Genomic DNA, 49150 nt, shown 5'->3' with positions numbered 1-49150 from the left:
TGCAGGGGGGACCCTGTGGGAGAGTAGGACACCGCCGAACAATTTTTAGCCTCAACCCCCAGGCCTTGCCTGGGGGTTGAGGCATTTCTGCGTTCTGGACCAGTGGGGAGTCACTGGGTCGAAATGCTTTGACCCTCGGATCGCGCTCGGTGAGGATCAGGGCATGGAGCACAAGATTCGCGCCATCCGCGCTGATGAGTGGGAAAAGGTCCGGGACCTCCGGCTGGCCGCGCTACAGGACCCGGCCGCTCCGTTGGCCTTCCTGGAGACGTATGAGCAGGCAGTGGACCGGTCCGATGACTTCTGGCGCGAGCGGGCGAGCAACGGTGCCGAAGGCGTGTGGGTGAAGCAGTTCATCGCCGAGACGGCCGACGGGAGCTGGGACGGCACGGTGACCGTGCTCGTGGAACGGCCACAGGACGAGCCCCGGTTCGGGGAGCCGGCTACTGTCGAGCAGACGCACCTCGTCGCGGTGTTCGTCAGGCCGGAGGCCCGGGGCAGCGGGCTGGCCGACGAGCTGTTCCGGACGGCCGTCTCCTGGTCCTGGACCCTGGAGGACCCGCGGATCGAACGAGTGCGGCTGTATGTGCACGAGGACAACACCCGGGCCGAGGCCTTCTACCGGCGGATCGGGTTTGTGCCCAGCGGGGCGAAGTCGCCGGTGCCTGGGGACACCTCCGCGATGGAGGTGGAGTACGAGCTGCCGCGCGGGGTCGAGCTCAGCATCTGACGCTTCCGCGCGATGAGCTCAGCGGGTCGGGATGTCCTGACCCGGCCAGCGGGCCCGGCCCTGTTCGCGGGAGCGGAGCAGGGCGAGGGTCGGCATGCCGTGGTCGGCGCCGGAGGCCAGGAGTTCCGGCAGCAGGGGGAGTGGCGCCACAGCGGCGACATCGTCGAGAACAAGAGTGAGTGGTGGGTCGAGCCGACCGTCGGATGACCGTGCGGCCATGCGGCGGCCGTGCTCGACCACGCTCGAGGTGACGGCGGTCAGCAGAGGCATTGCTCCGGGGCGGGTGCGGGGATCCTCAAGGGGTTCACCCACCACGTAGAGACTGCCCCCCTCGACCAGAAATGATTCCAGTGCGAGCGAATCTGCTCGATTTGTTGCGCAGGCTTCTCTGATATGGATCGATGCCATACATGCCAGGGCACGTGCCGTCAGTTCCTGTGCCGTCTCCCGGCGTTCGGGATGGGCGGTGAGTGCGGACTCGAGCAGGCCGGCGAGTCCGGAAGCGGCCTTGGGGTGCGTACGGAGGATGCGTACGGGCTCATGGGCGTTGTTCCCCTGTGCCCAGCGGTGGACCTGCTTGAACGCCCGGCCGTCCACAGCCGCGGCGTGCAGCCAGCAGCGCAGGAGCGTTTCCGCCGTCTCGGCGACCGCCGTGTCGATGCGGGCGTGGGGCCGTACGGGGGCGAGCAGGGCGATCGACCGTGTGGCTGCGGTGTCGGGGTCCTCGCAGCCGGTCGTGGGGGACCAGTGGAGGCGCCCCGGAGTGTCGCAGAGGTGGCCAGGGTCGTAGACGAGGACGGAACCGAGCTTGGCACGGGCGTCCTTGGTCTCGGACCATACGACCGGGTCCGAGGTGACGACGAGCACCGGACCTTGTGCATCGAGGATGGCATGGACGGCGGATGGCCGGCGGATGGTCGGGTCTCCGTAGACGATACGTGGGGCGGTACGCGGCTCAGGGATGTCGCGCGGGAGGAGGACGGTCTGCTCCAGCGGGTGCTGCTCGGCTTCAGTGGTCGGGGCCGGATACGGAATCGAGGCCGGTGCCAGGGGCTCCGCCACCGGGACCGTGGGCCGAGCGGTTGCGGAGACCGTGCCGGTCTTCGTGCGCCTCGCCGCTCGTACCGCACGCAGGCGTGCCAGAGTGCCCAGCACGAACACGGCGAGCACCACCAGCACCATCAACTCGCCGATGAGCAGGCCCCAGAACAGCCCGTATCCGGAGAGCTGGCCCGCAGGGGTGCCCTGCCACGCGCCCGCCAGGTCGTGCGGTTCCGAGAGCAGCTCGCGTATGGCCACGGGGCTTCTTGTGAACGTCACTCCGTCCGGCCATGCCCCGTGGGCGAATACCCCGGCGAGGCCGGTGGCAGTCCAGACCAGCAGGGTCAGCCCGAGGAGGAACGCCAGCAGACCCACCAGCAGCCCGTCGGGGATACCCCGCTCCCCGTGTGCGGATCGGCGCTCGTCGTGTCTCGGCGTCCCGGGCTCGTGTCTCGGCAGCTCGCGCGGCATTGCGTCAGGCCACCGTTGACTCGGAGGACTCGGGCACGTCGTTGATGCGTTGCTGCTCGATGAGTGTCGCGCGCTCCTCCGCCTCCCACTCGGCGGCTCGTACGTCCTCCGGCAGCTCGCGGGAGGCGGAGGACTCCGTCATGGCCCGGTCCGTGTAGACCAGGGGTCGCTCCGCTTCCGTGACCAGATGTTTGACCACCTGGACATTGCCGTTGACGTCCCACACCGCGATACCCGGGGTGAGGGTGGGGATGATCTCCACGGCCCAGCGGGGCAGTCCGAGTACCCGGCCCGTGGCTCGTGCCTCGTCGGCCTTCTGGGCGTAGATGGTTCTGGTGGAGGCCATCTTCAGGATCGCGGCGGCCTCCCGTGCCGCGGCTCCGTCCACCACGTCGCTGAGGTGGTGGACGACGGCGACGAAGGAGAGCCCGAGCCGGCGGCCGAACTTGAGCAGCCGCTGGAAGAGCTGTGCCACGAAGGGGCTGTTGATGATGTGCCAGGCCTCTTCGACCAGGAAGATCCGCTTCTTGCGGTCGGGCCTGATCCACGTGTGCTCGAGCCATACGCCCACGATCGCCATCAGGATCGGCATGGCGATGGAGTTCCGGTCGATGTGCGAGAGGTCGAAGACGATCAGTGGCGCGTCGAGGTCGATACCGACCGTGGTCGGTCCGTCGAACATGCCCCGCAGGTCACCGTCGACAAGCCGGTCCAGGACAAGGGCCACGTCCAGCCCCCAGGCCCGTACGTCGTCTATGGCGACGTTCATCGCTGCCGCCGATTCCGGTTCGGGGTGGCGCAGTTGCTCGACGATGTCGGTCAGGACGGGCTGCCGGTGGCTGATGGCCTCGTTGACGTAGGCGTGGGCGACCTTGAGCGCGAAGCCGGACCGTTCGTCCAGGCCGTGGCCCATCGCGACCTCGATGATCGTGCGGAGCAGTGCGAGCTGGCCGGTCGTGGTGATGGAGGGGTCGAGCGGGTTGAGGCGGATACCGCTGTCGAGGGCGGCCATGGGGTCGAGCCGGATGGGGGTGATGCCCAGTTGCTCGGCGATGAGGTTCCACTCGCCGACGCCGTCCTCGCCCTGGGCGTCGAGCACGACCACCTGGCGGTCGCGGAACCGCAGCTGGCGCAGCACGTAGGTCTTCTCGAGGGCCGACTTGCCGTTTCCGGATTCGCCTAGCACCAGCCAGTGGGGTGCGGGCAGCTGCTGTCCGTAGAGCTGGAAGGGGTCGTAGATGTAGCCCTTGCCGCTGTAGACCTCCCGGCCGATGATCACACCCGAGTCGCCGAGTCCCGGTGCGGCCGTCGGCAGATAGACGGCCTGGGCCTGGCCGGTCGAGGTGCGCACGGGCAGCCGGGTGGTCTCGACCTTGCCGAAGAGGAAGGTGGTGAAGGATTCGGTCAGGGCGGTGAGCGGATCTCGCATCGGTTCAGGGCCCCTATCGGCGGATACCGGTCGCGAACGGCAGCGTGTTCACAAAGGCCCGGTGGTGTTCGCGGTCGCACCACTCCAGCTTGAGATACGACTTGCCCGCCGAGGCTCTGATCGTGCGCTTGTCCCGGGCCAGTGCCTCGGGAGTGCGCGACGACACAGTGATGTACCCGACGAGGTTGACCCCTGCCGCGCCGCTGGCGAGATCTTCACCCCGCTGGTCGAGCCTGCTGTGGGCGGCGATGTCGCGGGGGTCGACAGTGCGGTTCATCTTGGCGGCGCGGCTGGCGTCCGCCTCGTCGTTGGTCTTCTCGGTCAGCATCCGTTCGATGGCGACCTCGGTGGGCTCCAGGTCCATGCAGACCGCGACGGTGCGGATCACGTCGGGGGTGTGGACGAGGAGGGGGGCGAGGAAGTTGACGCCGACGGGGGTCATCGGCCACTCCTTCACCCAGGCGGTGGCGTGGCACCAGGGGGCGCGGGTGGACGACTCGCGGGTCTTGGCCTGGAGGTAGGTGGGTTCGACCGCGTCGAGTTCGGCGGGCCAGGCGTTCCGCTTGGTCATGGCCTGGATGTGGTCGATGGGGTGGTCCGGGTCGTACATGGAGTGGATGAGTGAGGCGAGGCGGGCCTGGCCGAGCGGCTGGCGCACGCGGATGTCGGCCTCGGCGAGGCGGGCGCAGATGTCGGTGAGCTCACGGGCCATGACGACAGCGAGGCCGGTGTCCTTGTCGAGCTTCTTGGCGCCGGACGCCTGGCGGGCGGCGCGGGCCATGGCGTGGGCCTCGGCGGCGAGTTCGCGGTTGTAGTGCATGCACGCGATGAGGTAGGCGCGGTGCTGCTCGCTGGAGGTGGACACCATGGACTGGAGCTGGTCGTAGGAGTCACGGAGCCAGCCGGGGGCGGACGAGTCTCCGCGCTGGGCGACGTCCTTGGCGTGGGCGTCGGGGTCGGCGGGCAGGGTGCGGGCGAGCATCTGAAGGCGGGTCACGAAGCCGTCGCCGTTAGCCACATGCTTGAGCAGGGTGCCGAAGCGGTCCACCAGGGCTTCCTGGTCCTCGCTGTCGCGGAGCCCGACGCCGGGGCCCTCGATCTCGATGGCGGCGGTAACGGTGCGGCGGTCGGCGTGCAGGAGCACGGCGATCTCGTCCGGGCCGAAGGGCGCGGCGAGCCAGTTGATCCTGCCGATTCCGGGCGGGAGGCCGATCTCGATTTCCCGGCCGTCGATGCGGGTACCGGCCTCCATGGCGGCGGAACGGTAGAGGGTGCCCTGGCGCAGGGTGCGCTTGTAGCTGCGGTTGATCTCGAACCAGCGGTAGAAGGTGCGCTGCTTGTACGGGACGTACACGGCCGCCAGCGCGAGCATCGGGAAGCCGGTGAGCAGCACGATCCGCAGGGACAGGACGGGGACCAGCAGTCCGCTCATCATGCCGAGGAACGCGCCGACGATGATCAGGGCGATCTCGCCGGTCTCGCGGTTCTTGCCGACGATCGCGTTCGGCCGGGCCCGGCCGATGAGATACGTGCGGCGGGGCGCGATGGGCTGCGACTGCGTCGTCAACGCCCTCCACCTCCTGTGTTTCCTGTGCTGGTGCCTGAGCCGGTGCTCTTGCGGTGGCTGTGCGGGGTGCCGCCGGTGCCGCCGCCTCCGCTACGGGGTGCGGGCGCGGCGGGTGCGGCGGAGCCGCCGCCCCCGGTACCCCGTGCGCTGTGGGCGGCCACCCCGCCGGCGACGGGGCTGGCGGGGCGCGGGGTGTTTCCGGACGACTCGCCCTGCTGGGCGCCGCGGCTGCTGTGGGTCTTGATGCCCTGGGACACGAGGGCGGCGGGGGAGCTGATGACGGCGGCGGCCTTGTTCTCCGCGCCGTTCTGGATGCGGTTGTTGCGGGAGGCGGCGATCTCGTCGCCGAAGCCCGGCACGAAGCGGTAGATCATCGCGGAGGAGAAGATCGCGAGCAGGATGATCGCGAGGCCGGTGACGACGGCGGAGAAGGCGTTCGGCCCGTTGTCCCCGGACAGGGCTCCGGCCAGCCCGAGCACGATGATGACGACCGGCTTGACGAGGATCACCGCGATCATGATCCCGGCCCAGCGGCGTACGTGGCCCCAGAGGTTCTTGTCGACGAGCCCGGAGTAGACGACGACGCCGAGCAGCGCGCCGACGTAGAGCAGCACGGCACGGATGAACAACTCGAGGTAGAGCACACCCGCGGCGAGCACGGTCACGAGCGACACGATGATCAGCATGATCGGGCCGCCGCCGATGGAGTCGCCCTTCTGCAGCGCCTGCTTGAAGCTCCCGAAGAAGACGTCGGTCTGGCCGCCGGTGCCGGATGCGATGACCTCGGTGATGGCGTCGGTGGCCGAGACGAGTGTGTAGAGGATCAGTGGGGTGAACGCGGAGGCGAGGACGGTGAGCCAGAGGAACCCGACGGCCTCGGACATGGCGGTCATGAGCGGGACACCGCGGATCGCGCGTTTGGCCACGGCCAGCAGCCAGAGGAGGAGGGTGAGAAAGGTGGAGGCGGCGAAGACGATGGCGTACTGGGCGAGGAAGGTGCTGTTGGTGAAGTCGACTTCCGCGGTGGACTTCACGGCCTTCGAGAGGGCGTCGATGATGGATACGGCGGCTTCGGCGCAGCCGCGGGCGAGGGAGGCGAGGGGGTCGAGGGCGCTGGTGGGGTCGGGCGCCACCGAACTTCCGGACCCGTTCGACTGGCCCTGTTCGCAGTAGCGCTTGGCGTGGCCGCGCAGATAGCGGCAGGCTTCGGCGCCGGTTTCGGAGGGGCTGGGCGTGGGACTGGGAGCCGCCGTGGCCCGGGTGGCGAGAATGACGGCGGCGGTCTGGATTCCCGCGAGGACCGCGAGCACCCGCGCGGCGAGTGTTCGGGTCGTGCGGGGACGGGAGAGAGGATGACCGGGCTGCCGGGGACGACGGGGATTACCGTGCATAGGTGAAGCCTCCGAACTCCTGAACCGCCTTGCTGATCTCTTCGGAGCCGGATGCGGTGAGGTCACCGGGGACCGGGGCGGGGCCGTCCTTCTCGGAGTCGTCGGCGACCTTCCAGTCGCCGCTTGTCCACTGGAGCTGGAAGGTCCATGTCTTCCAGGTGGTGCGGACGGGATCCTTCGAGCCTTCACCCGCCATGCCGACGAGGCCGGTGTACCAGACGGAGACGGTGGCCTTGCTGCTGGTGAAGGCGTCGACCTTCGTGCCCACGGGGATCGTCCGGGAGACGAAGGTACTGCCCTCGGGTGCGCTGCCGTCCGCGTCGAGGCCGAGCTTGGCGAGGAATTCGGCGGAATACGCCTCGTCTTGGGGAGCCTTGAGACTGGTCGCCGCCTGCGGGGTGTAGATGGCGTCCACGATGCGGTGCCGGTCCTCGCGCCGGAACATGTCGGCTGAGCCGAGCGCGACGGCGAAGTTGGACGCCGCGCTCTGTGCTCCCTGTTCGTTGTGTGCGTAGCCCTTGGGGATCTCGCCGTTCTTCCCCGCCACGGGCTGCACCCCGGTGGCCGCCGTCGGGGCGGCGGCGCGGGCCTGCTGGGCGGTGTCCGGGGCGGTGTCGGAGCTGTTGCCGCGGTTGGCGAAGGCGATGGCGGCGATCAGGAGGACGACCACACCGGCCGCGGTGACCAGGGAGCGGGAGTTCCGCAGGGGGCGGCGGGCGCCCCCGTAGACGTCGGTGACCGTGATGGCACCGGGCAACCGTGTGCGGGTCTGGCCGGTGCCGCCCACGTCCGTGCCGAACTCGTCTTGCCCGTCGTCGAAGTTCATGCCGCGTACGCCCCCTCAGCCGTCTGCGGTGCCGTGCCCTCGCTGTCGTACCCGTGCCGGCGGTCCTCGCGCCGGAGGCCCTCGTGCCAGCGGTACCCGCCTTCGTGGCCGGGGCCGTAGTACGAAGGTAGCCGTGCTGGTGTCCGCGCGGGCGCGGTGTGATGACTCGACATCAGGGGGACGCAACCTCTGCCGGTGGGTGCGACGGGCGGATGGTGGAGTGGGTGGTGCAGGGGTGGGGGGTGCGAGGGATGAGGTGAGGGGAGGTCAGACGGCCATTCCGTACACGATGGTGAAGAGGGTCCCCAGGGATCCGATGATGAAGACTCCTGTGAGTCCGGCGACGATCAGGCCCTTGCCCTGCTCCGCGCTGAAGGTGTCGCGCAGTGCCGTCGCGCCGATGCGCTGTTTGGCCGCGCCCCAGACCGCGATGCCCAGGCAGAGCAGGATGGCGACCGCCATCACGACCTCGATCATCACGCGAGCTTCGTTCCCGAGGGTTCCGAATGGGCCCCAGTTCGGGGCGATACCACCGATGATGGTGGTGATGTCACCCTTCTCGGCTGCCAGGATCATGTAACTCACCGCCCCTGTCGGGTAGTTCGACGCCCGTGCCGCTTGGCATGGGTCACGCTCTATCTTCGCTGATGAAACCGGTATCGTGCGCCGACTTGGTTGGTCTCTTTACCCGATCCCCGCACAGTTGACCGAACCGATCGCCTGACCTGCGGCGGCGCCGGGGCGATCCAGGTGCGAGCACCCGTATGGTCACTCTGTGTATCACGGAGGGTGACTTCGGGCAATGACTGTCGTTTAGGCACTTAAGGTGGCAAAGTGCTGGGACGTGGAGCGTGAGGGGTGACGGTGGGCACCCTGGGGCAGGGCGGGCCGTAGGCGCGTGGCCGGTGCCCGCCCTGCCGGGGCGTCAGCTCAGGCCCTGATGGCCAGCAGTCCGAGCAGAGCCATGGATATGGCGATGAGTGCGATGACGATCAGCGCGGCGATCGTTCCCCCGGAGTCGCCGGCCCGGCGGATCTTCTCCCCCACGTTTCCTGCGTTGCTCATGTGCTCTCCTGTGTTACTGGTCCCACCGTTGGTCGTCGGCGGGGTGGTTCACAGCCTTCCTGGCTGCGTCACACAGGGTAGTGGAGACCGGTCCAGACCACCGAGGTGGGTCGGAGATGGCTGTTACTTCGTCAACTACCAGGCCAAGGCCCGTTTTCAAGGTGCCTGATGTGCGGCTCCTGGGCGGTTTGGGACCCCCAGGGGTCGCCGCGCTACGGCTCCGTTCTGCTACGGAGGGTGAGGGGTCGGCTTACCGGGGCGCCACGAACAGGCTCTGGGCGCCGCGGCCGATGGGGCCCTTCTCGTCGTGGAGCCGGGAGTCCGCGAGGCCGATTCCGGCGGGGTCCACGTTCGTTCGGGCCTCGACGGCCACCCATTCGCCCACCGGGTGGCGGTGTAGATGGACCGTCAGATCCGCGTTGACGAAGACATGTCGGTTGAAGTCCAGGACGTTGCTGATGCCGTTCCCGGAGTCGGCGGCGACGAGCACGCGGTCCAGGGGCCGGATCTCCTCGTCCGCCAGGAGGGGCAGCCGCATCCGCATCCAGCAGGTGCCGGGCCCCGTTTCGCGGAAGGCTCCTTCGGTGAACCGGGTCTCCATCGAGGTGTGGTAGCCGATGTCCCACGGCACTCCGAAGAAAGGGGTGTCGGCGGCTTCGCCGGGCGACGGCAGCTGCGGCCCGTCCGCGACCGCAGGGCCGGGCTCCCCCAGGGTGCGCACCCGCAGTGCCCGGGCCAGCATGACCGGCGCCTCGCCCTCGGGGGCGAGGGCCGCCTCGACGAGCTCCACGCTGCGGCCGGACCGCAGCACGTGCACGGTCACTTCCAGCGGCCGTATCGGCACCGGCTTCACGATCTCGTAGGTGATCCGCGCGCTCCGCATGTCGGCCCGCGCGCCGGGCCGCTCCTCCAGGGCCCGCCCCAGCAGGGCCGCGGGCGGCCCCGCGTGCTGGGAGTTCGGGTCCCAGGGGCCTCTGGTGTGCTCGGTCGGCCGGAAGCGGTTCGCGGAGATCCGCTCGTAGAACGCCTCGGGTTCCGTCATGACGGGCCGCCTCTCCGCTGCGACTTCGCGACAGGTGCACGGCACACGCTACCTACGGGTAACCCCAGGAAGCCAGGGCCTCGCGATCTTGATCACAGGCAGGTCAAAGGCCAGGCCCCCGTCGGACGGCTGTGGCATGGTCCTCCGGTGGACGCACTCAAACCCCAGGACCCGCCGGTCATCGGTACGCACACCCTTCTTGCCCGGCTCGGCGCCGGCGGGATGGGCCAGGTGTACCTCGGGCGGTCGCCCGGCGGCCGGCTCGTCGCGATCAAGGTGATCAAAGACGAGATCGTCGACCACCCGGAGGCACTGGCCCGCTTCCGCCGTGAGGCGGAGACGGTCAGGGCCGTGCGCAGCGCGTACACCGCGAACCTCATCGACGCGTCGCTGGAGACCACCCCCTACTGGCTGGCGACCGAGTACGTGTCCGGGCCTACGCTCAGCCGCGCGGTCGCGGAGCGCGGCGCGTTCCCCGCTGACTCCGCGCGGCGCCTGCTCGCTGCTCTCGCCGAGGCGCTGGCCAGCGTGCACACCTCCGGTGTGACGCACCGGGACCTCAAGCCGCAGAACGTGATTCTTTCCCCGCAGGGGCCTCAGCTCATCGATTTCGGTATCGCGAAGGGCGCGATGGACGCGGCGCTCACCGCCACCGGGGTCGCGCCCGGTACGCCAGGATTCACGGCGCCCGAGGTCCTCATGCGCAATGAGGTCGGTTCGGCGGCCGACGTGTTCGCGCTCGGTGCGACGATCGCCTACGCGGCGACCGGGCGGCCGCCCTTCGGGCACGGCGAGATGGCGACCGTGAGCTATCGAGCCGTCCACGGGGACATCGACGTCGACGGGGTCGAATCCGCACTCGCGGGGTTGATCCGGGCGTGTGTGGCGAAGGACCCGGCCCAGCGGCCCGGCGCAGCCGAGGTGATCGAGCGCTGCGCCGTGGACAAGGCGCTGGTGGAGGACGACTTCTACGCCCCGCTCGCGGGCCTGGCCCAGCCGGCACTCCCGGCGTCGCCGCAGCGCGCGAGGCCGGGGACCATCCCCGCCGTCGGTGCGCCGGAAGGCGTCCACGAACTGCCGACGGCCGCGCCCGGATACGTTCCCACGTACATGCCCACGCAGGTCCCCGGGCCCGCGAACACCCGTCGGCCTGGTCTCCGCCCGGCGCTGGTCACCGGAGCGGCGCTGCTCGTCGCCGCCGGTGCGGTGGGTGGTTATCTGGCGCTGGATGACCAGGGCGGATGGTCCTCGTCCCACGCGCGGGCCGGCCGGACGCCTTCGGCGCAGCAGAGCTCGGGTGACAGGCCGAGCGGGACGCCCGCGTCCGCCGCCCCCGGCGCGACGGGAACGGCCCCCGACCGGATCGAGCCGAAGGAGCCGTCCCGGGACTTCTGGACCTCGGACGGGAACACGGGCGAGGGCTCCTGCAATCTGCCCGTCCAGGAGCGCTCACTGTTCCTGCTGAGCGGTGCCAAGCCGGTCGGCGGCGGCAAGACCGAGGTGAGCGTCTTCCTCAAGCAGCACCACACGGAGCAGTTGCCGTACTACGTGTCGGTCGCCGTTAAGCCGCCGCATGAGATCGACCCCGAAGCCGGGGAGCCCTACAAGGACCTCATGGCGGCGAACCTCAGCATCGGCTACACCAGCAAGCCCGTCGATCTGGGGTCCATGGCCAAGGCCGGTGAGGAGCTGACCCTCACCTACCCGGACGACTTCGCCTCGCACATCACCGACAGCACGGGCACCCGTCAGACCGATCCGGCCATCCCCCTGGCCAAGGACCCGGGGGACTGGACGGTGCAGGTGCTGCATGTCCGGGGGGTCAGGGACTATGCGAGCGTGGCGTGCACGGGCTTTGCCGTGAAGCCGTGAAGCCGTCGGCCACGGCCCCTCGAGGTATTGGGTCACCGGCCTTCGAATGGGGTGTCAGGACCCGTTCGATAAGGCACTGTTGAAGCGTGCGCAAAGTATGGATGGCCACCGCTGCCGGCCTGGGACTGTGTCTGAGCTTCGTCGCGCTGCTCGTCGTCGGGACGTACTCGGCGGCGGCCGGGCTGCTGGGGGCGCAGGGGAGCGGACAGCCGGTCGCGCTGGTCAAGGGGGCCGTCCCGGCTCTGTACCACTCCATGGTGCAGAAGTGGGGGACGCTCTGCCCCGCGATCAATCCCGCGCTGCTGGCGGCGCAGTTGTACCAGGAGAGCGGCTGGAACCCCAAGGCGGTGAGTCACGCCGACGCCCGGGGCATGGCGCAGTTCATCCCCAGCACCTGGGCGGCGCACGGCGTCGACGGGGACGGGGACGGGGACCGGGACATCTGGGATCCCGATGACGCGATCGCGTCCGCCGCGTCGTACGACTGCGAACTCGCCGGGTACGTCAAGTCCGTGCCGGGTGACCCGACGGCCAACATGCTGGCCGCCTACAACGCGGGCGCGGACCGGGTCATCAAGGCGGGCGGGGTGCCCCGGATCCGTGAGACCCAGAACTACGTCAAGATCATCCGTGCTCTGGAGGCGAGCTTCGCCAAGCCGGTGGGGCGGCTTGAGCCGTCACGGCAGGCGGCGGGTGCCATCGACTTCGCGCAGGGGAAACTCGGGACCCCGTATCTGTGGGGTGGCAACGGGACTCCGGAACAGGACGGGCGGTTCGACTGCTCGGGGCTGACGCAGGCCGCGTACCGGACCGTGGGCATCGAGCTGCCGCGTGTCGCCAACGACCAGTACAACGCGGGGCCGCATCCGTCACGAGATGAGCTGCTCCCCGGTGATCTGGTGTTCTTCTCGGACGATCTCGGCAACTCCCGGGCGATCCGGCACGTCGGCCTCTATGTCGGTGGCGGCTATATGATCAACGCCCCGTTCACCGGGGCCGTGATCCGTTTCGACAAGATCGACACGCCCGACTACTTCGGTGCGACCAGGGTCACCGAGGAAGGGGCAGCGGCGCTGCCGACCGCAGGTCCCGGGCGGTGACAGTGCTCTGACGGAGCGTCGGGCGATGTCCGAGACCCTGTGTGAAGCCGAGGCCCTGAGCTGCGCCGACGTATCACTCTTCGATAACGTCGCGGTGATCGTTCCGTGGAGATCCGCAGAGAGCGGAACGCACCTGCGGATCGGGGCGTTTCCCTGGTCGGCGCAGTACGTCAGGCAACAGGCAAGGGGCCGCGGCAGATGGCTGGACTCGGACGTGAAGGGACGAACTTCGACGTCAGTCTGCTCCAGGACATCAACGGGATGGCACGTTCGGCCCCGTCGTGGTTCGACCGCGCCATGCAGTCCACCGGTGAGCACGGGATCATGCTCGCCCTGGTCCTCCTCGTTCTGTGGTGCTGGTGGAGCGCGCGGCGGCTGAGCGGCGAGCGGGAGGCCGTGACGGCGCTGGCCGCTCTGGTGTGGGCGCCCCTCGCGGCCGGTGCGGCCGCACTCGTCAACATCCCCATCCGGGACTTCGTGGAACGGCCCCGGCCCTTCCTCGACCATCAGGGGATCGAGGTCCTTCTGCCCGGCGAGACCGGTTTCTCCTTCGTCAGCGGCGACGCCACGGTGGCGATGGCACTGGCCGTCGGACTGTTCATGGCCCACCGGCGCTCCGGGCTGGCCGCGATCGGGCTTGCGCTGGTGGCCGGGTTCTGCCAGGTCTATCTGGGGGTCCACTATCCGACCGATGTGGTGGGCGGGTTCGCGCTCGGCACGGCCGTGACCCTGTTGTTCGCCCCGCTCGCGCTGGCACTGCTGACCCGGCCGCTGACGGCACTCGCCCGGTCCGGGCGCGCCGGGTGGCTCGTACGGTCGCGGCGCGCCGCGGCGCGGAGGCGGCAGCAGGAACGCGAGCAGGACCTGGAGCGGCATGAGACGGGGCTGGCCGCCTGACCGGCGTCCCCGCTTGTCCGGTGCCCAGGTGCGCGGGGCCCTGAACCCTGAGCCGCTTCTGCGTCTTCTGCTCCTACGCCGCGGTCCCCGGCGCCGTCTCGTGCTCCTGCGCATCGGTCCTGGCCCGGTCACGGGAGCGGCGGGCCGGCCCCTTCCAGCCGCAGCTGCACAGGGCCACGCAGAACGAACCCCGTTCGGTCGTCCGCGTCAGATGCTCCCCATGGTCCCGATCCACGGACCCCACCGTACTTGCCGTGACGGCCCCCCGGTGCCCGTCGTTATCCCGGACGGGTGGGTCCAGGAAGGGGATGCCGGCGATGGTGGTGCTGCACAGGCTCAGGGGCGGGGCGTGTGCCGTCGCCGCCGTGGTGGGCGCAGGGATGGGGATGACCGCGACCACGGGATGTTCCAGCGGGGGAGACGCCGTGGCCGACGCCCGGCCCACCGGCGACCTCACGGCCTCCGTACGCAACGCCGCCGACGTACTGGCCCGTTACGGGACATCGAAGGCCCGCACCTCCATGGAGATGGCCGCGGGTGGCACCCGGGTGACCATTCGGGGCGAGGGTGGCTATGACTTCCGGCGCGGCATGGGCCGACTGCGGGTCGTCCTGCCGAAGGATCCGGCGGGCAGCGACGAGCACCAGCCGATCACCGAGCTGCTTGCGCCCGGTGCGCTGTACATGAAGGATCGCGGTGCCGGTGTGCCGTCAGACAAATGGGTGCGCGTCGACACCAGCACCCTCAAAGACGGCAATCTGGTCACGGGTGGTGCCACCGACCCCGCCGCTGCCGCCGAACTGCTGCGCGGGGTGCGGACCGTGACGTACGTGGGCCGGGTCGACCTCGCGGGCGTCAAGGTCACCCACTTCCGTGGCACCACGGACATCGGCGCCGCGGCGAAGGCCGCCTCGCCGGCGGTGCGGGGCGCGCTGGCCGCGGCAGCCAAGGGGTTCACCCAGGACACCGTGCCCTTCGACGCGTATCTCGACGCCGCGGGGCGGCTGCGCAAGGTGCGCCACCAGTTCAGCTTCACCAATCAGGGGCGCACGGTCGCCGTCTCCTCCACGACGCTGCTGTACGGGTTCGGGGAGCCGGTGGTCGTGGAACTTCCGGCGCGCCAGGATCTGTACACCGGGCGGGTCCGCGTTTAGGTCCGCCTGGAGATGCGCCGGCGGAGGGGAACGACCCGCGTTTCGGGTGGGTCGGTAAATGGTCCGGACGTGCCATGCGGACTGAGTGTCCCGCTCCCTAGGCTAGGAGCCGACACCGGTCGGAAGAGGTGAAAGCACGTGGCTCCGCCCAGTACGCCGACAGTCCAGGACCACGTGGCCCTCGCCGAGATCGAACTATGCGGTGAACTGATGATCGCCGCATCGGCTACGGACGGGGAGCGGCTCAGTGCCGACCGTATCGACGAGGTGCTCAACGTCGGTAATGTCCCAGCCCCCGGCGCACACTGACGAGCTTCACCCGGGCCGGTACGGGGCCCCGCGTCAGGTCCGCAGCATGCGGGCGATCGCCTTCGTGGCCTCCTCGACCTTGGCGTCGATCTCGTCCCCGCCCTTGAGCGCCGCATCCGCGACACAGTGGCGCAGATGCTCTTCCAGGAGCTGGAGGGCGAAGGACTGGAGTGCCTTGGTGGAGGCGGAGACCTGGGTGAGTATGTCGATGCAGTATGTGTCCTCGGCCACCATCCGCTGGAGGCCGCGGATCTGCCCCTCGATCCTGCGCAGCCGCTTGAGGTGCTCGTCCTTCTGCTCGTGGTAGCCGTGCACAGCGCGGTCATGGTCCGTGACCGGAAGTCCGGCGGCCGTCTGCGCGGCCTCGTCCGAGGTCGAGGCCGTGTCCGTGGTCGTCATCGCTGCTCCCGAAGTCCCGTGGTCGTCGCCCTGTCCGCTATACCCCTTGTGGGTATATGGTACCGAGCCCTGACGGTTGTGGCAGGGCCCTGTGCTGATCACCGTGCCCGATGGGCGACACTGAGGGAAGGCCGGTTAGCCGTGGCCGGATGATGCGCTTAGCATCAGCCTGACCGAAACCCAGCACCCCGAGGACCCCACGTGCGATTTCGTCTGACCCCCAGGGAGACGAGCTTCTACGACATGTTCGCCGCGTCCGCGGACAACATCGTCACGGGCTCCAAGCTCCTGATGGAACTGCTCGGGGCGGATGGCCCAGCCCGAGCCGAGATCGCGGAACGGATGCGGGCGGCGGAGCACGCGGGTGACGACGCCACCCATGCGATCTTCCACCAGCTGAACTCCTCGTTCATCACGCCCTTCGACCGCGAGGACATCTACTCCCTCGCCTCGTCGCTGGACGACATCATGGACTTCATGGAGGAGGCCGTCGACCTGGTCGTCCTCTACAACGTCGAGGAGCTGCCGAAGGGGGTCGAGCAGCAGATCGAGGTGCTGGCCCGGGCGGCGGAGCTGACGGCCGAGGCGATGCCGCACCTGCGGACGATGGACAACCTCACCGAGTACTGGATCGAGGTCAACCGCCTCGAGAACCAGGCGGACCAGATCCACCGCAAGCTCCTCGCGCACCTCTTCAACGGCAAGTACGACGCCATCGAGGTGCTCAAGCTGAAGCAGATCGTGGATGTCCTGGAAGAGGCTGCGGACGCCTTCGAGCACGTGGCGAACACGGTGGAGACCATCGCGGTCAAGGAGTCCTGAGGCTTCGTGGACACCTTTGTACTGGTCGTGACCATCGGGGTCGCGCTCTTCTTCACGTATACGAACGGCTTCCACGACTCCGCGAACGCCATCGCGACGTCCGTCTCCACCCGTGCGCTGACCCCCAGGGCCGCGCTCGCGATGGCCGCGGTGATGAACCTCGCCGGGGCGTTCCTCGGCAGCGGGGTCGCCAAGACCGTCAGCGAGGGCCTGATCGAGACGCCCAAGGGCGACCGGGGCATGGGCATCCTGTTCGCAGCGCTGGTCGGCGCGATCATCTGGAATCTGGTCACCTGGTACTTCGGACTGCCGTCGTCGTCCTCGCACGCGCTGTTCGGCGGCATGGTGGGCGCGGCGCTGGCGGGCGGGACCGAGGTGATCTGGGGCGGGGTGCTCGACAAGGTCGTCATCCCGATGTTCGTGTCACCGGTGGTCGGCCTGCTCGCGGGCTATCTGGTGATGTGCGCGATCATGTGGATGTTCCGCAGGGCGAACCCGTCCAGGGCGAAGCGTGGCTTCCGCATAGCCCAGACGGTTTCGGCGGCCGGGATGGCGCTCGGCCATGGGCTGCAGGACGCCCAGAAGACGATGGGCATCGTGGTGATGGCCCTGGTCATCGCGGATGTCGAGGACTTCGGAGACCCGATCCCGGTGTGGGTGAAGATCGTCTGCGCGGTCATGCTGTCGCTGGGTACGTACGCGGGCGGCTGGCGCATCATGCGGACCCTGGGCCGCAAGATCATCGAACTGGATCCTCCGCAGGGGTTCGCCGCCGAGACGACGGGGGCGGCGATCATGTTCGGCTCGGCGTTCCTGTTCCACGCGCCGATCTCGACCACGCATGTCATCACCTCCGCGATCATGGGCGTCGGCGCGACGAAGCGAATCAACGCGGTGCGGTGGGGCGTCGCGAAGAACATCGTCCTCGGCTGGTTCATCACGATGCCGGCTGCGGCAGTGGTGGCGGCGGTCAGCTTCTGGATCGTGAACCTGGCCTTCGGCTAGGTCGCCTCCTTCAGGATTTCCGGGCTCGCCCGTCACCGTTGAGTGAACGCAAAACGTCGGCCCCCTCTCCTCGGAGGAGAGGGGGCCGACTGTTTCACCTCGCGGTGGCACCGCCATGCAGCACCGCGAGGCAGCCCTGAAGGCCGGCCTAGCCGAAGCGGCCCGAGATGTAGTCCTCGGTCGCCTGGACCGACGGGTTCGAGAAGATCCGCTCGGTCTCGTCTATCTCGATCAGCCGGCCCGGCTGACCGACCGCGGCCAGGTTGAAGAACGCCGTCCGGTCGGAGACCCGCGCGGCCTGCTGCATGTTGTGCGTCACGATGACGATCGTGAAGCGCTCCTTCAGCTCACCGATCAGGTCCTCGATCGCGAGCGTCGAGATCGGGTCCAGCGCCGAGCAGGGCTCGTCCATCAGCAGGACGTCCGGCTCGACCGCGATGGCGCGGGCGATGCACAGGCGCTGCTGCTGGCCGCCGGAGAGGCCGGAGCCGGGCTTGTTGAGGCGGTCCTTGACCTCGTTCCAGAGGTTCGCACCCTTGAGCGAGCGCTCCACGATGTCGGCGAGCGCGCGCTTGTTGTACTTGCCGTTGAGCCGAAGGCCCGCCGCGACGTTGTCGTAGATCGACATGGTGGGGAAGGGGTTCGGCCGCTGGAAGACCATGCCGACCGTGCGGCGCACGGCGACCGGGTCGACGCCGGAGCCGTAGAGGTTCTCGTCGTCCAGCATCACCTTGCCCTCGACGCGGCCACCCGGGGTGACCTCGTGCATACGGTTCAGGGTGCGCAGGAACGTGGACTTGCCGCAGCCGGAGGGGCCGATGAAGGCCGTCACCGAGCGGGGCTCCACGGTCATCGAGATGTCCTCGATCGCCTTGTGGGAGCCGTAGAAGGCGGAGAGTCCGCTGACGTCAATTCGCTTGGCCATGAGAGATCACTTCCAGATCGCCGCGTCAGCGGCCGGTCTTCGGGGCCTTCCAGCGGGCGATGCCGCGTGCCACCAGGTTGAGGAGCATGACGAAGGCGATCAGCACGAGGGCGGCTGACCAGGCGCGGTCGTAGGACGCCTCGCTGCCGACCCGGTACTGCTCCCAGATGTAGTAGGGGAGCGAGGACTGGGCGCCTTCGAAGGGGTTGTTGTTGATCAGCTGGTTGCCGAAGACGAGCAGCATGATCGGGGCGGTCTCACCGGCGATACGGGCGACGGCGAGCATCACACCGGTGGTGATACCGCCGACCGCGGTCGGGATGACCACCTTGAGGATCGTGCGGTACTTCGGGACGCCGAGCGCAAGCGAGGCCTCACGCAGCTCGTTGGGGACGAGCTTGAGCATCTCCTCGGTGGAGCGGACCACGACCGGGATCATCAGGATGGTCAGGGCCAGCGCGCCCATGAATCCGGACGGCTCCAGGTCGGCCAGCAGCATGATCGACAGGATGAACAGGCCCGCCACGATCGACGGGATACCCGTCATGACGTCCACGAAGAAGGTGACGGCCTTGGCGAGCGCGCCCCTGCCGTACTCGACGAGGTAGACCGCGGTCAGCAGCCCGACCGGCACGGAGATCAGGGTGGCGAGGCCGACCTGCTCCAGGGTCCCGATGATGGCGTGGTAGACACCGCCGCCGGGCTCGAAGCCGGGGACGCCGGCCATCGAGTGGCTGAGGAAGTAGCCGTCGAGGGCCTTGATACCGCGGCTGACGGTGACCCAGATCAGCGAGAGCAGCGGGATCACGGCGAGCACGAAGCAGACCCAGACGACGCTGGTGGCGAGCCGGTCCTTGGCCTGGCGGGCGTTCTCGACCACCGAGGTGGTGATGTACGAGATCGCGACGAACAGCAGCGCGGCGATCAAGCCCCACTGCACCCGGCTCTCCAGACCGGCCACCGCGCCGATGCCGACGCCGAGGGCGATCGACAGCACGGCGAAGGCGGGCTGGGCCCAGCGGGGCAGCCCGCGGCGGCTGAGTGTGTTCCGGCGCGCGGGCGCGGAGGGGCGGGAGTCCTTTATGGCGGTGTGGCTCATCAGGCGTTCGCCCCCGAGTACTCCTTGCGGCGCGCGATGATCATGCGCGCGGCACCGTTGACCAGCAGGGTGAGGACGAAGAGGACCAGACCGGAGGCGATCAGCGCGTCACGGCCGAACTCGTTGGCCTCGTCGAACTTCGCGGCGATGTTCTGGGCGAACGTGCCGCCGCCCGGGTTCAGGATGTGCAGGGAGATCAGGAAACTCGGGGAGAGCACGGTCGCGACGGCCATGGTCTCGCCGAGCGCGCGGCCGAGGCCCAGCATCGAGGCGGAGATGACGCCGGAGCGGCCGAAGGGCAGCACCGACATCCGGATGACCTCCCAGCGGGTGGCGCCGAGGGCCAGAGCAGCCTCCTCGTTCATCCGCGGGACCTGGAGGAAGACCTCGCGGCTGACGCTGGTGACGATCGGCAGCACCATGATCGCCAGCAGGATGCCCACGGTGAACAGTGAGCGCGGCACACCGATCTCGGTCTTCTCGAACACGTAGGTCCAGCCGAGGAACTCGTCGAGCCAGAGGTTCAGGCCCTCAAGGTACGGGACCAGGAAGAGGGCGCCCCAGATGCCGTAGATGATCGAGGGCACCGCGGCCAGCAGGTCGACCACGTAGGCGAGCGGTGCGGCGACGCGGCGCGGGGCGTAGTGGGAGATGAACAGCGCGATGCCGACAGCGATCGGGACCGCGATGGCCATCGCGATGATCGAGCTGACGACCGTGCCGAAGAGCAGGACGGCGATGCCGAAGACCGGCGGGTCGCCGGCCGGGTTCCAGTCGAAGGTGGTGAAGAAGTTGCCTTCGTCCTTGGAGATCGCGAGCGAGGCGCGGTAGGCGAGGAACACGGCGATCGACGCCATGATCACAAGCAGCAGAATGCCCGAGCCCCGGGAGAGGCCCAGGAAGACCTTGTCGCCCGCGCGGCCGGTGGAAGTGGCCCGGCGCGAGGCGGCCGGCTTGGCCGGCGGTGTCTCTATGGGTGTCGTGGAAGCCATGATCTTTCCGGTCTGGGTGGGGGAGTCGCGGGTCGCGGATCCCCTGGCGGCGGTGCACCGGATGGTGTCGGCGGTGGCCGGCCCGGTCAGGGTGTGCCGGGCCGGCCGCCGCAGACGTTGTGCCGGGTCTTACTGGAGACCGGCGACGGTCTCGCGGACCTTGGCGTTGATCTCCTGCGGGATCGGGGCGTAGCCCGCCTCGGAGAGCAGCTTCTGGCCCTCGTCGGACGCGGTGTAGGTCAGGAAGGACTTGACCGCGCCCAGGGTCTCGGCCTTGTTGCCCTTGTCGCAGACGATCTCGTAGGTGACGAGGACGAGCGGGTAGGCGCCGTCGGCCTTGGTGGTGTAGTCCAGCTTCAGGGCGAGGTCCTTGCCGGTGCCGTCGATCTTGGCGGCGGCGATCGCCTTGGAGGCGTTCTCCGGGGTGGCCTTCACCGGGGCGCCGGCGCCCGTGCTGATGTCGACGGTCGGGATGGACTGCGAGCTGGCGTAGGACAGCTCGAAGTAGCCGATGGCACCGGCGACCGACTTGACCTGGGCCGCGACACCGGAGGAGCCGGAGGCAGCCTGGCCGCCCGGGGCGGGCCACTTCTTCTCGGGCTCGTACTTCCAGGCGTCCGGAGCGGCCTTGCTCAGGTACTTGCCGAGGTTCTGGGTGGTGCCGGAGTCCTCGGAGCGGTGGTAGGGCTGGATCGCGGTGCCCGGGAGCTTGACGCCCGGGTTGAGCTTGGCGATGGCCGGGTCGTCCCACTTCTTGATCTTCGTGTCGAAGATCTTGGCGAGGGTGGGGGCGTCCAGGACCAGGCTGTCCACGCCGGGCAGGTTGTAACCGACGGCGATCGGGCCGCCGACCATCGGCAGGTTGATGCCGGTGCCGCCGGTGCAGACCTTCTTGGACTCGGCGACCTCCTCCGGCTTCAGCGCGGAGTCGGAGCCGGCGAAGCCCACGCGGCCCTGGTTGAAGGCGACGATGCCCTCGCCGGAGGAAGAGGCCTTGTAGTTGACCTGCGCGCCCGTGCAGGCGGCCATGTAGTTCTTGACCCACAGGTCCATGGCGTTCTTCTGCGCGCTGGAGCCGGACGCCATGAGCTGGCCCTTGGCGTCGTCGCACTTGATGTTGGAAGCGGCGTTGCTCTTGTTGCCGGTGCCACCGGTGGAGCCGCCTGCGTTGTCGTCCGAGCCGCACGCCGTGAGGACCAGGGCGCCGGAGACCGCGAGGGCTGCGAGCGCGGTGGCGCGAAGCCCGTTGTTGCGCTGAAGCTTCACTGTTCGGGTGTTCCTTCCAGGAGCGCCGGTCGGGGACGCCGTCTCGGGTGACGGTGACGTTGTACGGCGGCGCGCGTCGGGGGCGGTGGGCCGGCACTGTGCCGGTCACCTTGTAAGCCCGAAATTAGGCAGAACAGGTGAAGCGGCCGACGGAGGAGAGTGAACGGAAGGTGAACCCTGTCGGGCGGGGGAGTTCCCGGCTCCCAGGTGAGCGCCGGTCGTGTGGGCGGTGATCGGGCGGGCCGTGATCGGGTGGGGGAACCGCCTGGATTCCGACGGTTTCCGCGACGCGGTTTCCCGCTCGCAGGGCGGGTGAAACATCCCTTTGCTACGGATGCATGCCCAATGGGCCGAAAATCCCGCGTACCGAGACGAGCGCGTCCACGAGCTGGCGGTCCCGTGGCTGGGTGAGCCGCTCGCGTGCCGCGCCGGGCGGCAGCCAGACGATGCGGTCCACTTCCTTGTTCGGGACGAAGCGTCCCGGGGTGTGCGCCTCGGCGGCCCAGTAGCTGACCTCCTTGAGCCGCCCGTTCGCCAGGTAGTGGACGGTGGGCAGGCGCGGACCGGGGGTGCAGTGGTGGCCGGTCTCCTCGAGCACCTCGCGCAGGGCTCCGGCGAGCGGATCCTCCGAGCGCTTCAGCTTTCCCTTGGGGTGCGACCAGTCGTCGTAGCGCGGGCGGTGGACCAGGCAGATCTCGATGCCGTCAGCCCTGTGACGGGTGGTGGCGTGCCGCCACAGCACGCAGCCCGCCGCGTGGACGACCGCGCCGTTCACGGGGCGGCCACCGTCCGGCTGCCCCGGGACTCCGCGGGGCCGTGCGACACCTCCTGCCAGACCTGGTGGAAGGCGAACCGCGCGGCCTCGACCTCATGGCGCTGGTCGGCGTGCAGCACACCCAGCGCGTAGGCCGTCGCGGGTGCGATACGGGGGGTCCGGGCGGCTGCTGCCGCGGCGGCCGCCGCCTCGGCCGCGTCCCGGTGCCGGTCGAGCGCGCGTGCGGCGACGGTGAGCAGCGGGTCCGCTCCCGGGGCCATGGCCCCGGCCCTGACCTCCTGCGCATAGCGGTGCAGCCGCAGCAGCAGCCGCACGTGGTGCCAGGGGGTGTCCTGGGCTTCACCGGCCGGAGCGTTCGCCAGGCCGTGGACCAGTGCTTCGGCGTTGTACGGGTGCGCGGCGCGCGCCAGCGGCAGTACGGCCACGGCGTCCAGCAGCCTCTCCTGCGCGGCGTCGGCGTGGAGGTCGAGCACATCGGCCGGTACGGCAGCGGCGGCGGTGAGCGGGGCCTCGGAGGCGAGCAGCGCCACCGCGTCGGCGACCGCGTGGAACCTCGACGAGCCGAGCGCCTGCAGGGCGGTGGAGTGGGCGCGGGTCCTGCCCAGCGTGAGCTGCCGTTCGAGCAGGGCTCCGGCGCGTGCGGCGCCGACGGTGAGCGCGCCGCGGGCCCCGGCGCCCCGGGCCCCTGTCCTCGCGTCGGGCGCGGGCGCTGCGGCGGTCTCGTTCGCCGCGTCCCCTGCGGCCCTCTCGGGTGCCGCAGTCCCTTCGTTTCGAGCGTGCGGCACCGGTGCGGCGCCCGACAGACGTGACAGCGCGTCCAGCAGCCGGGCCAGCCGGGACGTGCAGGCGTGCTCCAGGGCGAGCAGCCCCGACAGCCAGGCGAGCTCCGCACGGAGCTGGTCGGCCCAGGCGGGTTCCAGCAGCGAGCGGTACGTGTGCAGCGCGCCGCTGATGCGCCGCGCGGCGCGGCGCAGGGCACGGGCCGCCTCCCCGGCGCCCGCGGTGTCGGCACCGCTCTCGCGGTGCAGCCGCAGGCTGCGCAGGAATCCCGCGGCCTGCGTGTGCAGATATCCGGCCAGGACCTGGTCGGCGCCGGTTCCCCTCGGCACCAGGGGAAGGTCAGGGCTGTGCACGCCGGCGCCTCCGCGCGTCGATGAGCGTTTCCTGGATGTTCCGCAGCGGATGGCCGTCCTGGTCCGTGGAGTGCCGGGTCCAGTCCCCGTCCGGCCCGAGGTGCCAGGACGAGGTGGTCTCGGACATACCGGTCTCCAGCAGACGGTTCAGTGACGCGCGGTGTGCCGGGTCGGTCACCCGGACGAGGGCCTCGATACGGCGGTCGAGGTTGCGGTGCATCATGTCGGCGCTGCCGAACCACACCTCGGGCTCGCCGCCGTTGCCGAAGGCGAAGACCCGCGAGTGTTCGAGGAAGCGGCCGAGGACCGAGCGGACCCGGATGTTCTCCGAGAGGCCCGGGACGCCGGGTCGTATCGCGCATATGCCGCGTACCCAGATGTCCACCGGGACACCGGCCCGCGAGGCGTGGTAGAGAGCGTCGATGATCGCCTCGTCCACCATCGAGTTGACCTTGATCCGGACGTACGCGGGACGGCCGGCCCTGTGGTGGCCCGCCTCCTTGTTGATCCGCGCGACCAGTCCGTCGCGCAGCGACCTCGGCGCCACCAGCAGCCTGCGGTAGGTCTCCCGGCGCGAGTAGCCCGACAGCCGGTTGAACAGGTCCGAAAGGTCCGCCCCGACCTGCGGGTCCGCCGTGAGCAGCCCCAGGTCCTCGTAGAGGCGGGCGGTCTTCGGGTGGTAGTTGCCGGTGCCGACGTGCGAGTAGCGCCGCAGGGTCTCGCCCTCCTGGCGGACGACCAGCGACAGCTTGCAGTGGGTCTTCAGCCCGACCAGGCCGTAGACGACATGGCAGCCGGACTCCTCCAGCTTGCGCGCCCACTTGATGTTGGCCTGCTCGTCGAAGCGGGCCTTGATCTCGACCAGGACGAGCACCTGCTTGCCGGACTCGGCGGCGTCGATCAGCGCGTCCACTATCGGTGAGTCACCGGAGGTCCGGTACAGCGTCTGCTTGATCGCGAGCACGTCCGGGTCGCCGGCGGCCTGCTCCAGGAAGGCCTGGACGGAGGTCGAGAAGGAGTCGTAGGGGTGGTGCAGCAGTACGTCCCGCTCGCGCAGCGCCGCGAAGATGTCGGGCGCCGAGGCCGACTCGACCTCGGCGAGGTCGCGGTGGGTGCCGGCGATGAACTTCGGGTACTTCAGCTCGGGCCGGTCCTGGGACGCGATACCGAAGAGACCGGTGAGGTCCAGCGGGCCCGGCAGCGGGTAGACCTCGGATTCGGAGATCTTCAGCTCGCGCACCAGCAGGTCGAGCACGTACGGGTCGATCGACTCCTCGACCTCGAGACGCACCGGCGGGCCGAAGCGGCGCCGCATGAGCTCCTTCTCCAGGGCCTGGAGGAGGTTCTCGGTGTCGTCCTCCTCGACCTCCAGGTCCTCGTTCCTGGTCACCCGGAACATGTGGTGCGCCAGCACCTCCATACCGGGGAACAGCTCCTCCAGGTGCGCCGCGATCACGTCCTCGAGTGGGACGTACCGGTGCGGTGACGCCTCGAGGAAGCGCGACAGCAGCGGCGGCACCTTGACCCGGGCGAAGTGGCGGTGGCCGCTGACCGGGTTGCGGACGACGACGGCCAGGTTGAGCGAGAGCCCCGAGATGTACGGGAAGGGGTGCGCCGGGTCGACCGCCAACGGCGTGAGGACCGGGAAGATCTGCTGGCGGAACAGGGTGAACAGGCGGGCCTGCTCCTTGTCCGTCAGCTCGGGCCAGCGGATCAGGTGAATGCCCTCGTCGGCCAGGGCGGGGGCGATGTCCTGCTGGTAGCAGGCCGCGTGCCGGGCCATGAGCTCACGGGAGCGGTTCCAGATCAGATCGAGCACCTCGCGCGGCTGGAGGCCCGAGGCCGAGCGGGTCGCGACACCGGTCGCGATACGCCGCTTCAGGCCCGCCACCCGCACCATGAAGAACTCGTCCAGGTTCGACGCGAAGATCGCGAGGAAGTTGACCCGCTCGAGCAGCGGGGTCGCCGGGTCCTCGGCGAGCTCCAGCACCCGCTCGTTGAACGCGAGCCAGCTGCGCTCGCGGTCCAGGAACCGGCCTTGGGGCAGTTCCTCGCCCTCCGTCTCCGCCTCGTACGCATCCGCGTCGGCGTCGATATCGGGTTCCAGGTCGGAGACCACGGCGGCGACGGTGTGCGGACGGTGTGCGGCGATGGAGCCGACGGACGGCTGTGCGTGCTGGACCGGTACCTCGGCGGGCTGCTTGCTCATGACCCCATTCTTCCGCGTGGAGGGGGTCCCGGGCGCGTTGGAACGGGCCGTGGAGGCGGGGTGCCCTTGCGGTCGCGGGCGTGGCACGGCGGGCGGCTGCATTCACTGAGCGTCGCAAGGGTGACTGAATGCTTGGTAACGGGAAGATGACGGCTGAGTACACCGTGGGGCGGTTCGCCGGTGTGCCGCACTCCGTGGCGGCACCCGGAGCGTCCGTCGTCGAACGCCGGACGGGCTGCGTTTCCGGGGCGTGGACACACCGCGGAAACCTGGCCCGTCCGGGAGCCCGTCAGCCGTGCCGGGTGCGCAGGGCGCGGAAGGCCGCGTAGGTCACCGCGGCGGTGAGCGCCAGCACGATGCCGGTCTCGATGAGCTGGATCGGCCAGAAGTGCGACGGCGGGTGGAACACGGCGTACCACTCACGGACGCCCCGCCCCGAATGGCAGCCGGCCGGGTGGATGCTGTCCGGCGTCCAGCACTGCGGGACCCGTGCGCCATTGACCACCAGGCCTGATCCCTGCTGCCAGGCGCTGTCCGCGAGTTCTCCGCGGGAGAGCCGCCACACCACCTCCTGCACGGGCCACAGCCGGTCCCGCACGCTCTCGGCGAAGAGCATCACGAAGGCGGTGGCGCCGAAGGTGACGCTTCCCGCGGCCACCGCGCGCCGTAGCAGCAGCCCGGCGAGTGCGCCCGTCGCGAGGGCGAACAGACCGTAGGCGATGGCCGTCGGGCCCAGGGCCAGGAAGACATCGGTGTGGTACCACTCGTCGGACAGGACCTTCTCGCCGCCGTTGCGGTCCCAGCGGTAGAGAAGGGACAGCAGACCGGCCCCGACTGTGAACACAGCTGCGGTCACGCCCAGTTTGACGGCGAGCCAGCGGGCCGGGGTGACGGCGGACTGGGTCCAGGTGAGCTGCGCCGTGCCGCGTTCCAGCTCGGCGCCGAAGAGCGCCGCACCCGCGAAGAAGGCCACCGGGAGCGGGAGCCAGGCGATGGCGGTGGCGGCGGAGCTCATGGAGCTGCCGTAGCCGAAGTCGAAGGCCCAGGACGACAGGGGGGAGTCCCCGGAGAGCTGCTCCAGGTTGTCGGCGCCGATGAGGCGCAGGGCGATCAGCCCGGCTGCGGACAGTGCGACGAACGCCCCGAAGAGCAGCAGGGCCCTGCGGTGCGGCAGGAACAGGGACCGGGCGGGCCCGGTCAGCGGGTGGGTGCTCATGCGGCCTCGATGGTCGGTCGGGTGCGGGCGGGTGACCGCTCAGGCATGCAGGCGGCGCAGGACGCGGAAGGCCGCGAACGCCACGGCCGCGGCGAGCGCCAGTACGACGGCGGTCTCGACGAGCTGGACGGGCCAGAAGTGCGAAGGCGGGTGGTAGAGCAGGTAGTCCGTGACCGCGCCCCGGTCCGCCATGCACTGCGCGACCTGCTGGCCGGAACTGTCCGGGAGGGTGCAGTCGTCCCAGGGCACCCGTGCGCCGGAGGCTGTGAGCCTGCCGACCTCCAGCCACCAGTTGTCGACCTCGCGCCAGCTGGGGCCCCAGTCCTGGGGCATTCCGTGACCGGTCGCCAGGGCCCTGGGCCACAGGCGCGGGCGCAGTTGGCCGAGTGCGAGCAGCGTGGAGCCGGTCGCCAGTGCGGCGAGGCTCATGGCGACCAGCGCGCGGTGGACCAGCAGCCCGAGCAGGGCGCCGACGGCGATCGCGAGCAGGGCGTATGCCGCCGTGGTGATGCCGAGTGAGGCGTACGGCTGTGCGTCCCAGATGGTCTGTGGTGTGTAGTGGCGTACCGGCGCCCAGCTCCAGCGGTAGACGCCGACGAACAGCGCGGTGGCGGGCACCACGACGGCGGCCGTGAGCGCCAGCTTTGTGGCGAGCCAGCGGGCGGGTGACACCGACTGGCTCCAGGCCAGCCGGTGCGCGCCGGATTCCAGTTCCCGCCCGACCAGCGGTCCGGCGACGAACAGCGCGACGAGCAGCGGCAGCAGTGTGATCGCCAGATCGGCTTGGTCCACCGCCCCCGTCAGCAGGCTGTACGTCTTCATGTCCGGCTGCTTGATGTAGATGATCCGTGCCGCGCCCAGGCTGCCGCTGCTCACGAGCGCCACGGCCAGCACCGTCCACAGCGCGCGGCGGTGCTGGCGTACGACGACCCAGCGTGCGCCGATCAGCGGAAAGGCGCTCATGCCGTGAGCCCTTCGGCGGAGGGCGTGAGCAGTACGGGTGCGTCGGAGGTCCGCAGATGGGCCAGTACCAGCTCCTCCAGGGAGGGTTCCGAGGCCATCACGCCTACGGGGAGCGGCCCTTCGGCGCGTATCAGCGCGGTCAGCTGGCGCCCGGTCGTCCGGGACTCCACGACGGTGTGCGGGGCGAGTGCGGTGTCGGCGGGTCCGGTCACCAGGCGGTGGGCGGCGATCAGGTCGTCGATGCCGCCGCCCAGCCGGATCCGGCCGCCCGCGACGAGCAGCAGGTAGTCGCAGGCGCCTTCCAGTTCGCTGACGATGTGCGAGGACATCACCACGGTCGTGCCGCGTTCGGCCGCTTCGGCGAGCAGCGCGCCCATCAGCTGGTGACGGGCGAGCGGGTCGAGGTCGGCCATCGGCTCGTCGAGGAGCAGCAGTTCGGCCCGCTTGCCGAGCGCGAGGGCGAGAGCGACGCGGCTGCGCTGGCCGCCGGAGAGGCTGCGTACGCGGGCGTCCGGGTCGAGTCCCCCGCCGTCGACGATGCGCCGAGCGGACTCGTCGTCCCAGCGGCCGGGGTTGAGCTCGCGGCCCATCCGCAGTGTCTCGGCCACCGTGAGCTGGGGGAAGAGCGGCTTGTCCTGGCTGACGTAGGCGATCCGCTCACGGGCCGCTGCCGGGTGGTCGCCGAGCACCCGCAGGGAGCCCTCCGTGGGCCGCAGCAGTCCGGCCGCGGTCGCCAGCAGGCTGGACTTGCCCGCTCCGTTGGGCCCGACGAGGGCGCAGACCCGGCCCGCGGGCAGGGCGAAGGAGCAGTCCCGCAGGGCCCAGGCGCGCCGGAACCTCCTGCCGAGGCCGGTCGCCCGGATGGCGGAGTGGTCGGTCATGCGTCATCCCCCTGGTCGTGTGCGGTGGTGTGTTCGTCGAAGTGCTCGTCGAGGACGGCGGTGAAGAGCGCGGCCACGTCTTCCCGGCCCAGTCCCGCGGTGCGGGCGCGCGCGGCCCAGTCGGCGAGTTCGCCGCGGAGCGGGGATTCGCCGACCGGGCGGTCCGTGGTGCCGAGGGTCCTGCGTACGAAGGTGCCGAGGCCGCGCCGGGCCTCGACCAGGCCTTCGCGCTCCAGCTCGCGGTATCCCTTGAGCACCGTGTTCGGGTTGATCGCCGTCGCTTCCACCACCTCGCGGGCGGTGGGCAGCCGGTCCCCGGGCTCCAGCAGGCCGAGGCGCAGGGCCTGCTTCGTCTGCTGGATGATCTGGACATAAGTGGCGATGCCACTGCGCCGGTCGATCCGGTACTCGATCAAACAACACCACCCTTTCACTAATTAAGTAGTGAAAGGGTGGTGCAAAGAAGGGGGCGGTGTCAAACCGCCCCCTTCCGCGCGGTGCCGTGCGGGGCTCAGGTCTCCGAGCGGTACATCAGATCCACCTCGTGTGTGGCGAAACCGAGCCGCTCGTACAGCCGCAGCGCCGCCGTGTTGTCCGCGTCGACATAGAGCATCGCCGTCGGCAGCCCTTCGGCCGCGAGATGGCGCAGCCCGATCGCGGTGAGCGCCTTGCCGAGGCCGGAGCCCTGTGCGTCGGGGCGCAGTCCGACCACGTACACCTCGCCGAGCTGCTCCTCGGCGTGCACCTTGGTCCAGTGGAAGCCGAGGATCTCGCCGCCGCGCTCGGCGAGGAAGAAGCCCTTGGGGTCGAACCAGGGCTCCTGCTTGCGGTCGTCCAGGTCGCGCTGGGTCAGCGAGCCCTGCTCGGGATGGTGGGCGAAGGCGGCCGCGTTGGCCGCGATCCAGGCAGCGTCGTCCTGGCCCGGAATGAACGTACGAATGGTGACATCGTCGGGCAGATCGGGCTCCGGGATGTCCAGTGGGCTCAATGGCCGGCGCAGCTGGCGCAGTTCGCGGAACAGGGTGAGCCCGAGCACCTGGGCCAGATGCCGGGCCGCGGACTTGCCGCCGTGTGCCCAGACCCGCAGCCGTTTGCCCGATGCCGCCAGCAGAGCGTTGCCGAGGGCGCGCCCGTGGCCTCTGCCGCGGTGGTTGGGGTGGACGACCAGCTCGGCGGCCGGGGCCTCCACCGGGTCGGTGTCCTCGAGCTGGGCGTAGCCGCGCAGGTCACCGGCCACGGTGAGCAGGAAGTGCCGCACGCCTTCGCGCTGCCCGTGGCGCAGCTGGAGCCGTCCCTGCTCGGAGACGGCCTGCATGCCGTCGGTGCGGGCGGCGACGGAGAGCAGTGCGAGGACGTCATCGGCCTGCTCGGGGGTGAGTTCGTCGAGTGACTGGATCTGCCTGCCGGGCTCGAGGGCGGGGGCTGCGTCTGTCATACGTCGAGGGTACGGCGCCGGGCCGCAGCCGATCGGAAACCAGGTCGTAACCCTTTACCCCTGTTGCGCTACGCGCGTTGACAATAGGCTGCGCGGCTGAGGACGGCTGTCGTCCCGTTGAACCACGCTGAACTGACAAGGGGACAGATGTCAGCGACACCTAACCGGAAGCGCGGCCGCATGCTCGCCGCCGTCGCCGGACTGACCACCGTCGGCGCTCTGGTCGCCGCCATGCCCGCTGGTGCAGCCGAGGACCGCGGCCACGGACACGGCCACGGAGGATACGGCTACGGCCACGACCGCACCGTGGACGTCCAGCTGCTGTCCTTCAATGACCTGCACGGCAACCTCCAGCCGCCGGCCGGCTCCTCCGGGCGTGTCACGCACACGAACGAGGACGGCACCACCAAGACCATCGACGCCGGTGGTGTCGAGTACCTCGCGACGCACCTGCGCGAGGCCCGCAAGAACCACAAGTACTCGATCACCGCCGCCGCGGGCGACATGGTCGGCGCTTCGCCGCTGCTGTCCGGTCTGTTCCACGACGAGCCCACCGTCGAGGCGCTCAACAAGCTGGACCTCGACGTCACCTCGGTGGGCAACCACGAGTTCGACGAGGGCTACAAGGAGCTGAAGCGGCTCCAGTACGGCGGCTGCCACGCCACCGACGGCTGCTACGAGAAGAACGCCAAGGGCAAGCCGAAGTACTTCTGGGGCGCCGACTTCCCGTATCTCGCCGCCAACGTGACCAAGGAGAAGTCGGGCCGTCCGATCCTGGACCCCTACTTCGTCTGGGAGAAGAACGGGGTGAAGATCGGTTTCATCGGCGTCACCCTCGAGGGCACTCCCAACATCGTCTCCGCCGAGGGCATCAAGGGCCTGAAGTTCTCCGACGAGGTCGAGACGATCAACAAGTACAGCCGCATCCTGGAGCGCCAGGGCGTCAAGTCCATCGTCGCGCTGCTGCACGAGGGCGGGCTGCCCGCCTCCTCCTCGTACAACTACAACTGCGACAGCCCGGGCCCGGGCAACGGCATCTCCGGTCCGATCGTGGACATCGCCAAGAACGTCAGCCCGCAGGTCGACGCCCTGATCACGGGCCACACCCACCAGGCGTACGCGTGCACCATCCCGGACCCGGCCGGTAACCCGCGCATGGTCACCTCGGCCGCCTCCTTCGGCCGGCTGTACACGGACACCACGCTGACGTACGACCGCCGCACCCGCGACATCGTGCGCACGTCCGTCGCCTCGGCCAACCACGTCGTCACCCGTGACGTGGCGAAGGCCGAGGACATGACGCAGCTGATCGACCGCTGGAACACGCTGGCCGCTCCGATCGCGAACCGTCCCGTCGGCTACATCTCAGGCGACATCGACAACCCCGCCGACGGCCTCGAGAAGCCGCTCGGCAACCTGATCACGGACGCCCAGCTCGAGAGCATGGCCCCGGCCGACAAGGGCGGCGCCCAGATCGCGCTGATGAACCCGGGCGGCATCCGCGCGCCTTTCGTCCACAAGGCGAGCGGCAGTGAGGGCGACGGCGTCGTGACGTACGGCGAGGCGTTCACCGTGCAGCCGTTCACCAACATGATGACCGCCGTGGACCTGACCGGCGCCCAGCTGATCACCGCGCTCCAGCAGCAGGTCAGCGGTGCCAACCAGGCCGCTCCGAAGATCCTCCAGGTCTCCAAGGGCCTCACCTACACCCTGGACATGACCAAGACCGGCGCCGACCGGATCGTGGCGGACTCGGTGAAGCTGAACGGCGAGGCGATCGACCCGGCGAAGACCTACCGGGTCGCGATGAACGAGTTCCTCGCGGGCGGCGGCGACGGCTTCGCCGTCCTGAAGGAGCACAAGAACAAGCTGGTGGGCGGGTCCGACCTGGACGCCCTCATCGCCTACTTCGCCGCGCACTCCAGCGCGAGCGGCCCGATCGCGGCCCCGGCCACCGACCGGATCACCGTCATCAAGTAGCAAACCGCGCATCCCACAGGGGGCGGCAGGCCAACGGCCTGCCGCCCCCTGGCGTTCGCGCTTCGCTTCTCCCGGAATGTCCGGCTCCGGAAGTTTCCGTACCACTCGCGTCCAGGCCATTTCGTGACATGCGCATGTCTGGAATCATCCCGTGAGCCGACCGCGACCCCCCACATCGCGGCGGCTCACTGTCGATTAGGAGACGGCACATGTCATTGACCAGACGTGGTTTCCTCGCGGGCACGGGCGCCGCGGTCGCGTCCGCCACCGCACTCATCGGGGCGTCGCCGGCAGCCGCCGCCGGGCGCTCCGCTCAGCGGGTACTCGGCACCCAGGACTGGATGAGCGGCATCGACGGCAACCGGGCGCTGTCGACCCTCACCATCCCCGGTACGCACGACTCGGGCGCCCGCTTCGGCGGGCCGTGGCCCGAGTGCCAGAACACCACCATCGCCCAGCAGCTCGAATCCGGTGTCCGGTTCCTCGACGTACGGTGCCGGGCCATCGACGGCTCCTTCGCCATCCACCACGGCTCCTTCTTCCAGAACATGATGTTCGGCGACGTCCTGGTCGCCTGCCGCGCCTTCCTGGCCGCCCACCCCGGCGAGACCGTGCTCATGCGGGTGAAGCAGGAGTACTCGGGCGAGAGTGACACCGCGTTCCGCGCGATCTTCGACAACTACCTGGACGTACGGGGCTGGCGTTCCCTCTTCCGTATCGGCGACACCCTCCCCACCCTCGGCGAGGCACGCGGCAAGGTGGTCCTCATCGCCGACAACGGAGGGCTGCCCGGACTCAAGTGGTGGGACGGGAACGCCTTCGACATCCAGGACGCCTACAACGACCTGCCCTGGGACAAGTACCCCAAGGTAGAGGCCCATCTGCGCAAGGCCGTCCAGCAGCCGGGCAAGCTCTACATCAACTTCGTCAGCACATCGGCCTATCTGCCGCCGCGCTGGAACTCCGACGACCTCAACCCCCGGGTCCACCGCTTCCTGGACGGCACGGCGAGCGGCTGGAAGGGCCTCGGGATCGTGCCGATGGACTTCCCGAACACCCGCTCGGGACTCGTCGAATCGCTCATCCGCCACAACTGACGGGCGGGTAGCCAGGTCTGCCCGAGCCCGGGCCCCGTCCGCCCGGACAGGACCTAGGCAGGCAGTGAGGCGGGCGGCGGAGTCGGGGCACCGGGCAGCCGGATCTCGGCGACCGTCCCGCCGCCCTCCCCGGGGCGCAGCGTCACCTCGCCGCCCGCCTGCTGCACCGTACGGGCCACGATCGACAGACCGAGGCCGGAGCCGGGCAGTGCGCGGGCGGACGGGGAGCGCCAGAACCGCTCGAAGACATGCGGCAGTTCATCGGGCGGCACACCGGGACCGTGGTCGCGTACGGTCAGCACACCCCGGTCGAGCAGCACATCGATCCGCCCGCTCGGCGGGGAGAACTTCACCGCGTTGTCCAGCACGTTCACCAGCGCGCGCTCCAGCGCGGCGGGCTCGGCCCGTACGTACCAGGGGCGCAGCTCGGCGTCGATGGTCAGCTCGGGGCCGCGCAGCCTGGCCCGCTCCAGGGCCGTCCGCGCGGACTCGTGCAGGCCCACCACCCGGACCGCCCCCGGCGCCGCACTGTCCGGCCTGGACAACTCCTGGAGATCCCCGATCAGCGCCGCGAGCTCGCTCATCTGCGCCTTCACGGAGGCCAGCAGCGCCGCCCGGTCACCGGGCGGCAACGCGCGGCCGGTCTGCTCGCTGCGGGCCAGCAGCTCGATATTCGTACGCAGCGAGGTGAGCGGGGTGCGCAGCTCGTGCCCCGCGTCGGCGATCAGCTGCGCCTGGCGGTCGCGGGAGGAGGCCAGCGCGGCGGTCATCTGGTTGAAGGAGCGTGAGAGCCGGGCGATCTCGTCCTCGCCCTCGACGGGGATCCGCACGGTCAGATCCTCGGTGCGCGCCACATGCTCCACGGCCCCGGTCAGCCGGTCCACGGGCTTGAGCCCGGTCCGGGCGACCCAGAGCCCGGCGGCACCCGCGGCGAGCACCCCGACGCCCGCGAGTACGGCCAGCACCAGGGCCAGGCGGTCGAGTGAGGCGTCGACCTCGTCGAGGGGGCGGGCCACGGAGACCGTGACCGCCTGCTTGCCCGGACCAGGCAGCAGTATCCGCGTGGTGTGCACCCGCACCTCGGCGCCGCTGTCGGTGGTGCTGGCGTGCAGGGCATCCAGTGTGTCGCCCCGGGCGACATCAAGGTCCTCGGGTCGCACCTTCACCGGCTGGGAGTCGGCGGAGACACAGCGAGTGCCCTCGGCGTCGATGATCTGCACATACGCGAAGGCCCTGGCCGTGCCCCCGGTCGAGTCCCGCCCGGCGCGGCACGCCGCGAGGGTCTGGTCCACCGTGCTGAGCGGTGCGCTGGTGTTGCGCAGCGAGGTGTCCAGCTCCTGGCGCAGCTGTGCGCGGGTGAGCAGCCAGCAGGTCACGGCGACCGCCGCGACCGCCATGGCGACCGCGGTCGCCGTCAGCAGGGCCAGTCGCGACCGCAGGGGCAGCGTCTGGAACCAGCGGATCACTCCGTCGATCCTTCCCGCAGGGTGTAACCGACCCCGCGTACGGTCTGGACCAGCCGCGGCTCGCCGGCCGCCTCGGTCTTGCGGCGCAGATACATCACATACACATCCAGTGAGTTGGAGCTCGGCTCGAAGTCGAAGCCCCAGACGGACTTGAGGATCTGCTCCCGGGTGAGCACCTGCCGCGGATGCGTGAGGAACAGCTCCAGCAGGGTGAACTCGGTACGGGTCAGCTCGACCCGGCGCGCACCTCGTGTGACCTCGCGGGTCGCCGGGTCCATCCGCAGATCGGCGAAGGTCAGCACGTCGCCGTTCCTGTCCGGCGCGCTGTCCGCCGCCACGGCGTACGCGCTGCGCCGCAGCAGCGCCCTGATCCGGGCGAGCAGCTCGTCCAGCTCGAAGGGCTTCACCAGATAGTCGTCCGCCCCGGCGTCGAGACCGGTGACGCGGTCGCCGACGGTGTCCCGGGCCGTGAGCATCAGGATCGGCAGGGTCGATCCCGACGCCCGGATGCGGCGGGCGGCCGTGAGGCCGTCCATGCGCGGCATCTGGACGTCGAGCACGACCAGGTCGGGCGGGTACGACTCCAGCTTCGCGAGGGCGTCCACACCGTCCACGGCGACCTCGGTGTCGTAGCCCTCGAACGCGAGGCTGCGCTGGAGCGCCTCGCGTACGGCGGGCTCGTCGTCGACGATGAGGATGCGGTCGTCGCGGTCGCCACGTTCGTCCGGGCCCGGTGCTGTCGTCATGCTGTCAGCCTCGCACGACCTCAGAAGGAGTCACCGGTTGACGACCCGGACGACCCGGCGCGCAGCTTCTCCAGGTCCGCCTTGACGGTGTTGACCGGGATGGCGAACCCGAGGCCGACGCTGCCCGCACCGGAGCCGCCGGATGAAGCGGGCGAGTACATGGCCGAGTTGATGCCGATGATCTCGCCGTTCATGTTGATCAGGGCGCCACCGGAGTTGCCCGGGTTGAGCGACGCGTCGGTCTGGATCGCCTTGTACGTGGTCTTGGAGTCGCCGGTGTCCCCGTTGAACTGCTGACCGCCGAACTCGAAGGGCCAGCCCTGGCGGGGATCCTGCTGCTGCCCGCGGCCTTGGCCGTCGTCCTTGGCGACGGTGACATCGCGGTCGAGCGCCGAGACGATACCGCTGGTCACGGTGCCGGTGAGACCCTCGGGCGAGCCGATCGCGACCACCTCGTCGCCCACCTTGAGGCTGCCGGAGTCGCCGAGGGCCGCGGGCGTGAGCCCTTCCCCCGCGTCGCGGAGCTTGATCAGGGCGAGGTCCTTGTCGGGGTCGGTCCCGACGACCTCGGCGGTGCCGGTGCTGCCGTCGCTGAGAGTGACCTTGACGGTGTCGGCTCCGGAGACGACATGGTTGTTGGTGATGATCTCGCCATCCTTGGTGATGATCACACCGGAGCCGGTGGACTGGCCGGCGGAGGTGGAGGCCCCGATCTCCACGATGCTGGGTGACACCGCTGCGGCGACCCCGGCGACGGTGCCCTTGCTGCTCTGGGAGACCGTGGTCCCGTTGACCGCGCTCTGCGCGGACTGGGCGGCGCCGTGCCCGGCGTACCGGTCCACGAGCGTGGCCGCCCCGCCCCCGACCGCCGCGGCGATGACCGCCACGGCGGCGATCAGCGCGACGGGCCGCTTGGCCCGCGCCCGGTGCCGGGGGTGCTGCTGCGGCTGCTCGGGGGCGTACGCCGGCGGAGCGGGATAGCCCGCGTCCCCGAAGCCCGCGTAGGGGTACTGGTCCGTGCTGCTCTCGCTGCTGCGGTGGTAGTCCGTCATGGTGCGAGTCTCGGACCGCGAGATGAGAGGTCCCTGAGACCGGGCTGAGAACCCCGATAGAACCGCGTATGCCCGGAATAAGGTGCACCCGCCCGGCCCTCACAGGGCACGCAAGCCCCCGGCCCTCACGGGCCCGGGCAAGCCCCCTGGGCCCGAGAGCCCGTGCGCCGCCCGCGTGGCGTCACGCGCAACCGCAGGAACGGCGGACGATCAGCGCCGACGGGAACTGCTTCACCCGCTCCCGCCGCGACCCCAGCACCCTCAGCCCGTCGTCCAGCACGAGGTCCACCGCTGCCCGCGCCATCGCGGGCCGGTCCGAGGCGATCGTGGTCAGCGGAGGATCGGTCAGCGCCGCTTCCTTCACATCGTCGAAGCCCGCCACCGCCAGCTCGCCCGGCACGTCGATGCGCAGCTCGCGCGCCGCGCGCAGGAGGCCGATCGCCTGGTCGTCGGTGGCGCAGAAGATCGCGGGAGGCCGGTCGGGACCGGACAGCAGCTTGAGGGCCACGAGGTAGGCGTCATAGCGGTTGTAGGGAGCCTGGAACAGGCGCCCTTCCGTGGACCGCCCGGACTCCAGCATGGCTCGCCGCCAGCCCTCGACGTGGTCGGCCACCGGGTCGCCCACCGCGGGGGTGTTCTCGATGCCACCGAGACAGGCGACGTACTCATGGCCGTGCTCCAGCAGATGCCGGGTCGCGAGCTGGGCGCCGCCGATGTCGTCGGTCACCACCGCGACGTCGTCGATCGCCTCGGGGCGCTCGTGGAGCAGCACGACGCGTGCGTCCCACGCCTCGATCTCCGCCGCGGCCCGCTCGCTCATGCCCTGACTGACCAGGATCAGCCCGGCCACCCGCATGCCGAGGAAGGCCCGCAGATAGTGGACCTCGCGCTCGTCGCGGTAGTCGGAGTTGCCGACGAGGACCATCTTCCCGCGGTCGGCCGCGGCCCGTTCCACCGCGTGTGCCATCTCCGCGAAGAAGGGCTGGCGTGCGTCGGGGACGATCATGCCTATGAGGTCGGTGCGCCGCGAGGCCATGGCCTGGGCAACCCGGTCGGGCCGGTAGCCCAGCTCCTTGATCGCGGCGAGTACCCGCTCGCGCGTGGCCGGGGCGACCGGCCGGGGTCCGTTGTTGATGACATAGCTGACGACAGCGGTCGAAGTGCCCGCCAGTCGTGCGACGTCATCCCTCGTCACCTTGGCCACGCGCGAAGTCTACGCGTGGTGACTCACCTCTGGGCAGGGCTTACGGAGGCTTCGTGTTCTTCGGTGTGCTCCTCCGTACGTGTGGTCGAAGCGGCCGCCTTCGCCTTGGCCTCTTCGGCCGCGCGTTCGACCTTCTCCGGGGCGACGAAGCGGTAGCCCACATTGCGTACGGTGCCGATCAGCGACTCGTGCTCGGGGCCGAGCTTGGCGCGCAGCCGCCGCACATGGACGTCGACCGTGCGCGTACCGCCGAAGTAGTCGTACCCCCACACCTCCTGAAGGAGCTGGGCCCGGGTGAAGACCCGGCCAGGGTGCTGTGCGAGGTACTTCAGCAGCTCGAACTCCTTGAAGGTCAGATCCAGGACCCGGCCCTTCAGCTTGGCGCTGTACGTGGCCTCGTCCACGGACAGATCGCCGTTGCGGATCTCCATGGGCGAGTCGTCCGCGGTGATCTGCTGGCGGCCCATCGCCAGCCGTAGCCGGGCCTCCACCTCCGCGGGGCCCGCGGTGTCCAGCAGCACGTCGTCGATGCCCCAGTCGGCGGTGACGGCCGCGAGGCCGCCCTCGGTGACGACCAGGAGCAGCGGACAGCCGGGCCCGGTGGAGCGCAGCAGCTGGCAGAGGCTGCGTACCTGCGGGAGGTCGCGGCGGCCGTCGACGAGGATCACGTCGGCGCCGGGGGTGTCCACCAGGGCCGGGCCCTCGGCGGGGGCGACCCGCACGTTGTGGAGCAGCAGGCCGAGGGCCGGGAGCACCTCGGCCGACGGCTGGAGTGCGTTGGTGAGGAGCAGGAGTGAGCTCATCGGGCCCCACCTGCCCGGTCCGGATGGTGCTTCGTCCTGCGGCGGTCGTCGTGCGCGGTTGGCTCGCCCATCACGTCGGTTTCTCCTCGTCCCCGTGTCCTGAGGGGTCCGCGATCTTTTCGTACACCTGTCTGTAACAACGGACTGGAAACACGAAAGGACCCGGGGGCTGCGTTGCCCGGATCCTCTGCCCAGCAGAATAGCCCACATGGGTTCTGCGTCAGAGGCTCGATTTCACTATGTGGATGTTTCCTCGGTCACGGACGGCCTCCGGCACGCCACTTCGGGGACAACCTTGACCGCGATTTTGCGGACCTCCGACGACGTGCGCATCGAGGCTCGGTACAAACCGTCCACGGCTGCGCCGGCTGCTGGTGCGACCGATACGGCGATTGTCCTCGCCCACGGCTTCACCGGCTCGGTGGACCGCCCCGCGGTACGCCGGGCCGCCGCCGTCCTCGCCCGGCACGCGGCGGTGGTCACCTTCTCCTTCCGCGGCCACGGACGCTCCGGCGGGCGCTCCACGGTGGGCGACCGCGAGGTGCTGGATCTGGCGGCGGCGGTGGCCTGGGCACGGTCCCTGGGGCACCGGCGGGTGGTGACGGCGGGGTTCTCGATGGGCGGTTCCGTGGTGCTGCGGCACGCCGCGCTGTTCGGCGAGGACCACGAGTCGTGCACGGACGCGGTCGCGTCGATCAGCGCCCCGGCCCGCTGGTACTACCGGGGTACGGCCCCGATGCGACGGCTCCACTGGGTGGTCACCCGGCCCGTCGGACGGCTCGTCGGGCGCTATGGCTTCGGGACCCGTATCCACCACGAGGACTGGAATCCCGTGCCGCTCTCGCCGGTCGAGGCCGTCCCGCTGATCGCGCCGACCCCGCTGCTGGTGGTGCACGGGGACCGCGACCCGTACTTCCCGCTGGACCATCCGCGCATGCTGGCCGCGGCGGGTCCGTGCGAGCTGTGGATGGAGCCGGGCATGGGACACGCCGAGAACGCGGCCGGCGAAGAGCTGCTGGGGCGCCTCGGGAACTGGCTGGTCCGGGGATAGCCCATGATGGGTAACCGACGAGAGTGAGGAGTGGCTCATGGCAGCGGGAACCATCCGCTACTGGGCAGCGGCCAAGGCCGCCGCCGGTGTGGCCGAGGAGCCCTATACCGCGGAGACCCTCGCCGAGGCGCTGGGCGCCGCGCGCGAGCGGCACCCGGGCGAGCTCGTCCGCGTACTGCGGCGCTGCTCGTTCCTCGTCGACGGCGATCCCGTCGGGACGCGTGGACATGAGACGGTACGGCTTGCCGAGGGCGGCACGGTCGAGGTGCTCCCGCCGTTCGCAGGAGGATGAACCGCACAGCATGAGCAGCGATCAGCAGCTTCCGTTCGAGCCGCACGACCCCCAGGCCACCCAGACGTGGCAGGGCGAGACCTGGGACACCCGGTACCAGCCGACGCTCGGGGCGCCCGGGGCATCGGCGCCGCTCCCGCAGCAGCCGCAGCACGAGCACCAGGCGACCCAGGCGGCGCACCCGCTGCCGCCCGAAGCGCCGGTACCCGGGGCGCCACCTTCCGGGATGTCCGCTTCCGGGACGGAAGCGCACAGCGGCAACGGGACCGGCTACAGCGAGCCCACCACCCTGGGCACCGCCAGGATCACCGACGCCCAGCGCGCCCGGGCCGAGGGGCGTTCACCGATCATCCCGCCGGGTATCCGTCCCGCGGGTCTGACCGCCGTGGCCGGCCTGCTGTTCGCGGCTGCCGCCGCCGCGTCGTCGTACGCCCTGCTCGTGCCGCTGGTCCTGTTGCAGGGCGCCACCGCCGCCGGCTGGTTCCGGCTGAACGGCATGTGGCCCGCACGCCAGGGCATCGCGCTCGCCTTCGCGGGCGGCCTGGTCGCGGATGTGGCCCTGCTGGTGGTGGGCCGGGGGAACGCGCCCGCCGCGATCCTGGGCACCCTCGGCATCTGGGTGCTGCTCACCTTGATACTCCAACTGCGCAGCCACGCCGACCCCGATGAGCGGATGTACGGGCTGATGGCCACCACGGCATCGTCCGCCCTGACCATTCTGGGGGCCGGCTTCCTGGCCGCCGACACCGATGCGGTGATCGTCGGCGGTCTCGCGGTCGCCGCCGCGACCGTCTGCCGTGCGCTGCGCCTGCCCGGCACCGCCGCCGACGGCGCGGGAACCGGGGCCGTCTCGCTCGGCGCGGCGGTGCTCACCGCAGCCGGTGCCGGCGCGGTGGGGGGTGCGCTCGCCGGACTCGACGTGCTGCCCGCGGCGCTGCTCGGTACCGGAGCCGGTCTGTGCGCCCTCGTTGGCCTGCGGGTGGCGAGCTACGACTACCCGTCACGCTTCGTCCATATGACGGCGGGGGTCGCGCTGCCGCTCACGGCCGCGGCGCCGATCGTGTATCTGCTGGGGCGTGCGTTGGTCTAGTGCACACCGGGGAACCATTCCCCTGCGCCCGGACGTCGATCATTCGGGCCTGTCCGACCCTGGACCGGCCAGACACAGGCGGGGGAACGACACGACATGCGCGCACTGCGAATACTTCTGATCACCGCGGTGATCCTCGGCGGGCTCTTCGCCATCGCCGACCGGCTCGCGGTCGGCTACGCGGAGGGCGAGGTCGCGGCCAAGATCAGAAGTAGCCAGGGCCTGAGCGCGGACCCCGAGGTGTCGATCAACGGCTTTCCCTTCCTGACCCAGGTCGTGAGCTCCGAGCTCGACGATGTCTCCGTGAGCATGGGCGGGGTGAAGGCCAGCGCCGGTGGCCACAGCATCGAGGTGACCGAGGTCTCGGCCGAGCTGAGCGGTGTCCGCCTCAACGGACTGAGCTCCGCCGTCGCGGACCGCGCCACCGGTTCGGCCCGTATCTCCTACGCCGACCTCGCCAAGTCGGCGCCGGGGGGCGCGAGCGTCTCCTACGCGGGCGCCGAGCGGGCGGCCAAGGGTCAGGTCAAGGTGACCGGCCCGGCCGTCCAGCTGGTGGAAGGCGCCGGTTTCGACCTCCCCGGCCTCGCCGAGGGTCTGCTGAAGGGCCGCACGATCACGACGTACAGCACCGTCTCGATCGCCGGCGGCGACACGGTCCGGATCCGCGCCGCCGATCTGCCGCGGCTGCCGGTGCCCGGCCTGGACGGCACGCTGCGCGACGCCGTCGACTACGACCTGAAGATCGACGGGCTCCCGAAGACGGTCAAGCTGGACAAGGCCGTGGCCGATGAGAACGGGCTGCGGTTCTCGGGTGTGGGCACGCGCGTGCGGCTGGCAGGCTGAGCGGCTCTCCACCGCCCCTGACCGCTGATGATCGGATCGTGAGACGATGCCGTCCGATCCGTAGATGCCGACCGGGGTCCCGGACCACGGGGGCTCTGCCTGGATGGGCGGCGACCGCCAGTCGTTCCGCCATGCGGACGATCGTGTCTCGACATATGACACGCCGGTGACATCCCCGCCTTCTCGTCCCTACGATCGGCACCATGCAGCGAATTTCGAGCGGTCTCCAGTCCCGGGGACAGGCGGATCTCACGAAGCGGCGGGCAGTAGACCTGTGCCGCGTCGCCGCCATGCTCTGTCGCTCCTTCTGAGCGGAAGCTCCACTTCCGCATCCCGGGCCCTGTGACGCCCCTTCCGCCCAGGGCCAGCCGTGTGCCCCACGCCTCTTCCGCGTACCCGCACACACCCCTCGCGCATCGCCCGCGCACCACCCGCCGCACACTGCCCCGGAGGAGAACAGCATGAGCCGCAGCGACGTCCTGGTAGACGCCGACTGGGTCGAGGCACGCCTGGACGACCCCAAGGTCGTCCTCGTCGAGGTTGACGAGGACACCTCGGCGTACGACAAGAACCACATCAAGAACGCCGTACGGATCGACTGGAAGCAGGACCTCCAGGACCCGGTCCGCCGTGACTTCGTCGACCAGGCGGGCTTCGAGGAGCTGCTGTCGAAGAAGGGCATCTCGAACGACGACACCGTCGTCCTCTACGGCGGCAACAACAACTGGTTCGCCTCCTACGCTTACTGGTACTTCAAGCTCTACGGTCACCAGGACGTCCGGCTCCTCGACGGCGGCCGCAAGAAGTGGGAGCTCGACTCCCGCGACCTGGTGGACGGCGCCGAGGTCCCGGAGCGGGCCGCCACCGAGTACAAGGCCCAGGCCCAGGACACCTCCATCCGTGCCTTCCGCGACGACGTCGTGGCAGCCATCGGCAGCCAGAACCTGGTCGACGTGCGGTCGCCCGACGAGTTCAGCGGCAAGCTGCTCGCCCCGGCGCACCTTCCGCAGGAGCAGTCGCAGCGTCCCGGCCATGTGCCGAGCGCCCGCAACATCCCGTGGTCCAAGAACGCCAACGACGACGGCACCTTCAAGTCGGACGACGCGCTCAAGGCGCTCTACGCCGAGGAGCAGGTCGACCTTGCCACGGACACCATCGCCTACTGCCGCATCGGTGAGCGTTCCGCGCTGACCTGGTTCGTCCTGCACGAGCTGCTCGGCGTCGAGAACGTCAAGAACTACGACGGCTCGTGGACCGAGTACGGCTCCCTCGTCGGCGTGCCGATCGAGCTCGGCGCGAACAAGTAAGCCCGCCAGGGCCTCTCCCTCGACCCTCGACTTATCCCCGACGTAAGGACAGAACAACATGTGCGGAGCGCAGGCAGGCGGCCCCGACGCCTCGACGATCAAGCCCGGTGAGACCACCATCCAGGGCCAGGTGACCCGCGACGGCGAGCCCGTCACCGGTTACGTGCGGCTGCTGGACTCGACCGGCGAGTTCACCGCCGAGGTCCCGACCTCGGCGACCGGACAGTTCCGCTTCTACGCGGCCGAGGGCACCTGGACGCTTCGGGCCCTCGTCCCGGGCGCCACGGCGGACCGTACGGTCGTCGCGCAGACCGGTGGCCTCGCCGAGGTGGCCATCGCCGTCTGACGGCACAGCATGGAACGGGCCGGAGGGCCGCACCCCAGGGGTTGGACGCCACTGGACGGGGTGCGGCCCTCCGGTCGTGTCCGGCTGTTTTCGTGCTCCTGCCCGGGCGTCGTCTCGGACGTACGCTGGAGTCATGTACGCGCGGCGCCGTCACGCCTACTTCCTGATGATGGGCGGATGCCTCGTCCTCTTCGTGTCCGCCTGGGCTTTCGTGCGGCTGTGGTCGATTCCGGCCGCCGTCGCCATGTGCGCGGTGGCCATGGTGATCCCGCCGCTCGCTGCGGTGGTGGCCAACCGGCGCGGCCCCGACGACCGCTGGTGGGACGACCCTTCGGGCGACCCGCAGTCCGATGAGTGGTGGGACGAGCTGGACGGCAAGCGCAAGCCCGGTTCGGGCCCCCGTCAGCAGTGATCACCCGGGCAGTGCAGCCTGAAGAGCCGTCACTCCTCCGGCAGTTCCACGATCACCAACGTGCCCCGGCTTCCGGGACGGACCGTGTGTGCGGTTTCCGCCGCCACCATGAACAACTCACCCGCCCGCACCGACACCGGCATGCCGTCCACCTCCAGCTCCAGCCGGCCGTCGATGACCAGCAGGGCCTCGGCGGTCCGGTGGCTCTCCTCCTCGACCGGCAGCTCGTCCATGCGCAGCACCTTCACGCAGGCCGCCCCCACCATGCCCAGCCTGCGGGAACTCCACGCCTCCGGCAGACCGGCAGCCGTCTCCGCAAGGTCGACCGCATTCATGGCACACCCCTCCTCACGGACGCGGTCGGTCATGCCGAACGAGCCCGCACATAGAGATCAATGGATGTCCTGAAAGCTACGTGACCAGGAAAAACAAGTGGTCGACCGTTTGGCAAAGCCTGTCGCCGGGGCCAGAGCGAAGCCACCCCCCGGCCTCCGCCCGGAGGCTCATCCCTCACCCGGCCAACGATCCGGGACCGCCGGCCGCGCGGCAGGCACGGGGGCACGGGGTATCCGGGCGGTAGGCGGGCGTTGCCAGGGAGCCACTGGAAGACGGGCTAGTAGACGAGTGCCTGGACGCCCTCGCCCATCGCCTCGCTGACGAAGACCTGTGCACCGGCGATCCGTACGCCCTCGATCACGTCCTTCTCGGTGATCTCCCGCCTGGCCGCGCACTGGGTGCACAGCGTGATCTTTCCCGCCGCCAGGATCGAATCGATCAGATCCGGCAGTGGCGCCGCATGCGGCAGCTCGAACTCGGCCGCCCGGCCCGGCAGGGCGAACCACGAGGACTCGCCGGTGAGCCAGAGCGAGACCTCCACCCCGCTGGCCACGGCTACGGCCGCGACCGTGAAGGCCTGTGAGCAGCGCTCGGGGGAGTCGGCGCCTGCGGTCACCTTGATCACGAGCTTCTTCGCCATATGCCGAACTGTAATGCGCGCCGACACAACCCCGGCCCGTGGGCACAGGTCGTTTGTGTGGGCGCGGACAAGAGATTCCGTGCGCAGAGCCATGACCGTGGGGGAACCTCCTTTTGGACACGCAGGACATGCAGGACACCGACAGACCGGGCACGCCGCCACCCGTGCCCGAAGCGCCGCCCAAGGCGGCGCAGCCGGAGCCGCCGCCACCGGCACCCATGCCGGAACTCACAGACGGGGTGGGAGCTGTGCCCAGCACGGCACGCCCCCGGGGCAGGACGGCGCTGACCATCGCCGGGGCGGTGGTGCTCGGCCTCCTCGCCGGCACCGTCACCGGCTACGCCGTCCAGTACGACCGTGCCCCGACGCCGCTACCGCCGCTGTCCCAACCGGAGCTGCGCACGCCGAAGGACATCCCGGCCGGGCCTGGGGCGGACCCGCAGGCGGTCAACGTCCACCGCCGGGTGCCCACCGACGGAGATCTGCGCAAGCTGCTGCTGAAGAAACCCAAGGGCGCCCGGGACAACGAGCGGGTGCAGCAGGGCTGGCGGGGCTTGCTCGACTACGCGTTCGACTATGACAAGCCCGACCGGATGTTCGCCTATATGGCCGGACAGACCCGCCGTATCGCGACGACCAGCTGGGAGGAGCGCGGCGAGGTTTTCGTCACCGTCAATCTGGTCCAGTTCCGGAGCGAGATCTCGTCGACATCCGCCGCCGACTGGGTCAAGGACCGGCAGAGCTACATGCCCAAGAACGCCGGAAACGACGGAACACCGGTGCCCGGCAGTGGCAACGGCCGTGTCTACGTGTACGACGAGCCGGTCCAGAAGACCGGCTACGAGCCGGTGTACCGGGGCCATGCCCTCGCCCACCGAGGCGATGTGGCCGTGGAGATCTGGTACTTCGACAACGCCCGCAAGGTCTCCTCGAAACCGCTGATGGCCCTGATCGAGAAGCAGTTGGAGCGTCTGTGACCGAGCAGCAGGACACCCCGGACTCTCCTGCACCTCAGCAGTCCGGCCCCGGAATTCCCGGCACACCCGGCAAGCCCCCGCGCGGCAGGCGCAGGCTGGTCGTCGGCGGGACCGTGGCGCTCGCACTCGCGGTCCTCGCGGGTGGCGGCGCGCTGGCCCTGGGCAAGCTCGCCGACGCCGACCGCACAGCGCCCACGGTCGTCTGGGCGCAGCCGTCCGCGGCCGTGCGCGGAGCGGACAGCTCGATCGCGCCCCGCGGACTTGCCGCGAAGCTGCCTCCGGTGCCCTTCTTCTCCGCGCTGGGACCGGACATCGACGGTCTCGGGAACAACGTCGTGCTGGGCAAGCGGCAGGCGATCGCCCACTTCAAGGAGGGCTCCCGCGACCTGCCGCCGACGCAGCGCAAGGCGCGCAACAAAGCCATCGACAAGCTGCGTATCCAGGGTCTCGCGCTGCGCAGCCACGTGTCCTTCGACCGGGAGCTGATCGTCGAGATGCGGCTCGCGCAGATCGAGAACGGCAAGGACGGGCGGGCGCTTGCCGCGTTCCAGTCCGAGTTCGCGGAAGCACTCGGCATCTTCCGCAAGGGCCCCGCGATTCCGGGCTTCAAGAACGCCAAGTGCTTCCTCATGCCCAAGGGCCTCGAGGGCAAGGACTCCGACACCGAGCTCGACGCGATGTTCTGCAGCGCGTACGAGGGCGATGTGCTGGTGGACACCGTCGCGTACGGCACCGGTCCCCTGGACACCAAGACGGCCGCCGACCTTCTTGAGGAGCAGCTCGAATACCTCAGATCTCCCGGGGAGTACGTGTGACCGACGAGAACCGCACCGCGTCCGAGGCGTCCGAGGTGCCTTCGGCACCTGAGGCGGCCTCGGCACCCGGGAGACCCGCCGCGCCACTCGCCCCCGCGGTGCCCGGGGCACCCGAGGCCGCTCCCGAGCGGGAAGCGCCCCCGGCGCCTCCCGCCGCCGATGTTCCCCCGGCGCCCCCCGTGGCAGCCCCCGAGGCGGACCCGTGGGTCCCACCGGCGGCGCTCGACGGCTCCCAGCAGGTCGCCGCTGCCCCAACCGGTCCAGGGGGCGGCCGCCACAGGCTCAGGGCCGTGCTGCGCTGGACGGCGGCCATCGTCGCCTTCGCCTCGGTGGGCACTGCCGTGGCCTACGGAATCATCCGGCAGGAACGCACCGACGTTCCCGGCCTCTCCACCCTGAGCGACGGCCGCTGGGCGTACCCGAAGCTGGTGAAACCGGTGCTGCCGCCCGGCGCCGTGCAGCCCTTCGACGAGCAGAACCCAGGGCGCGTCCACTACGCGGACCTGGCCGCGCTGCTGCTCCCGGCGCCCGCGGGTGCCCGGGCCGACACATCGCTCAAGGGCAGCGGGCAGCGGGTACCGGTCGGCCGGTTCCTCGGGGAGTATCCCGAAGAGGAGCGGGCTGACCTGGAACAGGATCTCGCCGACGGCGGTCTGCGGCATGTCGTGGCGCGGGGCTGGACCATGCCCGACTCCACCAGCACCCGGATCTACCTGCTGCGCTTCCACTCGGCCGGGTACGCCGAGCAGTTCGCCACGGAGCACCTGGGCGGGTACGCGGAGGCGGAGCTGCCGGTGAACGGGGTGGAGGACAGAGCCCCGGTCGATGACGGGTACCCGGCGACCGCGAAGGCCCCCAAAACCGACTGCTATGTGTACGACGAGTCGCCGGCCGCCGGCCCCGCGCACGTCCGGCACGCGTACATCGCGGCGGGCGACACGCTCGCGCTGATCATCCAGGAGCGGAAGGGCAGGGCGCACGCCGTGCCGTTCCACCAGACCGTGGTGCTCCAGAGCCAGCTGCTCGGCTGACCGACGCACCGCGGACGCACGGCGGACCTCGCAGCGAGGGCCGGACTCCCGCCCACTAAGCTGGAGCCCGGCCCGTACTGCTCGCACTGCTCATCCGAGGAGCACCCCCGTGATCTTTTTCTTCGAGACCCTGCTGGTCCTGGTCTGTGTCGGCGTGCTCGCCTTCGCCGGACTGGCCGTGAAGAAGCTGTACCAGGGCCAGCGCTGAACCCGTCCGCGTGACCCGCGCCGGCTGACGTATCACCGGCATCACCCACCTCGCAGAGAACGCCAGAGACACTCATGATCGAGATCCCGTCCGACCTCAATCCCGACCTCGTCCCCCTCGCGTTCCTGCTCGGTACGTGGGAGGGCGCGGGCGTCTCCGACTTCCCGGGCGCCGAGAAGTGCAACTTCGGCCAGTCCGTGACGTTCAGCCATGACGGCCGGGACTTCATCGAGTACGTCTCGCACTCCTGGGTGCTCGACTCCGAGGGCAGGAAGGTCAAGCCGCTGGAGTCCGAGTCGGGCTACTGGCGGATCGACAAGGACCGCAAGGTCGAGGTCGTGATGGTCCGCGACCAGGGCATCGTGGAGATCTGGTACGGCGAGCTCGCCGACCAGAAGCCGCAGATCGACCTGGCCACGGACGCGGTGGCGCGGACCGCCGCCTCCGGCCCGTACACCGGTGGCAAGCGCCTGTACGGATACGTCAAGAGCGATCTGATGTGGGTGGGCGAGAAGGCCACCCCGGAGGTGCCGCTGCGGCCGTACATGTCCGCGCACCTCAAGAAGGTCGTCACGCCCGAGCAGGTCGAGCAGTGGGCGAAGGACCTCGGGGACCTCCCGGACGACGGGATCGCCTTCTTCAAGTAGGCACACGGGGCCTCGCGCCTACACTGGTCGCGTGGTGAGCACCGACTGGAAGAGCGATCTGCGGGAGCGCGGCTACCGGCTGACCCCACAGCGCCAGCTCGTACTCGAAGCCGTCGACACTCTGGAGCACGCGACACCCGACGACATCCTCGTCGAGGTGCGCAAGACGGCGTCCGGGATCAACATCTCCACGGTCTACCGGACGCTGGAGCTCCTCGAGGAGCTGGGCCTGGTCTCGCACGCCCATCTGGGCCACGGCGCGCCGACGTACCACCTGGCCGACCGGCATCACCATCTGCACCTGGTCTGCCGGGACTGCACCGACGTCATCGAGGCGGATGTCGAGGTCGCCGCCGACTTCACCGCGAAGCTTCTTGAGACCTTCGGTTTCGACACCGACATGAAGCACTTCGCGATCTTCGGGCGGTGCCGTGACTGCGCCGCGAAGGCGGCTACCGGCCAGTCGTAGGTCCGGATCCGTGCGGCCGTAGGCTTGGGCCCATGCAGCGACCATCAACGACCAGCCCTCTGCTGTCCCTGCCCGGCGCCGTTCCCGCCGAGGGGCGCGACGAAGGCGTCGCCGCACACTACGGCGATCTGTTCCGCGAGCAGCGCGCGCTCGCGGACGGCAGAGGTTTCGTCGACCTCTCGCACCGCGGTGTCGTCACCGTGTCCGGCGGCGACCGGCTCAGCTGGCTGCATCTGCTGCTCACCCAGCACATGACAGAGCTCCCGGTGGGCCGGGCGACCGAGGCGCTGATCCTGTCCGCCCACGGTCATATCGAGCACGCGC

The 49150-nt window shown here is 70.0% G+C and carries 53 protein-coding genes (1 of these 53 only partly in view); 24 read left to right on the top strand and 29 right to left on the bottom strand.

Translation table 11 applies throughout. From position 1 onward, the window contains the following. The first annotated feature begins 163 nt into the window (after positions 1-163). A complete protein-coding gene (locus ABZ532_RS16730) occupies positions 164-730 on the top strand; it encodes a GNAT family N-acetyltransferase (RefSeq protein WP_361283294.1) in 567 nt (188 codons plus the stop codon). An 18-nt stretch (positions 731-748) separates the two neighbouring features. Here the strand turns inward: ABZ532_RS16730 and ABZ532_RS16725 are convergent, their stop codons facing one another. From ABZ532_RS16725 to ABZ532_RS16690, 8 genes are all read right to left on the bottom strand, one after another. Next, on the bottom strand, positions 749-2242 hold the full coding sequence (locus ABZ532_RS16725; protein ID WP_361283292.1) for a type VI secretion protein: 1494 nt from the start codon (positions 2240-2242) through the stop codon (positions 749-751). Between the two features lie 4 nt (positions 2243-2246). Beyond that, positions 2247-3671, bottom strand: a complete 1425-nt coding sequence (locus ABZ532_RS16720) for an ATP-binding protein (protein ID WP_361283290.1) — start codon at positions 3669-3671, stop codon at positions 2247-2249. A 13-nt stretch (positions 3672-3684) separates the two neighbouring features. Beyond that, complete coding sequence (locus ABZ532_RS16715; protein ID WP_361283288.1) at positions 3685-5238, bottom strand: SCO6880 family protein; 1554 nt, start codon at positions 5236-5238, stop codon at positions 3685-3687. Continuing rightward, on the bottom strand, positions 5235-6548 hold the full coding sequence (locus ABZ532_RS16710; RefSeq protein WP_361283324.1) for a hypothetical protein: 1314 nt from the start codon (positions 6546-6548) through the stop codon (positions 5235-5237). Before ABZ532_RS16710 ends, ABZ532_RS16715 begins: the two co-directional genes overlap by 4 nt. 70 nt (positions 6549-6618) lie before the next feature. Further along, positions 6619-7455, bottom strand: a complete 837-nt coding sequence (locus ABZ532_RS16705) for a hypothetical protein (protein ID WP_361283286.1) — start codon at positions 7453-7455, stop codon at positions 6619-6621. Between the two features lie 267 nt (positions 7456-7722). Next, positions 7723-8031 carry a hypothetical protein gene (locus ABZ532_RS16700; protein WP_338671865.1) on the bottom strand — a complete coding sequence of 103 codons (309 nt, stop codon included), beginning with the start codon at positions 8029-8031 and terminating at the stop codon, positions 7723-7725. A 354-nt stretch (positions 8032-8385) separates the two neighbouring features. Continuing rightward, a complete protein-coding gene (locus ABZ532_RS16695; protein WP_361283284.1) occupies positions 8386-8520 on the bottom strand; it encodes a hypothetical protein in 135 nt (44 codons plus the stop codon). A gap of 250 nt (positions 8521-8770) precedes the next feature. Next, positions 8771-9562 carry a thioesterase family protein gene (locus ABZ532_RS16690; RefSeq protein WP_361283282.1) on the bottom strand — a complete coding sequence of 264 codons (792 nt, stop codon included), beginning with the start codon at positions 9560-9562 and terminating at the stop codon, positions 8771-8773. A gap of 147 nt (positions 9563-9709) precedes the next feature. Here ABZ532_RS16690 and ABZ532_RS16685 point away from each other — a divergent pair, with 147 nt between their 5' ends. The 3 genes from ABZ532_RS16685 (at position 9710) to ABZ532_RS16675 (ending at position 13431) form a co-directional block, all read left to right on the top strand. Then, positions 9710-11434, top strand: coding sequence for a serine/threonine-protein kinase (locus tag ABZ532_RS16685; RefSeq protein WP_361283280.1), 1725 nt, complete (start codon positions 9710-9712; stop codon positions 11432-11434). 86 nt (positions 11435-11520) lie between these two features. Next, the gene (locus ABZ532_RS16680) at positions 11521-12534 is read left to right on the top strand and encodes a bifunctional lytic transglycosylase/C40 family peptidase (protein ID WP_361283278.1); all 1014 of its coding nucleotides are present in this window, start codon (positions 11521-11523) and stop codon (positions 12532-12534) included. Between the two features lie 198 nt (positions 12535-12732). Next, positions 12733-13431, top strand: a complete 699-nt coding sequence (locus tag ABZ532_RS16675; protein WP_361283276.1) for a phosphatase PAP2 family protein — start codon at positions 12733-12735, stop codon at positions 13429-13431. 73 nt (positions 13432-13504) lie between these two features. Here the strand turns inward: ABZ532_RS16675 and ABZ532_RS16670 are convergent, their stop codons facing one another. Then, positions 13505-13666, bottom strand: coding sequence for a hypothetical protein (locus tag ABZ532_RS16670; RefSeq protein ID WP_361283328.1), 162 nt, complete (start codon positions 13664-13666; stop codon positions 13505-13507). An 82-nt stretch (positions 13667-13748) separates the two neighbouring features. Here ABZ532_RS16670 and ABZ532_RS16665 point away from each other — a divergent pair, with 82 nt between their 5' ends. Next, on the top strand, positions 13749-14585 hold the full coding sequence (locus tag ABZ532_RS16665; protein WP_361283274.1) for a hypothetical protein: 837 nt from the start codon (positions 13749-13751) through the stop codon (positions 14583-14585). 138 nt (positions 14586-14723) lie between these two features. Then, positions 14724-14894, top strand: a complete 171-nt coding sequence (locus ABZ532_RS16660; protein WP_361283272.1) for a hypothetical protein — start codon at positions 14724-14726, stop codon at positions 14892-14894. Between the two features lie 33 nt (positions 14895-14927). Here ABZ532_RS16660 and ABZ532_RS16655 read toward each other — a convergent pair whose 3' ends face one another. Next, on the bottom strand, positions 14928-15293 hold the full coding sequence (locus ABZ532_RS16655; protein ID WP_361283270.1) for a metal-sensitive transcriptional regulator: 366 nt from the start codon (positions 15291-15293) through the stop codon (positions 14928-14930). A gap of 201 nt (positions 15294-15494) precedes the next feature. Here ABZ532_RS16655 and ABZ532_RS16650 point away from each other — a divergent pair, with 201 nt between their 5' ends. Both ABZ532_RS16650 and ABZ532_RS16645 read left to right on the top strand, forming a co-directional pair. Continuing rightward, on the top strand, positions 15495-16115 hold the full coding sequence (locus tag ABZ532_RS16650; protein ID WP_093661211.1) for a DUF47 family protein: 621 nt from the start codon (positions 15495-15497) through the stop codon (positions 16113-16115). 6 nt (positions 16116-16121) lie between these two features. Further along, positions 16122-17120, top strand: coding sequence for an inorganic phosphate transporter (locus ABZ532_RS16645; protein ID WP_361283268.1), 999 nt, complete (start codon positions 16122-16124; stop codon positions 17118-17120). 148 nt (positions 17121-17268) lie between these two features. Here the strand turns inward: ABZ532_RS16645 and pstB are convergent, their stop codons facing one another. The 12 genes from pstB to mshD form a co-directional block, all read right to left on the bottom strand. Next, positions 17269-18045, bottom strand: a complete 777-nt coding sequence (gene pstB, locus ABZ532_RS16640; protein WP_361283266.1) for a phosphate ABC transporter ATP-binding protein PstB — start codon at positions 18043-18045, stop codon at positions 17269-17271. Between the two features lie 25 nt (positions 18046-18070). After that, on the bottom strand, positions 18071-19144 hold the full coding sequence (gene pstA / locus ABZ532_RS16635) for a phosphate ABC transporter permease PstA (RefSeq protein ID WP_361283265.1): 1074 nt from the start codon (positions 19142-19144) through the stop codon (positions 18071-18073). Then, positions 19144-20136, bottom strand: a complete 993-nt coding sequence (pstC, locus tag ABZ532_RS16630; RefSeq protein ID WP_361283263.1) for a phosphate ABC transporter permease subunit PstC — start codon at positions 20134-20136, stop codon at positions 19144-19146. The genes pstA and pstC overlap by 1 nt, the downstream gene beginning before the upstream one ends. A 129-nt stretch (positions 20137-20265) precedes the next feature. Beyond that, positions 20266-21402 (bottom strand): phosphate ABC transporter substrate-binding protein PstS, encoded by a 1137-nt coding sequence (gene pstS / locus ABZ532_RS16625; RefSeq protein ID WP_361283261.1) that lies wholly within the window; start codon positions 21400-21402, stop codon positions 20266-20268. 328 nt (positions 21403-21730) lie between these two features. After that, positions 21731-22177 carry an NUDIX hydrolase gene (locus ABZ532_RS16620; protein WP_361283259.1) on the bottom strand — a complete coding sequence of 149 codons (447 nt, stop codon included), beginning with the start codon at positions 22175-22177 and terminating at the stop codon, positions 21731-21733. After that, positions 22174-23310 (bottom strand): CHAD domain-containing protein, encoded by a 1137-nt coding sequence (locus ABZ532_RS16615; RefSeq protein ID WP_361283257.1) that lies wholly within the window; start codon positions 23308-23310, stop codon positions 22174-22176. Before ABZ532_RS16615 ends, ABZ532_RS16620 begins: the two co-directional genes overlap by 4 nt. After that, positions 23297-25519 carry an RNA degradosome polyphosphate kinase gene (locus ABZ532_RS16610; RefSeq protein ID WP_361283255.1) on the bottom strand — a complete coding sequence of 741 codons (2223 nt, stop codon included), beginning with the start codon at positions 25517-25519 and terminating at the stop codon, positions 23297-23299. Before ABZ532_RS16610 ends, ABZ532_RS16615 begins: the two co-directional genes overlap by 14 nt. 289 nt (positions 25520-25808) lie before the next feature. Continuing rightward, positions 25809-26735: an ABC transporter permease gene (locus ABZ532_RS16605; RefSeq protein WP_361283253.1), complete on the bottom strand. Its 927-nt coding sequence runs from the start codon at positions 26733-26735 to the stop codon at positions 25809-25811. Positions 26736-26774: 39 nt separating this feature from the next. Further along, the gene (locus ABZ532_RS16600; protein WP_361283251.1) at positions 26775-27698 is read right to left on the bottom strand and encodes an ABC transporter permease; all 924 of its coding nucleotides are present in this window, start codon (positions 27696-27698) and stop codon (positions 26775-26777) included. Continuing rightward, the gene (locus tag ABZ532_RS16595) at positions 27695-28579 is read right to left on the bottom strand and encodes an ABC transporter ATP-binding protein (RefSeq protein WP_361283249.1); all 885 of its coding nucleotides are present in this window, start codon (positions 28577-28579) and stop codon (positions 27695-27697) included. Before ABZ532_RS16595 ends, ABZ532_RS16600 begins: the two co-directional genes overlap by 4 nt. Beyond that, positions 28576-28995, bottom strand: coding sequence for a GntR family transcriptional regulator (locus ABZ532_RS16590; protein ID WP_361283247.1), 420 nt, complete (start codon positions 28993-28995; stop codon positions 28576-28578). The genes ABZ532_RS16595 and ABZ532_RS16590 overlap by 4 nt, the downstream gene beginning before the upstream one ends. A gap of 95 nt (positions 28996-29090) precedes the next feature. Next, positions 29091-30014 carry a mycothiol synthase gene (gene mshD / locus ABZ532_RS16585; protein WP_361283245.1) on the bottom strand — a complete coding sequence of 308 codons (924 nt, stop codon included), beginning with the start codon at positions 30012-30014 and terminating at the stop codon, positions 29091-29093. Positions 30015-30161: 147 nt separating this feature from the next. Between mshD and ABZ532_RS16580 the strand changes: the two genes are divergently transcribed. Together ABZ532_RS16580 and ABZ532_RS16575 are read left to right on the top strand one after the other, a co-directional pair. Beyond that, positions 30162-31994, top strand: a complete 1833-nt coding sequence (locus ABZ532_RS16580; protein ID WP_361283243.1) for a bifunctional metallophosphatase/5'-nucleotidase — start codon at positions 30162-30164, stop codon at positions 31992-31994. A 209-nt stretch (positions 31995-32203) separates the two neighbouring features. Then, the gene (locus ABZ532_RS16575; protein ID WP_361283241.1) at positions 32204-33091 is read left to right on the top strand and encodes a phosphatidylinositol-specific phospholipase C; all 888 of its coding nucleotides are present in this window, start codon (positions 32204-32206) and stop codon (positions 33089-33091) included. Positions 33092-33144: 53 nt separating this feature from the next. Here the strand turns inward: ABZ532_RS16575 and ABZ532_RS16570 are convergent, their stop codons facing one another. From ABZ532_RS16570 to ABZ532_RS16550, 5 genes are all read right to left on the bottom strand, one after another. Continuing rightward, the gene (locus tag ABZ532_RS16570) at positions 33145-34566 is read right to left on the bottom strand and encodes a HAMP domain-containing sensor histidine kinase (protein WP_361283322.1); all 1422 of its coding nucleotides are present in this window, start codon (positions 34564-34566) and stop codon (positions 33145-33147) included. After that, positions 34554-35303 (bottom strand): response regulator transcription factor, encoded by a 750-nt coding sequence (locus ABZ532_RS16565; protein WP_361283239.1) that lies wholly within the window; start codon positions 35301-35303, stop codon positions 34554-34556. The genes ABZ532_RS16570 and ABZ532_RS16565 overlap by 13 nt, the downstream gene beginning before the upstream one ends. Positions 35304-35323: 20 nt before the next feature. Further along, positions 35324-36355, bottom strand: coding sequence for a trypsin-like peptidase domain-containing protein (locus tag ABZ532_RS16560; protein WP_361283237.1), 1032 nt, complete (start codon positions 36353-36355; stop codon positions 35324-35326). A gap of 181 nt (positions 36356-36536) precedes the next feature. Beyond that, positions 36537-37559, bottom strand: coding sequence for a LacI family DNA-binding transcriptional regulator (locus ABZ532_RS16555; protein WP_361283235.1), 1023 nt, complete (start codon positions 37557-37559; stop codon positions 36537-36539). Between the two features lie 23 nt (positions 37560-37582). After that, positions 37583-38362, bottom strand: coding sequence for a response regulator transcription factor (locus ABZ532_RS16550; protein WP_361283233.1), 780 nt, complete (start codon positions 38360-38362; stop codon positions 37583-37585). Between the two features lie 208 nt (positions 38363-38570). On the opposite strand from ABZ532_RS16550, the gene ABZ532_RS16545 reads away from it, so the two are divergent. From ABZ532_RS16545 to ABZ532_RS16510, 8 genes are all read left to right on the top strand, one after another. Then, positions 38571-39413, top strand: a complete 843-nt coding sequence (locus ABZ532_RS16545; protein ID WP_361283231.1) for an alpha/beta hydrolase — start codon at positions 38571-38573, stop codon at positions 39411-39413. Between the two features lie 37 nt (positions 39414-39450). Continuing rightward, positions 39451-39705: a MoaD/ThiS family protein gene (locus ABZ532_RS16540; RefSeq protein WP_361283229.1), complete on the top strand. Its 255-nt coding sequence runs from the start codon at positions 39451-39453 to the stop codon at positions 39703-39705. Between the two features lie 10 nt (positions 39706-39715). Then, the gene (locus tag ABZ532_RS16535) at positions 39716-40795 is read left to right on the top strand and encodes a hypothetical protein (RefSeq protein WP_361283227.1); all 1080 of its coding nucleotides are present in this window, start codon (positions 39716-39718) and stop codon (positions 40793-40795) included. Between the two features lie 96 nt (positions 40796-40891). Continuing rightward, positions 40892-41638: a DUF2993 domain-containing protein gene (locus ABZ532_RS16530; RefSeq protein WP_361283225.1), complete on the top strand. Its 747-nt coding sequence runs from the start codon at positions 40892-40894 to the stop codon at positions 41636-41638. Positions 41639-41841: 203 nt separating this feature from the next. After that, positions 41842-41949 (top strand): putative leader peptide, encoded by a 108-nt coding sequence (locus tag ABZ532_RS16525; protein WP_361283223.1) that lies wholly within the window; start codon positions 41842-41844, stop codon positions 41947-41949. 150 nt (positions 41950-42099) lie between these two features. Continuing rightward, a complete protein-coding gene (locus tag ABZ532_RS16520; RefSeq protein ID WP_361283221.1) occupies positions 42100-42945 on the top strand; it encodes a sulfurtransferase in 846 nt (281 codons plus the stop codon). Positions 42946-43003: 58 nt separating this feature from the next. After that, positions 43004-43291 carry a DUF1416 domain-containing protein gene (locus ABZ532_RS16515; RefSeq protein WP_361283219.1) on the top strand — a complete coding sequence of 96 codons (288 nt, stop codon included), beginning with the start codon at positions 43004-43006 and terminating at the stop codon, positions 43289-43291. A 133-nt stretch (positions 43292-43424) separates the two neighbouring features. After that, positions 43425-43703, top strand: a complete 279-nt coding sequence (locus ABZ532_RS16510) for a DUF3099 domain-containing protein (protein WP_361283217.1) — start codon at positions 43425-43427, stop codon at positions 43701-43703. Between the two features lie 29 nt (positions 43704-43732). Here ABZ532_RS16510 and ABZ532_RS16505 read toward each other — a convergent pair whose 3' ends face one another. Together ABZ532_RS16505 and ABZ532_RS16500 are read right to left on the bottom strand one after the other, a co-directional pair. Continuing rightward, on the bottom strand, positions 43733-44038 hold the full coding sequence (locus ABZ532_RS16505; protein WP_361283215.1) for a cupin domain-containing protein: 306 nt from the start codon (positions 44036-44038) through the stop codon (positions 43733-43735). A 278-nt stretch (positions 44039-44316) separates the two neighbouring features. Beyond that, positions 44317-44679 (bottom strand): DsrE family protein, encoded by a 363-nt coding sequence (locus ABZ532_RS16500; protein WP_361283213.1) that lies wholly within the window; start codon positions 44677-44679, stop codon positions 44317-44319. Positions 44680-44927: 248 nt separating this feature from the next. Between ABZ532_RS16500 and ABZ532_RS16495 the strand changes: the two genes are divergently transcribed. From ABZ532_RS16495 to ABZ532_RS16470, 6 genes are all read left to right on the top strand, one after another. Then, entirely contained in the window at positions 44928-45656 is a 729-nt protein-coding gene (locus tag ABZ532_RS16495; RefSeq protein ID WP_361283211.1) for a hypothetical protein, read from the top strand. After that, a complete protein-coding gene (locus ABZ532_RS16490) occupies positions 45653-46471 on the top strand; it encodes a hypothetical protein (protein WP_361283209.1) in 819 nt (272 codons plus the stop codon). The genes ABZ532_RS16495 and ABZ532_RS16490 overlap by 4 nt, the downstream gene beginning before the upstream one ends. Next, positions 46468-47502, top strand: coding sequence for a hypothetical protein (locus tag ABZ532_RS16485; protein WP_361283207.1), 1035 nt, complete (start codon positions 46468-46470; stop codon positions 47500-47502). Before ABZ532_RS16490 ends, ABZ532_RS16485 begins: the two co-directional genes overlap by 4 nt. A gap of 282 nt (positions 47503-47784) precedes the next feature. Continuing rightward, entirely contained in the window at positions 47785-48357 is a 573-nt protein-coding gene (locus ABZ532_RS16480) for an FABP family protein (RefSeq protein ID WP_361283205.1), read from the top strand. Positions 48358-48388: 31 nt separating this feature from the next. Further along, positions 48389-48826, top strand: coding sequence for a transcriptional repressor (locus ABZ532_RS16475; protein ID WP_361283203.1), 438 nt, complete (start codon positions 48389-48391; stop codon positions 48824-48826). 32 nt (positions 48827-48858) lie between these two features. Then, positions 48859-49150, top strand: the beginning of a protein-coding gene (locus ABZ532_RS16470; protein ID WP_361283201.1) for a folate-binding protein. Its footprint extends 689 nt past the window's final position; only the first 292 of its 981 coding nucleotides appear in the window; it begins with the start codon at positions 48859-48861; its stop codon lies beyond the right edge, outside the window.

This window comes from Streptomyces sp. NPDC019396, assembly GCF_040632375.1.
GTDB lineage: Bacteria > Actinomycetota > Actinomycetes > Streptomycetales > Streptomycetaceae > Streptomyces.
This window is presented reverse-complemented; position numbering and strand designations above follow the sequence as displayed.

What these genes read in the sequence shown, in the direction of transcription:
- ABZ532_RS16730 (WP_361283294.1), top strand. Translation starts at nt 164, where the DNA reads ATGGAGCACAAGATTCGCGCCATCCGCGCTGATGAGTGGGAAAAGGTC.
- ABZ532_RS16725 (WP_361283292.1), bottom strand. Translation starts at nt 2,242, where the DNA reads ATGCCGCGCGAGCTGCCGAGACACGAGCCCGGGACGCCGAGACACGAC.
- ABZ532_RS16720 (WP_361283290.1), bottom strand. Translation starts at nt 3,671, where the DNA reads ATGCGAGATCCGCTCACCGCCCTGACCGAATCCTTCACCACCTTCCTC.
- ABZ532_RS16705 (WP_361283286.1), bottom strand. Translation starts at nt 7,455, where the DNA reads ATGAACTTCGACGACGGGCAAGACGAGTTCGGCACGGACGTGGGCGGC.
- ABZ532_RS16700 (WP_338671865.1), bottom strand. Translation starts at nt 8,031, where the DNA reads ATGATCCTGGCAGCCGAGAAGGGTGACATCACCACCATCATCGGTGGT.
- ABZ532_RS16695 (WP_361283284.1), bottom strand. Translation starts at nt 8,520, where the DNA reads ATGAGCAACGCAGGAAACGTGGGGGAGAAGATCCGCCGGGCCGGCGAC.
- ABZ532_RS16690 (WP_361283282.1), bottom strand. Translation starts at nt 9,562, where the DNA reads ATGACGGAACCCGAGGCGTTCTACGAGCGGATCTCCGCGAACCGCTTC.
- ABZ532_RS16675 (WP_361283276.1), top strand. Translation starts at nt 12,733, where the DNA reads ATGGCTGGACTCGGACGTGAAGGGACGAACTTCGACGTCAGTCTGCTC.
- ABZ532_RS16665 (WP_361283274.1), top strand. Translation starts at nt 13,749, where the DNA reads ATGGTGGTGCTGCACAGGCTCAGGGGCGGGGCGTGTGCCGTCGCCGCC.
- ABZ532_RS16655 (WP_361283270.1), bottom strand. Translation starts at nt 15,293, where the DNA reads ATGACGACCACGGACACGGCCTCGACCTCGGACGAGGCCGCGCAGACG.
- pstB (WP_361283266.1), bottom strand. Translation starts at nt 18,045, where the DNA reads ATGGCCAAGCGAATTGACGTCAGCGGACTCTCCGCCTTCTACGGCTCC.
- pstA (WP_361283265.1), bottom strand. Translation starts at nt 19,144, where the DNA reads ATGAGCCACACCGCCATAAAGGACTCCCGCCCCTCCGCGCCCGCGCGC.
- pstC (WP_361283263.1), bottom strand. Translation starts at nt 20,136, where the DNA reads ATGGCTTCCACGACACCCATAGAGACACCGCCGGCCAAGCCGGCCGCC.
- ABZ532_RS16610 (WP_361283255.1), bottom strand. Translation starts at nt 25,519, where the DNA reads ATGAGCAAGCAGCCCGCCGAGGTACCGGTCCAGCACGCACAGCCGTCC.
- ABZ532_RS16605 (WP_361283253.1), bottom strand. Translation starts at nt 26,735, where the DNA reads ATGAGCACCCACCCGCTGACCGGGCCCGCCCGGTCCCTGTTCCTGCCG.
- ABZ532_RS16600 (WP_361283251.1), bottom strand. Translation starts at nt 27,698, where the DNA reads ATGAGCGCCTTTCCGCTGATCGGCGCACGCTGGGTCGTCGTACGCCAG.
- ABZ532_RS16595 (WP_361283249.1), bottom strand. Translation starts at nt 28,579, where the DNA reads ATGACCGACCACTCCGCCATCCGGGCGACCGGCCTCGGCAGGAGGTTC.
- mshD (WP_361283245.1), bottom strand. Translation starts at nt 30,014, where the DNA reads ATGACAGACGCAGCCCCCGCCCTCGAGCCCGGCAGGCAGATCCAGTCA.
- ABZ532_RS16580 (WP_361283243.1), top strand. Translation starts at nt 30,162, where the DNA reads ATGTCAGCGACACCTAACCGGAAGCGCGGCCGCATGCTCGCCGCCGTC.
- ABZ532_RS16575 (WP_361283241.1), top strand. Translation starts at nt 32,204, where the DNA reads ATGTCATTGACCAGACGTGGTTTCCTCGCGGGCACGGGCGCCGCGGTC.
- ABZ532_RS16565 (WP_361283239.1), bottom strand. Translation starts at nt 35,303, where the DNA reads ATGACGACAGCACCGGGCCCGGACGAACGTGGCGACCGCGACGACCGC.
- ABZ532_RS16560 (WP_361283237.1), bottom strand. Translation starts at nt 36,355, where the DNA reads ATGACGGACTACCACCGCAGCAGCGAGAGCAGCACGGACCAGTACCCC.
- ABZ532_RS16550 (WP_361283233.1), bottom strand. Translation starts at nt 38,362, where the DNA reads ATGAGCTCACTCCTGCTCCTCACCAACGCACTCCAGCCGTCGGCCGAG.
- ABZ532_RS16545 (WP_361283231.1), top strand. Translation starts at nt 38,571, where the DNA reads ATGGGTTCTGCGTCAGAGGCTCGATTTCACTATGTGGATGTTTCCTCG.
- ABZ532_RS16540 (WP_361283229.1), top strand. Translation starts at nt 39,451, where the DNA reads ATGGCAGCGGGAACCATCCGCTACTGGGCAGCGGCCAAGGCCGCCGCC.
- ABZ532_RS16535 (WP_361283227.1), top strand. Translation starts at nt 39,716, where the DNA reads ATGAGCAGCGATCAGCAGCTTCCGTTCGAGCCGCACGACCCCCAGGCC.
- ABZ532_RS16530 (WP_361283225.1), top strand. Translation starts at nt 40,892, where the DNA reads ATGCGCGCACTGCGAATACTTCTGATCACCGCGGTGATCCTCGGCGGG.
- ABZ532_RS16525 (WP_361283223.1), top strand. Translation starts at nt 41,842, where the DNA reads ATGCAGCGAATTTCGAGCGGTCTCCAGTCCCGGGGACAGGCGGATCTC.
- ABZ532_RS16520 (WP_361283221.1), top strand. Translation starts at nt 42,100, where the DNA reads ATGAGCCGCAGCGACGTCCTGGTAGACGCCGACTGGGTCGAGGCACGC.
- ABZ532_RS16515 (WP_361283219.1), top strand. Translation starts at nt 43,004, where the DNA reads ATGTGCGGAGCGCAGGCAGGCGGCCCCGACGCCTCGACGATCAAGCCC.
- ABZ532_RS16510 (WP_361283217.1), top strand. Translation starts at nt 43,425, where the DNA reads ATGTACGCGCGGCGCCGTCACGCCTACTTCCTGATGATGGGCGGATGC.
- ABZ532_RS16505 (WP_361283215.1), bottom strand. Translation starts at nt 44,038, where the DNA reads ATGAATGCGGTCGACCTTGCGGAGACGGCTGCCGGTCTGCCGGAGGCG.
- ABZ532_RS16500 (WP_361283213.1), bottom strand. Translation starts at nt 44,679, where the DNA reads ATGGCGAAGAAGCTCGTGATCAAGGTGACCGCAGGCGCCGACTCCCCC.
- ABZ532_RS16480 (WP_361283205.1), top strand. Translation starts at nt 47,785, where the DNA reads ATGATCGAGATCCCGTCCGACCTCAATCCCGACCTCGTCCCCCTCGCG.